The 56962-nt window shown below is 54.3% G+C and carries 55 protein-coding genes, 5 tRNA genes and 4 pseudogenes (1 of these 64 cut by a window edge); 35 read left to right on the top strand and 29 right to left on the bottom strand.

Annotated features, from left to right (window positions below; genetic code table 11):
• The 4 genes and pseudogenes from K5R89_RS19575 to K5R89_RS19590 form a co-directional block, all read right to left on the bottom strand.
• Positions 1-494: pseudogene (locus K5R89_RS19575) on the bottom strand (transcriptional regulator); the annotation flags it as partial.
• On the bottom strand, positions 451-663 hold the full coding sequence (locus K5R89_RS19580; RefSeq protein WP_072042575.1) for a DUF4222 domain-containing protein: 213 nt from the start codon (positions 661-663) through the stop codon (positions 451-453). The pseudogene K5R89_RS19575 and the gene K5R89_RS19580, both read right to left, overlap by 44 nt.
• A gap of 237 nt (positions 664-900) precedes the next feature.
• The gene (locus K5R89_RS19585) at positions 901-1353 is read right to left on the bottom strand and encodes a YmfL family putative regulatory protein (RefSeq protein WP_004184739.1); all 453 of its coding nucleotides are present in this window, start codon (positions 1351-1353) and stop codon (positions 901-903) included.
• A 28-nt stretch (positions 1354-1381) separates the two neighbouring features.
• Positions 1382-1645 (bottom strand): helix-turn-helix domain-containing protein, encoded by a 264-nt coding sequence (locus K5R89_RS19590; protein ID WP_004197463.1) that lies wholly within the window; start codon positions 1643-1645, stop codon positions 1382-1384.
• A gap of 101 nt (positions 1646-1746) precedes the next feature.
• On the opposite strand from K5R89_RS19590, the gene K5R89_RS19595 reads away from it, so the two are divergent.
• The 13 genes from K5R89_RS19595 (at position 1747) to K5R89_RS19650 (ending at position 10613) form a co-directional block, all read left to right on the top strand.
• Positions 1747-2223: a hypothetical protein gene (locus tag K5R89_RS19595; RefSeq protein ID WP_004184740.1), complete on the top strand. Its 477-nt coding sequence runs from the start codon at positions 1747-1749 to the stop codon at positions 2221-2223.
• 172 nt (positions 2224-2395) lie between these two features.
• The gene (locus tag K5R89_RS19600; RefSeq protein ID WP_004184742.1) at positions 2396-3550 is read left to right on the top strand and encodes a type I restriction endonuclease; all 1155 of its coding nucleotides are present in this window, start codon (positions 2396-2398) and stop codon (positions 3548-3550) included.
• An 819-nt stretch (positions 3551-4369) separates the two neighbouring features.
• The gene (rdgC, locus tag K5R89_RS19605) at positions 4370-5287 is read left to right on the top strand and encodes a recombination-associated protein RdgC (protein WP_217259282.1); all 918 of its coding nucleotides are present in this window, start codon (positions 4370-4372) and stop codon (positions 5285-5287) included.
• 87 nt (positions 5288-5374) lie between these two features.
• Positions 5375-5674, top strand: a complete 300-nt coding sequence (locus tag K5R89_RS19610; protein ID WP_040186300.1) for a hypothetical protein — start codon at positions 5375-5377, stop codon at positions 5672-5674.
• Positions 5674-6459 carry a ParB/RepB/Spo0J family partition protein gene (locus K5R89_RS19615; protein WP_104442931.1) on the top strand — a complete coding sequence of 262 codons (786 nt, stop codon included), beginning with the start codon at positions 5674-5676 and terminating at the stop codon, positions 6457-6459. The genes K5R89_RS19610 and K5R89_RS19615 overlap by 1 nt, the downstream gene beginning before the upstream one ends.
• Positions 6456-6590 (top strand): hypothetical protein, encoded by a 135-nt coding sequence (locus K5R89_RS27510; RefSeq protein WP_255944469.1) that lies wholly within the window; start codon positions 6456-6458, stop codon positions 6588-6590. The genes K5R89_RS19615 and K5R89_RS27510 overlap by 4 nt, the downstream gene beginning before the upstream one ends.
• Positions 6587-7183 carry a hypothetical protein gene (locus tag K5R89_RS27515; protein ID WP_234277009.1) on the top strand — a complete coding sequence of 199 codons (597 nt, stop codon included), beginning with the start codon at positions 6587-6589 and terminating at the stop codon, positions 7181-7183. Before K5R89_RS27510 ends, K5R89_RS27515 begins: the two co-directional genes overlap by 4 nt.
• On the top strand, positions 7180-7929 hold the full coding sequence (locus tag K5R89_RS19625) for a phosphoadenosine phosphosulfate reductase family protein (RefSeq protein WP_087834698.1): 750 nt from the start codon (positions 7180-7182) through the stop codon (positions 7927-7929). Before K5R89_RS27515 ends, K5R89_RS19625 begins: the two co-directional genes overlap by 4 nt.
• Entirely contained in the window at positions 7926-8486 is a 561-nt protein-coding gene (locus tag K5R89_RS19630) for an ead/Ea22-like family protein (protein ID WP_117036156.1), read from the top strand. The genes K5R89_RS19625 and K5R89_RS19630 overlap by 4 nt, the downstream gene beginning before the upstream one ends.
• Positions 8486-8698: a hypothetical protein gene (locus K5R89_RS19635; RefSeq protein WP_023283338.1), complete on the top strand. Its 213-nt coding sequence runs from the start codon at positions 8486-8488 to the stop codon at positions 8696-8698. The genes K5R89_RS19630 and K5R89_RS19635 overlap by 1 nt, the downstream gene beginning before the upstream one ends.
• Positions 8695-9084: a hypothetical protein gene (locus K5R89_RS27520; RefSeq protein ID WP_227834312.1), complete on the top strand. Its 390-nt coding sequence runs from the start codon at positions 8695-8697 to the stop codon at positions 9082-9084. Before K5R89_RS19635 ends, K5R89_RS27520 begins: the two co-directional genes overlap by 4 nt.
• Before the next feature lie 307 nt (positions 9085-9391).
• Positions 9392-9619, top strand: coding sequence for a DUF4224 domain-containing protein (locus tag K5R89_RS19645; protein WP_004184757.1), 228 nt, complete (start codon positions 9392-9394; stop codon positions 9617-9619).
• A 1-nt stretch (position 9620) separates the two neighbouring features.
• Positions 9621-10613 (top strand): tyrosine-type recombinase/integrase, encoded by a 993-nt coding sequence (locus K5R89_RS19650; protein WP_217259283.1) that lies wholly within the window; start codon positions 9621-9623, stop codon positions 10611-10613.
• A gap of 112 nt (positions 10614-10725) precedes the next feature.
• On the opposite strand, the gene K5R89_RS19655 is transcribed toward K5R89_RS19650, so the two are convergent.
• Positions 10726-10815, bottom strand: a tRNA-Ser gene (locus K5R89_RS19655).
• Positions 10816-10905: 90 nt separating this feature from the next.
• Here K5R89_RS19655 and mtfA point away from each other — a divergent pair.
• Entirely contained in the window at positions 10906-11706 is an 801-nt protein-coding gene (gene mtfA / locus K5R89_RS19660; protein WP_072096628.1) for a DgsA anti-repressor MtfA, read from the top strand.
• Positions 11707-11806: 100 nt separating this feature from the next.
• Positions 11807-11882 (top strand) — tRNA-Asn (locus K5R89_RS19665).
• A gap of 279 nt (positions 11883-12161) precedes the next feature.
• Here the strand turns inward: K5R89_RS19665 and K5R89_RS19670 are convergent.
• Positions 12162-12551, bottom strand: coding sequence for a RidA family protein (locus tag K5R89_RS19670; protein ID WP_049014176.1), 390 nt, complete (start codon positions 12549-12551; stop codon positions 12162-12164).
• A 140-nt stretch (positions 12552-12691) separates the two neighbouring features.
• Here K5R89_RS19670 and K5R89_RS27525 point away from each other — a divergent pair.
• A pseudogene (locus K5R89_RS27525) lies at positions 12692-13610 on the top strand (LysR substrate-binding domain-containing protein).
• Between the two features lie 382 nt (positions 13611-13992).
• Here K5R89_RS27525 and ldtA read toward each other — a convergent pair.
• The 3 genes from ldtA to nac all read right to left on the bottom strand — a co-directional run bounded on the left by ldtA (position 13993) and on the right by nac (position 16987).
• Positions 13993-14934 carry a L,D-transpeptidase gene (ldtA, locus tag K5R89_RS19685; protein ID WP_023290298.1) on the bottom strand — a complete coding sequence of 314 codons (942 nt, stop codon included), beginning with the start codon at positions 14932-14934 and terminating at the stop codon, positions 13993-13995.
• Positions 14935-15012: 78 nt separating this feature from the next.
• Positions 15013-15963, bottom strand: coding sequence for an HTH-type transcriptional regulator Cbl (gene cbl / locus K5R89_RS19690; RefSeq protein WP_004180456.1), 951 nt, complete (start codon positions 15961-15963; stop codon positions 15013-15015).
• Between the two features lie 106 nt (positions 15964-16069).
• Entirely contained in the window at positions 16070-16987 is a 918-nt protein-coding gene (nac, locus tag K5R89_RS19695) for a nitrogen assimilation transcriptional regulator NAC (protein ID WP_004203498.1), read from the bottom strand.
• Between the two features lie 330 nt (positions 16988-17317).
• Between nac and K5R89_RS19700 the strand changes: the two genes are divergently transcribed.
• Positions 17318-17393, top strand: a tRNA-Asn gene (locus K5R89_RS19700).
• A 94-nt stretch (positions 17394-17487) separates the two neighbouring features.
• Here K5R89_RS19700 and K5R89_RS19705 read toward each other — a convergent pair.
• Positions 17488-19122 carry a Na+/H+ antiporter gene (locus tag K5R89_RS19705; protein ID WP_217259286.1) on the bottom strand — a complete coding sequence of 545 codons (1635 nt, stop codon included), beginning with the start codon at positions 19120-19122 and terminating at the stop codon, positions 17488-17490.
• A gap of 139 nt (positions 19123-19261) precedes the next feature.
• Positions 19262-19543 carry a hypothetical protein gene (locus K5R89_RS19710; RefSeq protein WP_142375668.1) on the bottom strand — a complete coding sequence of 94 codons (282 nt, stop codon included), beginning with the start codon at positions 19541-19543 and terminating at the stop codon, positions 19262-19264.
• 62 nt (positions 19544-19605) lie between these two features.
• On the opposite strand from K5R89_RS19710, the pseudogene K5R89_RS19715 reads away from it, so the two are divergent.
• From K5R89_RS19715 to K5R89_RS19725, 3 genes and pseudogenes are all read left to right on the top strand, one after another.
• Positions 19606-20431 (top strand): annotated as a pseudogene (locus K5R89_RS19715) (TetR/AcrR family transcriptional regulator).
• Positions 20370-21284: an MDR family oxidoreductase gene (locus K5R89_RS19720; protein ID WP_224222706.1), complete on the top strand. Its 915-nt coding sequence runs from the start codon at positions 20370-20372 to the stop codon at positions 21282-21284. Before K5R89_RS19715 ends, K5R89_RS19720 begins: the two are co-directional and overlap by 62 nt.
• 118 nt (positions 21285-21402) lie before the next feature.
• Positions 21403-22335 carry a nucleoside recognition domain-containing protein gene (locus tag K5R89_RS19725; protein ID WP_048336040.1) on the top strand — a complete coding sequence of 311 codons (933 nt, stop codon included), beginning with the start codon at positions 21403-21405 and terminating at the stop codon, positions 22333-22335.
• Here K5R89_RS19725 and K5R89_RS19730 read toward each other — a convergent pair.
• The gene (locus K5R89_RS19730; protein WP_217259287.1) at positions 22246-23868 is read right to left on the bottom strand and encodes a carboxylesterase; all 1623 of its coding nucleotides are present in this window, start codon (positions 23866-23868) and stop codon (positions 22246-22248) included. The two genes, K5R89_RS19725 and K5R89_RS19730, sit on opposite strands and share 90 nt — an antisense overlap.
• A gap of 272 nt (positions 23869-24140) precedes the next feature.
• On the opposite strand from K5R89_RS19730, the gene pmrD reads away from it, so the two are divergent.
• Together pmrD and K5R89_RS19740 are read left to right on the top strand one after the other, a co-directional pair.
• The gene (pmrD, locus tag K5R89_RS19735; protein ID WP_023290305.1) at positions 24141-24386 is read left to right on the top strand and encodes a signal transduction protein PmrD; all 246 of its coding nucleotides are present in this window, start codon (positions 24141-24143) and stop codon (positions 24384-24386) included.
• A gap of 129 nt (positions 24387-24515) precedes the next feature.
• The gene (locus K5R89_RS19740; RefSeq protein ID WP_087824150.1) at positions 24516-25970 is read left to right on the top strand and encodes an AMP nucleosidase; all 1455 of its coding nucleotides are present in this window, start codon (positions 24516-24518) and stop codon (positions 25968-25970) included.
• 304 nt (positions 25971-26274) lie between these two features.
• Here the strand turns inward: K5R89_RS19740 and K5R89_RS19745 are convergent, their stop codons facing one another.
• On the bottom strand, positions 26275-27132 hold the full coding sequence (locus K5R89_RS19745; RefSeq protein WP_072413413.1) for a hypothetical protein: 858 nt from the start codon (positions 27130-27132) through the stop codon (positions 26275-26277).
• Positions 27133-27378: 246 nt separating this feature from the next.
• Between K5R89_RS19745 and K5R89_RS19750 the strand changes: the two genes are divergently transcribed.
• The gene (locus tag K5R89_RS19750; protein WP_139165059.1) at positions 27379-33555 is read left to right on the top strand and encodes an ATP-binding protein; all 6177 of its coding nucleotides are present in this window, start codon (positions 27379-27381) and stop codon (positions 33553-33555) included.
• Positions 33556-33651: 96 nt separating this feature from the next.
• Here K5R89_RS19750 and K5R89_RS19755 read toward each other — a convergent pair whose 3' ends face one another.
• Positions 33652-35607, bottom strand: coding sequence for a hypothetical protein (locus K5R89_RS19755; RefSeq protein ID WP_217259288.1), 1956 nt, complete (start codon positions 35605-35607; stop codon positions 33652-33654).
• Positions 35608-35975: 368 nt separating this feature from the next.
• Between K5R89_RS19755 and K5R89_RS19760 the strand changes: the two genes are divergently transcribed.
• The 4 genes from K5R89_RS19760 (at position 35976) to K5R89_RS19775 (ending at position 37813) form a co-directional block, all read left to right on the top strand.
• Positions 35976-36437: a hypothetical protein gene (locus K5R89_RS19760; protein WP_072413416.1), complete on the top strand. Its 462-nt coding sequence runs from the start codon at positions 35976-35978 to the stop codon at positions 36435-36437.
• The gene (locus K5R89_RS19765) at positions 36434-36655 is read left to right on the top strand and encodes a helix-turn-helix transcriptional regulator (protein ID WP_047738806.1); all 222 of its coding nucleotides are present in this window, start codon (positions 36434-36436) and stop codon (positions 36653-36655) included. The genes K5R89_RS19760 and K5R89_RS19765 overlap by 4 nt, the downstream gene beginning before the upstream one ends.
• A gap of 497 nt (positions 36656-37152) precedes the next feature.
• Complete coding sequence (locus tag K5R89_RS19770) at positions 37153-37506, top strand: type II toxin-antitoxin system RelE/ParE family toxin (RefSeq protein WP_072413417.1); 354 nt, start codon at positions 37153-37155, stop codon at positions 37504-37506.
• 4 nt (positions 37507-37510) lie between these two features.
• A complete protein-coding gene (locus tag K5R89_RS19775; RefSeq protein WP_072413418.1) occupies positions 37511-37813 on the top strand; it encodes a helix-turn-helix domain-containing protein in 303 nt (100 codons plus the stop codon).
• A gap of 435 nt (positions 37814-38248) precedes the next feature.
• Here the strand turns inward: K5R89_RS19775 and K5R89_RS19780 are convergent.
• From K5R89_RS19780 to K5R89_RS27870, 4 genes and pseudogenes are all read right to left on the bottom strand, one after another.
• A pseudogene (locus tag K5R89_RS19780) lies at positions 38249-39180 on the bottom strand (tyrosine-type recombinase/integrase); the annotation flags it as partial.
• Between the two features lie 161 nt (positions 39181-39341).
• A tRNA-Asn gene (locus K5R89_RS19785) sits at positions 39342-39417 on the bottom strand.
• A 126-nt stretch (positions 39418-39543) separates the two neighbouring features.
• Complete coding sequence (locus K5R89_RS19790) at positions 39544-40980, bottom strand: EmmdR/YeeO family multidrug/toxin efflux MATE transporter (protein WP_032456343.1); 1437 nt, start codon at positions 40978-40980, stop codon at positions 39544-39546.
• A gap of 8 nt (positions 40981-40988) precedes the next feature.
• Positions 40989-41168: a DUF5951 family protein gene (locus K5R89_RS27870; RefSeq protein WP_219340444.1), complete on the bottom strand. Its 180-nt coding sequence runs from the start codon at positions 41166-41168 to the stop codon at positions 40989-40991.
• 5 nt (positions 41169-41173) lie between these two features.
• Here K5R89_RS27870 and K5R89_RS19800 point away from each other — a divergent pair.
• Together K5R89_RS19800 and K5R89_RS19805 are read left to right on the top strand one after the other, a co-directional pair.
• Positions 41174-41249 (top strand) — tRNA-Asn (locus K5R89_RS19800).
• 253 nt (positions 41250-41502) lie between these two features.
• On the top strand, positions 41503-42606 hold the full coding sequence (locus K5R89_RS19805) for an AarF/UbiB family protein (RefSeq protein WP_217259289.1): 1104 nt from the start codon (positions 41503-41505) through the stop codon (positions 42604-42606).
• Here the strand turns inward: K5R89_RS19805 and K5R89_RS19810 are convergent.
• The 3 genes from K5R89_RS19810 to K5R89_RS19820 all read right to left on the bottom strand — a co-directional run bounded on the left by K5R89_RS19810 (position 42603) and on the right by K5R89_RS19820 (position 45383).
• Positions 42603-43574, bottom strand: a complete 972-nt coding sequence (locus K5R89_RS19810) for a sensor domain-containing diguanylate cyclase (RefSeq protein ID WP_023290317.1) — start codon at positions 43572-43574, stop codon at positions 42603-42605. The genes K5R89_RS19805 and K5R89_RS19810 overlap by 4 nt on opposite strands.
• A gap of 204 nt (positions 43575-43778) precedes the next feature.
• A complete protein-coding gene (locus K5R89_RS19815; RefSeq protein ID WP_044524034.1) occupies positions 43779-44615 on the bottom strand; it encodes an alpha/beta fold hydrolase in 837 nt (278 codons plus the stop codon).
• Positions 44616-44807: 192 nt separating this feature from the next.
• A complete protein-coding gene (locus tag K5R89_RS19820; protein WP_217259290.1) occupies positions 44808-45383 on the bottom strand; it encodes a hypothetical protein in 576 nt (191 codons plus the stop codon).
• 131 nt (positions 45384-45514) lie between these two features.
• On the opposite strand from K5R89_RS19820, the gene K5R89_RS19825 reads away from it, so the two are divergent.
• Positions 45515-46429, top strand: coding sequence for a LysR substrate-binding domain-containing protein (locus K5R89_RS19825; RefSeq protein WP_072422159.1), 915 nt, complete (start codon positions 45515-45517; stop codon positions 46427-46429).
• Positions 46430-46434: 5 nt separating this feature from the next.
• Here the strand turns inward: K5R89_RS19825 and K5R89_RS19830 are convergent, their stop codons facing one another.
• Entirely contained in the window at positions 46435-46770 is a 336-nt protein-coding gene (locus K5R89_RS19830) for a DUF1869 domain-containing protein (protein ID WP_072422158.1), read from the bottom strand.
• 4 nt (positions 46771-46774) lie between these two features.
• On the bottom strand, positions 46775-47107 hold the full coding sequence (locus K5R89_RS19835; protein WP_002911866.1) for a DUF1971 domain-containing protein: 333 nt from the start codon (positions 47105-47107) through the stop codon (positions 46775-46777).
• On the opposite strand from K5R89_RS19835, the gene K5R89_RS27800 reads away from it, so the two are divergent.
• A complete protein-coding gene (locus K5R89_RS27800) occupies positions 47106-47360 on the top strand; it encodes a hypothetical protein (protein WP_044524041.1) in 255 nt (84 codons plus the stop codon). The two genes, K5R89_RS19835 and K5R89_RS27800, sit on opposite strands and share 2 nt — an antisense overlap.
• Here K5R89_RS27800 and K5R89_RS19840 read toward each other — a convergent pair.
• Positions 47331-49241 carry a bifunctional diguanylate cyclase/phosphodiesterase gene (locus K5R89_RS19840; protein WP_032428929.1) on the bottom strand — a complete coding sequence of 637 codons (1911 nt, stop codon included), beginning with the start codon at positions 49239-49241 and terminating at the stop codon, positions 47331-47333. The two genes, K5R89_RS27800 and K5R89_RS19840, sit on opposite strands and share 30 nt — an antisense overlap.
• 10 nt (positions 49242-49251) lie before the next feature.
• A complete protein-coding gene (locus K5R89_RS19845) occupies positions 49252-49749 on the bottom strand; it encodes a molybdopterin-dependent oxidoreductase (protein WP_032428930.1) in 498 nt (165 codons plus the stop codon).
• Between the two features lie 305 nt (positions 49750-50054).
• Here K5R89_RS19845 and shiA point away from each other — a divergent pair, with 305 nt between their 5' ends.
• Positions 50055-51374 carry a shikimate transporter gene (gene shiA / locus K5R89_RS19850; protein WP_023290324.1) on the top strand — a complete coding sequence of 440 codons (1320 nt, stop codon included), beginning with the start codon at positions 50055-50057 and terminating at the stop codon, positions 51372-51374.
• A 46-nt stretch (positions 51375-51420) separates the two neighbouring features.
• A complete protein-coding gene (locus K5R89_RS19855; protein ID WP_087827353.1) occupies positions 51421-52161 on the top strand; it encodes a lipoate-protein ligase A in 741 nt (246 codons plus the stop codon).
• Here K5R89_RS19855 and K5R89_RS19860 read toward each other — a convergent pair.
• Positions 52121-53077, bottom strand: a complete 957-nt coding sequence (locus tag K5R89_RS19860) for a LysR family transcriptional regulator (RefSeq protein WP_087827354.1) — start codon at positions 53075-53077, stop codon at positions 52121-52123. The genes K5R89_RS19855 and K5R89_RS19860 overlap by 41 nt on opposite strands.
• A gap of 116 nt (positions 53078-53193) precedes the next feature.
• Here K5R89_RS19860 and K5R89_RS19865 point away from each other — a divergent pair, with 116 nt between their 5' ends.
• Entirely contained in the window at positions 53194-53583 is a 390-nt protein-coding gene (locus K5R89_RS19865; protein ID WP_023290327.1) for a tautomerase family protein, read from the top strand.
• A gap of 21 nt (positions 53584-53604) precedes the next feature.
• Here K5R89_RS19865 and K5R89_RS19870 read toward each other — a convergent pair whose 3' ends face one another.
• Entirely contained in the window at positions 53605-54336 is a 732-nt protein-coding gene (locus K5R89_RS19870) for an HPP family protein (RefSeq protein ID WP_087827355.1), read from the bottom strand.
• A gap of 199 nt (positions 54337-54535) precedes the next feature.
• Here K5R89_RS19870 and K5R89_RS19875 point away from each other — a divergent pair, with 199 nt between their 5' ends.
• Positions 54536-55645: an adenosylhomocysteinase gene (locus K5R89_RS19875; RefSeq protein ID WP_004203536.1), complete on the top strand. Its 1110-nt coding sequence runs from the start codon at positions 54536-54538 to the stop codon at positions 55643-55645.
• A gap of 44 nt (positions 55646-55689) precedes the next feature.
• Here K5R89_RS19875 and cobT read toward each other — a convergent pair whose 3' ends face one another.
• Positions 55690-56757, bottom strand: a complete 1068-nt coding sequence (cobT, locus tag K5R89_RS19880; protein ID WP_087827356.1) for a nicotinate-nucleotide--dimethylbenzimidazole phosphoribosyltransferase — start codon at positions 56755-56757, stop codon at positions 55690-55692.
• A gap of 27 nt (positions 56758-56784) precedes the next feature.
• Positions 56785-56962, bottom strand: partial view of an adenosylcobinamide-GDP ribazoletransferase gene (gene cobS / locus K5R89_RS19885; protein WP_050533842.1) — the final stretch only. The gene runs 563 nt beyond the window's last position; the window shows 178 of its 741 coding nt (coding positions 564-741); its start codon lies off the right edge, out of view — the gene reads right to left on this strand; the stop codon is at positions 56785-56787.

Below are 56962 nucleotides of genomic sequence, written 5' to 3' on the forward strand. Positions count from 1 at the left end.
TTTGACCCGGTGGAGCGCTTCACATTGACCTCTTCCATCGTGTCATTTTGACCTGATGGAACAGCGCATTTTGACCCGGTGGAGCGCTTCACATTGACCTCTTCCATCGTGTCATTTTGACCTGATGGAACAGCGCATTTTGACCCCTTCGATTTAGTCACTTTGACTTCATCTAAAAGCTCACTCTCATAGTTGATCGTGTAGTAGTTGGTCATGTCCCGCTGGGACTTGTTTAGTTGCTCGATTTTGAGCACGCCCAGGCTTTTCAGGCGGGTGAATGTGCGCTTCAGTGTGGACTCTGACCAGAACGGGAACTGCTCCAGCCACTGCTCTGTGGTGTTGTAGATCCAACGCACACCGTCACGCTCCAGCCCGGAGGTTGTCTCCTTCAGCCAGTAGTTCACCTGCTGTAACGCAATTGCTTCATTCAGGCCAATGCTGTACGCAAGGTCAGGATTGATGACTATCGGCCTTGATGGCATTAACAGGCTCATAAGACCCCTCTATTTCCCTGAATTTTCTTCTGAACTGCTCGATGGGGCTGAAGCACTCATGCTCGTACCTTTCGCGCAGGTATATAACGCGTTGTGTCTGGGGCTCCCAGCGAATGACCCGGACCGGGACACCGTAGTGATCTCTGAACCATCGGTTGAGTTCTCGCATACGCTCCCCGCCTGTCCGTTAAAGTCCCCTACCACCCACTGAGCAAACTGGTAGCAGACAGGCTCAAACCCGCCTGGTACTCTTACCCCATACACGAACTGCACCGGCCCTGCTCCACCAGGAACTGGCCGCGCTACAAGTTGCGACCTGCGGTATTGTGTTGATAAACTGTTCATGCGTTAGTAATCTCCACTGATAACGACACGCCACGACGCCAGGAGCTGCAACTCGCTGGCGTCACTTCTTTTTGCGTGCAAACAACGTGATAATTGCCGCGATCTCTTCTTCACGCGCAGCCAGGTGGCGGCGGTGATGCACCATGATTTCTTCAGCTTCATGTCTTTCGATTACCCCATCCTCAAGTGCCTGTTCGATAATCTGATCAACCTGTCCCCTGGCGGCAGAGGTACGCATGGCCCGGCTGAACAAGTCCACGCGATCCAGCTCTTCCAGGTGCGGAACATCCACCAACAGAGCACCACGACGGCGGGCGAAGTAGTCTGCCAGTAGTGACGTGTTGGAAATGTCTTCCATCGCTTCCAGCTCCGATACTTCAAAAAATCGACAGCCGTTTTTCTCGTAGAGGTTGTTGTTGAACTGCGTCACGGTCATTCCCAGTGCGCCAGCCATTGCTTCGCGCCCACCTGGATATGCTTTGCACATAGATTTCACGACTTCTTTGAGGTTCATACCTACTCCTTTCAAACTCGGGTGGTAGTTACAAATTTGATGCAGTGACATTAAGCTTTCGCATTGCTGTACCTCTTAAATAGGCCCAGTCAATGTCAGGACGAAGCTCTTCGCAGGTGACAGCACCACCAGTGGCTTTCTCAATCTCAGGGCATCGTTCCGCAGGTATTTGCCTAATGCCCGTTGTCCATTGATTCACTGTTGGTGATGAGATGCCTAGATTCCTTGACAAAGCGGCTTGTCCCCCAACAATGCGGCAGGCTTCACTGATTGCTTCAAGGCTACTTCTCATAAACGGATTCCTATGATTTCCACACAAGCAGATATTAGGCTAAGCCTAATAAACAATCAATAGGAATTGCCTAAGCTAAAGGTTATGAGGATTATTAGGCAATGCTTAGTGGTAAAGAATTGGGCCGAGCGATCGAGCAGGCCATAGACAAGAAGCTTTCAATAGGTTCTGCCAAGAGTAAGGCGGAAATCGCACGTCATTTCAAAATAAAACCCCCATCAATCCATGACTGGATCAATAAAGGCTCCATATCGAAAGAGAAGCTACCAGAGCTTTGGAACTACTTTTCTGATGTTGTGGGCCCCGAGCACTGGGGGCTAAAAGGATACCCGCTAACTGATACATGTGAGCCCGCAACAGATCCCATAGTTAAAAATGGTTCTATTGACGAACTCTATAATAAGGCTTCGAGAGAGAAAAAGGCTATCATTGATTTTGTCCTCTTAGAGCAAGGACAGCGTATACCTGGCTGGGTAGATAGCGACGCTAAAGCATATTTAGACTCACTAGAGATGAAGATAAGGAGATGGGCAGAGCAGGAGGAAGATGGAAAAAAACAAACGAAAGCCAGAGCTTAAGCTTATATGGTCTAACGGACAATATCTCTAAGCTCCATACATGTTAAAAGCTCTGAGATTGATTCACTTGCATAACTCAATCCCTGTGGGGGGATTGGCTTGTATGAAGCCCATCCGGGGATTGTGACTTGCTTTGATTTAACAGCAGGTTTTCACTTTGCATGGAGGATGCATGGAAAACTTCAAAGTACGTCTTAAAAATCACATTGAACATGTTAAAAATGTTAGAGAACACTGCACAACGGAAGAGACAACCAAGCAGGCTTTGATACTTCCTTTCTTGGACATCCTAGGCTTTAACGCATATGATCCGCAAAAAGTCAAAGCTGAATATGGTGCGGACTTCCCTGGTGTGAAAGTTGGTGAGCGTGTAGATTATGCTCTATTCTGCCAAGGTGTTCCCGTTATGTTTATTGAGGCCAAAGGTTGTAAAGAAAAAATGGACAACCATTGCCCTCAATTATCTAGGTATTTTAATTCTACTCCTGAGGTGACAATATCAGCAATTACTAATGGCATTGAATGGCGTTTTTTTACGGATCTCAATGAGAAAAACATAATGGATTCAACGCCATTTTTACGAATCATGATGGATGACATTAAAGATTCTGATGCTGAGCAATTATTTAGATTCCGGCATGATAAATTCAAACCAGAGGCCTTAAGAACACTTGCAGAAGAGAGTGTATATATTTCTGCATTTGTTAAAGTTGTGAGTACAAGCCTTCGGGAAGTAGATCATGAATTTGTTAGATATGTTGCAGGACGAGCAAATATTGGTCGTCAATTAAATCAAAGATTTATAGAAACAATAACTCCATTGGTGAGGCAGGCCGTAGAGAGGTCAGTAAGTGAAATGGTTGTTTCTGGTCTTTCATCAAGAACATCTATTCCTGAATTAGAATCCCCTGCTGATGTAACTGAAAATAATGTAATTGATGAGCGCGCAGATATTGTCGATGCAGAGAATCCCAACATCGTAACAACCTATAATGAAAGAATTTTATTTGAAAAAATCTGTTCTATTATAGGTCCTGCATACGAACTTCAAGCCAAAGACACAGAGTCATATTACTCTATTCTTTTCCAAGGAAAAACAAACCGCTGGCTGGTTCGCTATTATGACAAGAAGAACCGCTCAAACATACAGTTACCAATTGATATCAATGAAATAACAGGTAATGAAATTAAAAGAGCCGGACTTGAACATGATAACAATCGTATTTTCATTGAGCATCCCGAGGATGTATTAAGGATTTCAGGTTTAATCCTTGATTCTTTACAATATGTACAGAATGATGAGAATTTCAGAAAGCGTCGTCCATAATCATAAAAACACTAGCTTTATTTCACACAAATCCCGCTTATGCGGGATTTTTTTTGACTGCCGACAAACATTAGGCTAAGCCTATTGACATATCATTAGGCAAAACCTAATATCAAGTGAGTCTGATGGACTATGTCATCTTGGCGGCGCCATGTGCAAGCTAAGTGTTTCAGGCATGACGTGCGCCCCACCAGCACGGCGAAAAGGTGTGACGCCCGGGAAGAGTCCGGGACGCAACAGATGAGAGCATTGGCGGTGAACGGGCAAACACACAAGCCGTAAGCCGATCCGAACGCAATAGCTAATCGTATCAGTGCTCTCCTCGTTGTGACGTGTACAAGCGTATTGCAGCGCCGGTCGACGCAAAGACCCGGAAATCGACTGAGCAACAGCAGCTGGTTGCCAATACCAAAACAGAGCGGCGGGAAGTAAGCAGATTAGCGATCTGGTGTCACAACATTCATTCCCGATAAGTCCCCCTCTACTGAGGAGGTTTATCGGGACTGGAAGAGTTACCACTTGGAGACGGTCCTTTTAAATGTCCTGGACAGTGGCGCTTTGGTAGCGATAACAACCACTCCAGTTGATCCTGGGAGTTATCAGGTCAGTGAGCTGCCAGCACTCTCGACGGCAGTGACAGCCGGAAGTAGACGGCACAGCCCAGACGATATCTGAGTGGCTTTAAAAACAGATGGGAGCCGGTGGAAGCCCGGCACACAACAGGAAAAAGCACTGTGTTAGTCAAGTGAGTTTCCAGTGCTTCAGTGCTCTTTCCGTTGTGTGGAGATAACTAACTAATCCTTTGCAGAGGACACAGAAATGAAATTATCAAAGTTACGTAACGCCATTGTCTATCGGGCTACTTTGCCCAGTATTGAAGCGGTTGAAGAGCACCTGCAGGAATTGCCATACTCTGAACTTACAGAAACGGAGTTCGCACGGGCTTCCTTCGTCCCTAATCCGATTACCGGCGAGCTGGTTACGCCAATTACTGGCGGTTATGCAATCGTGATTCGCCGCGATGAGAAAATAATCCCCCAGCACGTCGTGATGAAAGAAGCCAATGAGCGTATCCAGCGCATTGAAAATGCATGTGGTCAGAAACTAAAGCGCGCTGACCGTAACACCATTATCCAGGATGCTAAGGTTCAGCTTTGCAAACAGGCATTCATCAAGTCGTCTCTGATCCTGGTACTGTATAACACTGAAGAAAATCTGCTGATCATTAATTCCGCCAATAAAAATATTGCCAATTTAGTCGGGGCGATGCTGGTTAAAGTGATCGGCTCAGTAAAAACAGTCACGATCAACATCAGTGATATCAAAAACGGCCTGACAACGCGCCTTAAAAACCATCTGGACGGCGAAGAATCAGCGTTTGCCGGGTTTGAGGTAGGTGATTATGTCCAGCTATCCCGCCTGGCAGAACAGAAAGAAGTTATTCGCTACTCTGCAGAGCACACTTCCGTTACCAGTGAAATTCTGGAGAGCCTGAACACAGGTTTTATCGTTGATAACATGGAATTAAGAGGCTGCGGCGTCTCTTTTCTGCTTACAGATAAATTCCATTTCCGGCGGATCGATACCAAGGATGATGATTATTCTGATGATGACGACAAAGCCTACCGCTGGCGTCACCAGGCAGGTACGGACATGTTCCAGTTCTGTAAAGTAATTAACCAGCTTTGTGATCTGCTCGCCTACAAAGAGCCCGAAGAACAAAAACCAGCAGCCTGATTAGAACAGCAGCAATTACCCCATTCTCATGGGTTGGGTTGCTGCACCCTAAAGCGCGTTGCAGCGCGTCAGTTGGAGAAATACAAAATGGGAAAAACAGTACAGCAGTTAATTAAAAATGCCTTTGAGGCAGCTAAAACAATGCCTCCTGCAAATTCAGAACTTATTAAAGAGCTGGCAACAATGCTCGATGTTTCGAATATTACCCTTCGGCAGGCATGTAAAGAACGTGACGCTATGAAGGAAGAAGTTATTTCCTGGGCGAAAGAATGCGATCGAATTGTTGAGCGTCACACAAAAACCCGCAGCAATATGCACGTCCTGGAAGCAATGCGCGATCTGAAGAGTATCTCAACGACATCCACCAGCAATGCGGAGGCTGTCTGATGGCTAAAGACTCAAAGGTTGTATACGGCGCCAGCGGCAAAACGAACGTTTTAACGTTCGAACCTGAAAGCCTGCACCTGGTTACCGACAAAACACACCCGCTTTACGATGAACGGGTCCACCTTCCTATCGACGAAGGGATGGTTCTGAACATCAAGGAGCTGGGTGTACTGGAACCTATCATCGTCTGGAAAGACCCTGAACTTGGGCTCACCTGCGTAGTTGTAGGCCGTCAGCGCGTAAAACATACCTTGGAGGCAAATAAGCTTCTTTTGAAAGAGGGCAAAGACCCACTGCTTGTTCCTGGGGTCGTTAAGCGCGGATCAGCAAATCAGATGGCTAAATACATGGTCAGCGAAAACGAAATTCGCCGACCTGATACACCGCTTGGCCGAGCTAAAAAAATGTCTGACCAGCTCGACCGCGGGCTCGATGAGGACGACATTGCAGTGTTGTTTGGCTGCAGCGTTCAGACCGTTCGTGCAACGCTCTCCCTTCTCGATGCCACCCAGGCCGTCAGGGAAGCGGTGGAGGCTGGCACAGTTACCGTTACCCAGGCGCGTCAGTTGGCATCGCTTAAACCCGAAGAGCAGCGGGAGAAGGTCTCTGAAATCGAAGCGGCAACTGCTGGCACAACCGGCCATGAAAAAGCTCGGCGTCAGCGTCAGATCCTCGGTGATGCAAAGCCGCGCCTGAAAACCCGCAAAGAAATCACAAAAGCCCTGAAATCTGCCGAGGGTGAATATGCGAACGCACTTCGTTGGGTGCTTGGGGAGGCGGTATGAATATTGATCCTGAGAATTACAGCAAATACACCCTGCGTCGGTTCGCCGCCATTTTTGATGTGATCTGCTGGGTGCTGATTGCCGTAGTAACCGTTGGTATCTGCATGTTTATTGAATGGGTGACAGCATGAACAACAACGGATTAACTCTCAACCAACTGTCAGAACGTAATGCCGCATTGGTCACTGAGGTCGAGAAATTACGTGCCGAGCGTGACCGACTGGCTGCGGAGAATACCTATCTTCTCAACGGCGCAGCCCGTGAACTTAACACTTCATGGATGTTCCACAAAACGATGCTGGGTGCTCAGGCGGCGCTGGCTTGCCTTTCGCTTGGCAGGGAGTCTGCTGCTCGCGACTGGCTGGAAGGTACTACAGACGAAGCTGGGGCCGAGATTCCCGATGATATTACCGTTGCTGGCCTGCAGGCATGGTTCGACAGCCAGATGGTCAGCAATGACGGAAAAAGCGGATTCCTGACCCGGGCAGAAGCCGAAGAGGCTATCAAGAAGGCATGTCCAGCCACCTCCGCTTATCTGGCCGGGATTAAGGCTGATGCGATTACCGCTTCTTTGGATGCCTGCTCTGACTATCTTGAAACTGACTGTGTTATGGACAGGCTTGATATCAGCTACGAAGAAGCTGAAAAACGTACGTCAGGAGCGATGGAGTTTCATGATTCGATCGTCGCTTTTGCCCAGCAGCTGCGCGAGGGGGCCAAATGATCCCCGACATTAGTTCGTTAATCACTGCTGGCGCGCTGTTTGTCTCCAACCATTCTGGCGGCAAAGACAGCCAGGCGATGCTCATCAATCTGCTTGAGGTCATCCCGCCGAAGCAGCTCGTTGTCGTGCATGCGTCCCTTGGCGCGATGGAATGGCCCGGAGCGCTGGAGCTGGCTCAGAAACAGGCAGAGGCAGCAGGCATACCGTTCATCGTCGCCCGTGCACACAAGACCCTGCTAGAGATGGTAGAGCGTCGATTCCTGAACCGCCCAGAGGTTCCGAGTTGGCCTTCTGCCAGTACCCGGCAGTGCACCAGTGACCTGAAGCGCGGACCTATCCAGCGCGAGGTTAGAGCCTATGCGAAGGCCAACGGGTTCAAGGTCATCGTTAACTGCCTGGGTCTGCGGGCTCAGGAGTCGCCAGGTCGCGCAAAGCGGCAGGCGTTCCGGAAGAACGAGACAGACTCCAATTCCGTTCTGACCTGGTACGAGTGGCTACCGGTTCACGATCTGCAGGCCGATGCGGTTTTCGCAACCATCAGCGGGGCAGGACAAGAGCCACACTACGCCTACGCACTGGGTAACGAGCGCCTGAGCTGCGTGTTCTGCATCATGGCAAGCCGCAACGATCTGAAGAACGGCGCAACGCATCACCCTGACTTGCTGGAGCAGTATGCGGCACTGGAGGCCCGTACTGGCTACACCATGCACATGAATCGGATCCCGATTAAGGAGCTTGCAGCATGACCAACATCACCGAACTGGCGCAGCGTATGAAGGCCGCTGCAGAGAAAGCGACTCCGGGCGAATGGTGGGCCGACGAAGTTAAAAACGAAGGGTGCTACGGGTCTGGCGATGACTGTGTAGAGGGATTCACCTCATACGCAATATATGGCTCTGACGGGCAAACTCTCTTTGATTCGCTCAACAGTGACGCTGCCTGCATCAGTGAGGAATACGACGGCGAGGGGCATGTGGCATGGGATGAGACGGCGCAGCGTAATGCCGAATTCATCGCCCTGGCTAACCCTGTCAACGTTCTCGCGCTGGTAGAGGCGCTGGAGAAGGCACAGGCGGAAAACACCGCTGGCGTGGCCGGGATGGCGGAGAGCTACGAAACCACTATTTCTATGTTGAGGTCGCGCATCGCCGAGCTGGAGTCCCGCGCCGTGAAGCTGCCGAAGCCTATTAGCGTTTTGCATCGCCGAGAGTTCACTGCGGCGCACTGCGCAATATACGCATACCCCGAGGCAGAAGTTAACGCGGCGTTGGATGACGCTGGCATCAAGTGGGAGGCTGAGTGATGGGAATAACTGAAGGATTTTGCGCCGATTTGTATTGCGACTGTGATGGTTGTCAGTCAGGGAAAATCTATCCGCAGGGGCAGGCTGATTTTATTGGCCGGAATATGACCGATATTTCTCAACAGGCGCGCAAAGCTGGCTGGCGTATCAGCAAAGACCGCCAGCGCTGCTATGCGCCGGGCCACAAAATTTCACGGGGAGCCAACCAATGACCAGCAAATTAACCAGAGAGCGCCTGCAGGAAATTGCTGAAGAAGGATTCCTGAAGCACGGCGAAAGCAAAGAGTTGGCCCGCATGGCGCTGGGCGCAATGGACAGCGAGCCTGTGGCGTGGACATGGCACTATCGTGAGCAATGGCATGTCACAAACGATAAATGCCGGGCAGAATTTGTCGCAAAAGATGGTGATGTGGCTGTACTGCCGCTCTATCGCCACGCGCAGCCAGCGCCGGTAGTGCCGGATGAAATGACTATCAGGGACGCCTGCAAATTTGTCCAGGATATGCGGTTGTTTGATGATGTGTCCGTGATAGTAATGCGCACCTGGAACGCCTGCCGCGCCGCCATGCTCGCAGCCGCCCCGCAGGAGGTGAAGTGAAAACGAACAAGCTGAAGCGTCGCCGCTGGCGGCGCATGCGGGATGCTTTGGCCGCATATAAGACTGAAGCAAGTGACTGGAAATCGTTGTACCTCGAACGCACTGCAGAAATCGCATCACTACGTAGTCAACGATTGTTGGTCCCTATGCCGGTAATTGTACCAGCGGAAATTTATAACCAGTTTAAAGGGGTAAGGGAGGACCACCAGCTGTGTAAAAGGTGTAATGACGGACTGCGTGGTGGCTGTTCGTCTTGTTCATATAGTGGCAGATAACCGGTTGCAGCCGGTTTAGTGGAGAACAACTCATGAGCGATCGCTTCCTGACTGATGAAGAACTGACAGAGGCCACGGGTTCGCCCCAAAAGTCACTGCAGAAAGAGGTATTAACGCAGAACGGGATCTTTTTTATTGAACGCCGGGACGGAGCAATCAAAACGACCTGGTTTCATATTAACCATCCCGTACAGCGCATACTTCCACCAGCAGGCCATATGCCTACTCCAGGCATGAACTTTGACGCTGTAGAGAGATAATATGGGCCGCAAAAGAGCGCCTGGTAATGAGTGGATGCCGAAGGGTGTGTTTTTCCGCCCTTCCGGTTACTACTGGAAGCCAGGAGGTACTACCGAGAATCTAGCCCCAGCAAACGCTTCTAAAGCGGAGGTATGGTTAGCTTACGAGAAAGTCGTTGAAGGTCGAAAAAAACTACTCACCTTTCAACAATTGTGGAAAAAATTTTTAAATAGTGCTGACTATGCAGACCTTGCCCCCAGGACACAAAAAGATTACCTGGCACATGAAAAATACTTGTTAGCGGTTTTCGGCGATGCAGAAGCAAAGGCCATTAAACCTGAACACGTCCGGCGCTACATGGACGCACGTGGTAAAAAAAGCCGTGTTCAGGCTAATCACGAGCATAGTTCAATGTCTCGTGTATACCGCTGGGGGTATCAGCGTGGTTATGTACCAGGTAATCCGTGTGTTGGTGTCGATAAGTTTCCTAAACCCCAGCGCGACCGCTATATAACTGATGAAGAGTACATAGCTATCTTCACTCATGCGACGCCTGCAGTTAAAGCCGCGATGGAAATTGCGTATCTTTGCGCTGCAAGGGTATCTGATGTTCTGAAAATGAACTGGAATCAGATTCTTGATAAAGGAATTTTCATACAGCAAGGTAAAACTGGTATTAAACAGATCAAAGCCTGGACTGAGCGTCTTAGTGCGGCTGTGGATATTTGCAGGGAATGGGGACAGGATGGCCCTGTTATCAGGACAATGTATGGTGAGCGTTATTCATACAAGGGATTTAATGAAGCATGGAGAAAAGCGAGAAACGCGGCTTCTGAAGAACTTGGTAGGCCACTTGATTGCACCTTCCATGATCTAAAGGCTAAAGGGATCTCAGACTATGAAGGTTCTGGCAGAGATAAGCAAAAATTCAGTGGTCATAAGACAGAATCACAGGTACTTGTTTACGACAGGAAAATTAAAATCAGCCCGACTTTGAACAAGAAAATGAGATGATTCTTTGGCGTCGGAGCATGCTCCGGCGCTAGAATTTTTCTCAGTGGATTTTCTCAATTTTTCTCATCGGGATGCAGGTCACTGAAAGGGAATGCTGTAAGTGTTTGAATAGTGGCGGAGAGAGGGGGATTTGAACCCCCGGTAGAGTTGCCCCTACTCCGGTTTTCGAGACCGGTCCGTTCAGCCGCTCCGGCATCTCTCCGCTGTTGTGGTTGCTATAATGCCAGGATCTTTGGCATTTTAATAGCTCCCGTTTCGGTAATCGTGTTCAAGTGACGACTTTGCGAGCAATATGATGTTTAAATGGCCCTGGAAAGCAGATGATGAGTCCGGCAACGCAGAGATGCCCTGGGAGCAAGCGCTTGCCATTCCGGTTTTAGCCCACCTTTCGCCCGCTGAACAACACAAGCTGACGCAGATGGCTGCCCGTTTCTTACAGCAAAAACGTCTGGTGGCGCTTCAGGGGCTGGAGCTGACTCCGTTGCACCAGGCGCGGATAGCTATGCTCTTTTGCCTGCCGGTACTTGAGCTGGGGATTGAGTGGCTGGACGGTTTTCATGAAGTGCTGATCTACCCTGCCCCGTTTGTCGTGGATGATGAATGGGAGGATGATATTGGTCTGGTCCACAACCAGCGGGTGGTGCAGTCGGGGCAAAGCTGGCAGCAGGGTCCTGTAGTGCTGAACTGGCTGGATATTCAGGACTCCTTTGATGCGTCAGGCTTTAACCTTGTGGTGCATGAGGTGGCGCATAAGCTTGATGCGCGGAATGGCGATCGGGCCAGCGGGGTGCCGCTGATCCCACTGCGCGAAGTCGCCGGCTGGGAGCACGATCTCCACGCGGCGATGAACAACATTCAGGATGAGATAGATCTGGTAGGGGAAAGCGCCGCCAGCATTGACGCCTATGCCGCCACCGATCCTGCGGAGTGCTTCGCCGTCCTTTCGGAATATTTTTTCAGCGCGCCTGAACTGTTCGCGCCCCGCTTCCCGGCCCTGTGGCAGCGTTTTTGCCATTTTTACCGCCAGGATCCGCTGGCGCGCAGACGTGAAAATGGCCTGCAGGACGAAGACGAGCGGCGCATTGTTCACTAAAACAACGTGTTGAGCTAAATTTAGCCATTTGAATCAGCAGGTTAATTTTAGTGTTGACACAAAAATGCCGGGCCAGTAGTATGCGCCTCGTTCACACGATTCCTCTGTAGTTCAGTCGGTAGAACGGCGGACTGTTAATCCGTATGTCACTGGTTCGAGTCCAGTCAGAGGAGCCAAATTTAAAAAGCCCGCTCAGGGAAACCTGAGCGGGCTTTTTGCTTTCCGTGAGCCCCCCGCCAGCGGGTATAAGCAGCATCGTACCGTAGGTACCGTCCAACGTTCCGTATGCGATCCCCGCAGGTGAAAAGCAGCGTCGCTGCTCCCAACCTTATGGCTACCGACTTTCGATCCGACGGTATCCACTGGGTCTGGCGCTGGGTAGCAGACGATCCCGATTCGCCAGTTACCGCTACAGACAGCGCGGGCTGCCCAACTGGCGGAAAGACCCGTAACGCTTAGGGTAGCCTGGCAATAACCTTAATCTCGAACTTAAATCCATAAAGCCACGTCACGCCGATCCCGGTCAGCGTAGGGTAAGGCGCTTCTCCCCAATATTCTGGCAGGATACTCCAGATAGCCTCGAGATTTGACTCAGGATCGACGACAAAGAGGGTAACGTCAACCACGTCCCCAAACGTGCAGCCCGCCGCTGCGAGCACAGCATTAAGATTTTTGAACGCCAGCCTGACCTGTGCTTTCAGATCGTGCTCAGGCGAACCATCCTCGTGGCTACCTACCTGCCCCGAAACAAACAAGAAACCATTGGATTTGATGGCCGGTGAATAACGATTGCGCTCATAGAGCGCCTGCCGACCGTGGGGAAAAACGGCTTCGCGTGCTGTCATGTTTGTACCTTTATACTGGGGCGAAATCAGCCCGGTGAATGTAAAGACACTGTACAACGGCCAGATCGGGCGGATAAACAAGCGACTTTGTCCCTCATTGTTTGTAATATCCAAACAATCGATGAAAGACAGGATAAGAAATGGATCGTTTCGATGCGATGCGCGCCTTTGCTCGGGTGGTGGAGGCAGGGAGCTTCACGAAGGCTGCCCAAACGCTTCATATGAGCAAAACCACGGTGACGCAACTCATTCAGCAACTGGAAGCGCGACTGCGCGTCAAATTGCTCCATCGCACCACCCGCAAGCTTGGGGTGACTCCCGATGGCGCGGTCTACTACGAGCGCGTCATCCGCCTGCTGGCGGACATGGAGGATGCTGAAAACAGCCTGTCCAGTGCGGCGATGACGCCCAGGGGAAGGCTACGGGTGGATGTGCCCAGTCCGCTAGCCCGCCTCATCCTGGTGCCGGCGCTACCGGCTTTCCACGCCCGCTACCCTGATATCCAGTTCGACATGGGCGTGAGCGACCGGAAGGTAGATCTGATCGGCGACAACGTGGATTGCGTCCTGCGCGGTGGCGAAATCACCGACCAGTCCCTAATCGCACGCCATGTCGGCGATTTGCCAATCGGCGTCTACGTCGCCCCCCGTTATGTGGAACGCCTTGGCGCTCCCGCACACCCGCGAGAGCTGCAAAACTGACCATTGCATAGTGGGATTCTTGTCCTCACGCACCAGTAAGATTGATCCTTTGGTACTGCGCAGTGAGAATGAACGTATTGAAATCACGGGCAACTACGTCCTTGCCGTGGATGATGGCAATGCTTACCTCGAAGCTGGGTTAGCTGGCTTAGGCGTGATTGCGCTGCCCAACTATATGGCGGCAGCGCATCAGGCCGTTGGCGCTTTGATTCCGTTATTTACACAATGGCGGATTAGCCCAATGCCTCTGTACCTGGCGTTTCCACCGAACCGCCATGTCAACGCCAAGCTGCGCGTTTTTATTGACTGGATCGTTGAAGTGATGCAGCAGCATGTCCCGATTGCCAACAATAAATAACGACATCCCAGCCCCCTGATTCGCTTATCAACGACGATGGGGGTCAGTAGTAGTGACTGTGGTCAGGCGTGTTTTGACAATAAGGATTCAGCAGAACTCATCCGTCTTATATTGTGGATAATGGCTATCATAACGGGGATCTTCGCTTTCATGGACAATGGCAGCCAAAAAAAAGATCCTCAGTAACAATCAAGTCCATAGACATATTTGCAGACTTTATCATCTCCTCCTGAGCCTCTCCTGGCGCCCTCATTAACACGCCATCACCGCCACTGTTGATAAGTTAAGGATCGGTTTCCCGATCCTTATCCCCAACAACGTTGAATACATCGACAGCAAAAGAGCCTTCTTTCAATAGCCGTTAATCAGACTAAACGACCCGCTACAAACTCCCCTGCGCCGCTGTGGCGCTGATATTCACCGGCATGCCGGAGCGGCGCTGCAGGGTTTGCTCGGCCTGCGAAGGACTCACTCCCGGCCCCTGAGTAAATTCGCGCAGCGCCGAGGTCATCGGCAAGGGGACTTTTCTGTCGGATTCAAATTCCGCCCGGTTGCGCGACAGCGGCTCGTGCACCTCCAGCCAGTGGCTGCCATCCGGTTCCACGGTGTACTTCACCGGCTGATCGATCAGCTGGACGCGCGTCCCCACCGGTACGTTATCAAACAGGAATTTAATGTCGTCATTGCGCAGGCGGATGCATCCCTGGCTGACGCGCAGCCCGATGCCAAAGTTGGCATTGGTGCCGTGGATGGCGTACAGCCTGCCGATATAGATCGCATACAGCCCCATCGGATTATCGGGGCCGGGCGGCACCATCGCCGGCAGGGTTTTGCCCTCTTTCGCATATTCACGGCGGGTATTGGCGGTTGGTACCCAGGTGGGCCCTTCCTGCTTGCGCTCTACCGCCGTCACCCAGTTACGCGGCGTTTCGCGTCCCGCCTGGCCAATGCCGATTGGCAGGACTTCCACGCTATTGCCCAGCGGCGGGTAATAATAGAGGCGCATCTCGGCGACGTTGATAACGATCCCCTCACGCACGGTGTCAGGCAGGATCAGCTGCTGCGGAATGGTCAGCGTCGAACCGGAGTGCGGCAAATAAACATCTACGCCGGGGTTCGCCTCCAGCATATTGCTCAACCCCTGGCCGTACTGGGCGGCAAAGCTTTCCAGTGGTTGAGTGTTGTTCTCCGGCACGGCAATGGTAAAAGCGCTGCCCACCAGACGGCTCCCCTCCGGCGGCAGCGGATAGCTGACGGCCAGCGCGCTGTGGCTGGCGAACAGCATCAGCGCCGAACAGAGTAATGTCACACGCCGCATCGTCATTTTCCCTTCCTCAGTCGCGACTCTCGTGTGTGAATTATAGCGGCATTTCCTCTCCCCGATCCGCTGGCCAGCATTTCCTTAAATCTGATAGTCGATAGCGGCCTCTTCCGGCTCCATCGCCTGGCGCTTGATCTCATCCAGCGACAGTCCGGCATTGCACAATTCGATAAAGCGCCAGACGTAATTACGCTGCAGCTGACCCCGCTTCAGTCCCAGCCATACGGTATTGGCATCAAACAGATGGCGGGTATCGAGCCGCGTAAAGGTGTCCGCTTCGCGGGCATCCCCGGACTGCTCGGCAACCAGCCCGACGCCCAGCCCCAGCTCGACGTAGGTCTTGATCACATCGGAATCCTGGGCGCTCAGCACAATATCCGGCATCAGCCCTTTGCGGTTGAAGGCCTCATCGATCCGCGAACGGCCGGTGATCCCCTGGCGATAGGTGATTAACGGCCAACGGGCAATCGCCTCCAGCGTCAAAGGAGACACCTGGGTCAGGGGATGGTCTTTGGGTACCAGCAGGCTGTGATGCCAGCGGAACCAGGGGAAAGCCGCCAGCGTCGGGTCGTTGCTCAGACGCTCGCTGGCGATGCCGATATCCGCCCCGCCGTTATGCAGCAGCGCTTCGATTTCCTGCGGGGTGCCCTGCACCAGCTCGACGCGAACGTCGGAGAACAGCTCGCGGAAAGCTTTAATCACCGGGGGCAGGCTGTAGCGCGCCTGGGTATGGGTGGTGGCGATGGTTAAGACGCCGGAGGCATCGTTAGTGAAGAGATCCGCCAGCCGCCGGACGTTGCTGGCTTCATTGAGGATCCGCTCAGCAATGGATAACAGCGCTTTACCCGGCTCGGTCATGCCTAACAGGCGTTTGCCGCGACGGATAAAGATCTCAATCCCCAGCTCCTCTTCCAGTTCCCGGATATGGCGGCTGACGCCTGACTGCGAGGTATAGAGCATATTCGCGACTTCCGTCAGGTTGTAATCCTGACGGGCCGCCTCACGGATAATTTTCAGTTGCTGGAAGTTCACCCTTTCCTCCGGGCCAATGGACTTAACGTATCTGCTATTGTTAAAGTCTGTTGTCCCGGGTAACAAATAATAAAAACCAGCAACTTATTCCTTAAGAGAATATAGCCTAACTAACCAGCTGCAGTTCGCGGTTCTCCAGCGACGGACGGCTCACCAGAGACAGCAGGATCTCCTTCACCGCCTGCGCCTGCGGCGACAAACCGCCGCGCGCCGACATGTTCAGCGACAGCGACAGGCTCATTGACGGCGTGCTAATCCGCGCCATCCAGCCGTTCGCCGCGCCGCACAGGGAGCGGGCAGCGGATTCCGGCAGGACCGTCGCCCCCATGCCGCTGGCGATAGCCGCGGTCAGGGTGGTAATGGATTCGATCTCGCCGATAATTTTCGCCGACAGACGACGCAGGGTGAACGCCTCAGTGACCCGCGCCCGTACCGCGCTGTAATCCCGCGGCAGGAACAGGTTCATCTCCGCCACCGCCGTGAGATCCACGCTCTGCCCCGGGCAGTCGCGGGTGCCGACCAGGTAGAGGTCTTCTTTCAGCAGCGGCTGGCTGACGATGCCCGCCACCGGCGAACGCTCATACAGCACCGCCATATCCAGCTGGCCCGCCAGCAGCTTGTCATTCAGCGCAGTGCCGCTGCTCTCCTGCAGATAGACCATCACCTCGGGCAGCTCATTACGCACCGTCTGCAGCAACGGCATGGTAATGGCGGAGGCCGCTGTGCCCGGCGCCAGGCCGATCGAGACCTGGCCACGCAGCGTCTGGCCGACGTTATTGACCGCCAGCTGCGCCTGCTCACACTGGCGCAGAATGGTCCGCGCATGGGTATAAAGGATTTTACCGGCTTCCGTTGGCGTGACCCCTCGCTTGGTGCGTATCAGCAGCTGCTGGTCCATTTCACCTTCCAGGGTCGCGACCTGCTGGCTGAGGGCCGGTTGGGCGATGTGCAAGACTTCAGCGGCCTGGGTCAGACTGCCGATATCGACGATTTTCACAAAATATTTCAGTCGTCTTAAGTTCATTTTGCCTCCTGTAAGGAACGCCAGCGTCAACGCTGGAAGTATGATGAAACTGGTTTTGCAATTTGCTTGCCAGCTTTTCATTTCCGCTGCCGTTGCCCGCCACAGGCGGTGTTATAAGGGATAGTGATAGCAATCCGGTTTTTATTTGCCCGGTAAGCAGATTGTGGTATGCCCCATTAGGGGTACATTCGCACTACAACGGTGCAATCTGATGAAAAAAACAGCGCATGGGCGGGTGTTGCTGAAATTGTCAGCAGTCGAACGCAATTCTTTGAATCAGGCTTTGACAAGGCCGGGTGGCATCGTTAATATGCGCCCCGTTCACACGATTCCTCTGTAGTTCAGTCGGTAGAACGGCGGACTGTTAATCCGTATGTCACTGGTTCGAGTCCAGTCAGAGGAGCCAAATTTAAAAAGCCTGCTTTCGAGCAGGCTTTTTGCTTTTCCGCGCCAGCTGCGCTGCCGGAAGGCGAAGGATCCTCCCTCCGGCGATGGCGCCCCTAGCGCAAGCTCTCTTCCTTCAGGTCTATCTCTCGCAGCACCTCATAAAAGGTGATATCGCTAATGTTGTGGGCGCGACGCAGCCGGAACAGCTCCTGACGCTGGGCGATAATGACCTCTCTTTGCATATATTTCTCCAGCCTGGCGCGCTTAGCCAGCTCCAGCCCGACGTCCTGCCCTTCGTCATTGTCGTTATAGTGCAGCCGCCGCTGGTAGGTTTCCAGCAGCATATTGCCGGCATCAGCCCGCAGGGCCTGCTCAGTCGGATCCTCCACCGGCTCGTCGAGTAGCGCATTCAGCCGGTTGATAGCCACTTCGGTCATGACGGCGCCAATATCGTCTTTGCCGGTGTCATGGGGTAAATCATCGGCAAGATAGCGGGTCATGAACGGCAGGCCGATAGCCGCCACCAACAGCGACATCAGGATCACCGCCATTGAGAGAAAGATCAGCAGTTCGCGGCCCGGGAATGGTGAACCATCCGCCAGCACCGCCGGCAGCGTCAGAATACCGGCGAGCGTCACGGAGCCTTTGACCCCCGCCAGCGCCATGACGGCGAGGATGCTGAATCGCGGACGGACGGTGATGGCTTTGCCCCGGCGTTTGCGGCGAAAAATGGTCAGCGTCATCGACAGCCATACCCAGGCGAAACGCATCAGACCGAGCGCGAGGGTGATGGCCACGGCGTACAGCAGCAGATACCAGGGCGAAGGGACGCCGGCCTGGCTGGCTACCGCCGGCAACGTCCTGAGCATGCGGGGCAACTGCTCGCCCAGCATCAGGAAGATCATCCCGTTGAGGGTAGTCTGCAGCATGGACCACACCGCGCTGCTTTTCATGCGCGTCGCGGGTAGCCGGGGCCCCGACAGCTGTTCATAGTGCATCGCAATGCCGGCGGCGACGGCAGCAAGAATGCCGGAGACATGGAACGCCTCGGCCAGCAGGTAGGCGGCGAAGGGGATAAGCAGGCTGATCAGGATCTGGATGGCCGGCTCCTCGCGGGTGCGCCGCACCAGAAAGTTATTACATTTGCCGGTGACCCACACCACCACGAGCCCACTGAGGATGCCCCCGAACGCCATCAGGAAAAACTTCATCACCGCCTCTCCCGGGGAGAAGCTGCCGGTCAGCACCGCGGCGATGGCGAAATTAAAAGCGACGAGGCCCGAAGCATCGTTTAACAGCGATTCCCCTTCGAGGATATGCGCCATCCGGGAAGGCAGCGGCGAGCTGGCGGTCATTGCCGATACCGCCACCGGATCGGTGGGTGACAGAATCGCCGCCAGGGCAAACCCCGCCGCCACGGTGATCGCCGGAATAAGCCAGTGAATAAACAGGCCAATGCCGAGGATAGTGACCATCACCAGGCCTATCGCCAGCGACAGAATCGGCTTCATATCGCGGAAAAACGCGTCTTTCGGGATCCGCCAGCCATCAAGGAAAAGCAGCGGCGGGATAAACAACAGCAAAAAGATGTGCGGATCGAAATCGACCTGAAAACCACCGGCGGCCAGCGCGGCGCCCGCGGCGATCTGGATCAGCGGCAGCGGCACTTTAACGGGCAGAAGATGGGAAATGAACACCGTCACCACGATGGCCATCATAAAGACCAGCACAATAGCGATTAGCGACATTCATCCCCTCCTTTGACGGCAATATTCATTCTGTACATCAGGCTGTTATTCCTTTTTCGCAGGTGTGGTTTCGGCGGCGGGTTATTTATCCAGACGCCGATAATAAAGGACAGGCTTTCCTGCCTTGCGGCGTTTTTATTTAAACTGAGGTGGCAACCGGCGCCCCTTCAGGGGGGACAATGTGTTTTATCATGCCGGAGTTGTCAATCCGCCAGGGTCTGCAAATCATCGCCAGCCCGGCAATATAATCGCTACCATTCATCCTTATCATTCCGTGGCGGCCAGAGAGATATATGGTCAGCGGAATAGTCTCAGCGGATTGATATTCTCTGCAGCAGCCGCGCGGAGAACCACGCATTAATAATTGATGATAATCCGCGTCGCCTTCTGCCTCGAATTCCCGCCCTTCTCTGCCATACATGGCTTGCCCCCCACCGGGATTGGGGGTACCCTGACAAACAATTAAACCATACGGTCTAAATGATGAATCCCGCTACCTCCGCCAACCAGAAGCCCCGCCGCGGCCGACCGCCAAAGGCCGATCGCCAGTTTGTCGACACGCGACAGGCATTGATTCGCTCGGGCCTGGAGGTGCTGACCGAAACGGGCTATCTCGCAGCGGGTATTGATGCGGTGATCAAGAACATCGCCGTGCCGAAGGGGTCGTTTTACCACTGTTTCAAAAGCAAGGAGGCCTTTGGCCTCGCCGTGCTTGCCGCCTATGGCGACTACTTTGCGCATAAATTAGATAGATTCCTGCTGGACGACGCCGTGCCGGCGCTGGAACGGATGGCGGCCTTCGTGCGTGATGCCGGTCAGGGAATGGAGAAATACCAGTTTCGTCGCGGCTGCCTGGTAGGCAACCTGCTGCAGGAAGCTCCGCTGTTGCCCGAGGCATTTCCCCAGCGGTTGCAGACCATCCTGGCGGCATGGGAGGCGCGCGTGGCCCGCTGCCTGCACGAGGCGCGGGCTGCCGGGACGATCGCCAGCGACACCTCACCGGAGACGCTGGCCCAGGTGTTCTGGATCGGCTGGGAAGGCGCGGTGATGCGCGCCAGGCTGGTCCAGTCCGCCGCTCCCCTTAACCAGTACTGGGATTTCTTTGCGCACACTATGATGACAATAACACCTGCACAGGACGGCGATAGCGCCGATAACTCCCTTCAGACGAGGAATACTCAGTCATGAAAGCATTAGTTCTGGACCAGATTGACAACCGCACCGTGGCCACCGTCAAAGCGATTGACCTGCCCGCCCTTACCGAAGGCGACGTGCGGGTCGCCATCGACTGGTCGAGTCTCAACTATAAAGATGCCCTGGCGATCACCGGCAAAGGCAAAATCATCCGCCAGTTCCCGATGGTGCCGGGGATTGATTTTGCCGGCCGGGTAAGTGAAAGCCGCGATCCGCGCTTTGTTCCCGGCCAGGCCGTGATCCTCACCGGCTGGGGCGTGGGCGAAAACCACTGGGGCGGTCTGGCCACCGAGGCCTGTGTCAAAGGCGACTGGCTGGTTGCCCTGCCGGAGGCGCTCAGCGCGCGCCAGGCGATGATCATCGGCACCGCCGGCTTCACCGCGATGCTGTGCGTCGATGCCCTCGTCAGCGCGGGCATCACCCCGGAAAGCGGTGATATCCTGGTCACCGGCGCCAGCGGCGGGGTCGGCAGCACCGCCGTGGTACTGCTGAAAGCGCTCGGCTACCGGGTGACGGCCGTATCGGGCCGCGAGTCGACGCACGACTACCTTCGCCAGCTCGGGGCCGACGCCATCCTGCCGCGCAGCGACTTTGCAGAGACCCGCCCGCTGGAGAAACAGCTGTGGGCGGGCGCGGTGGATACCGTTGGCGGCACGATGCTGGCCAAAGTGCTGGCGCAAACGCACTATCGCGGCTGCGTCGCCGCCTGCGGTCTGGCCGGGGGCTTCGATCTGCCAACCACCGTGATGCCGTTTATTCTGCGCAATGTGCGTCTGCAGGGGGTGGATTCGGTGATGGTGCCCACCGCAGAACGCGACGCGGTGTGGCAGCGTCTGGCCCAGCTGCTGCCGGAAAGCTACTACCAACAGGCAGCCACGGAAATCACGCTGGAGCAGGCGCCAGCGTATGCCGCAGATTTCCTCAGCAACAATATTCATGGCCGCACGCTGGTCAACATCGGCCAGTAATCCTCTCCTCCCGGCGCCCCACGGCGCCGGTCCCCGGGGCGATCCTGACATATCATTTCCTTCCCCACGGGATTATGATGACGCGAACGAATGGCTTTGCGAGTGGTAAAGAACGTAAATGGATGTCATAAGCATCATTATGGCGGCGGGCAAATCGTCCGTTGACGTCGCGCTGTATACGCTGTTGCCGATCATGGTGATCATGCTGATTATCATGAAATATCTGGAGGTCCGCGGCATCCTCGATGTGATTGTGCGCTGGGTTGCGCCATTGCTGAAGCCCTTCGGCTTAACCGGGATGAGCGCCTTCGCCCTGATCCAGATTAACTTTGTCAGCTTCGCCGCCCCGCTGGCCACGCTGTCGATTATGGACAAACGCGGCGTTTCTGACCGGCAAATGGCCGCCACCCTTGCCATGGTCTTCGCCATGGGGCAAGGCAACGTCTTTTATCCCCTCACCCCTTTCGGCCTGCACTGGCTGGCCTCGATCGTTATCTCAGTGGTCGGCGGCCTGTGCGCGGCGGCGGTCGCCTGGCACGTCACCGGACGGCGCCTATCGGTCGCCGAGAACCCTCGCGCGGAAGCGCTGCCCAACGCCGAGCAGAACAGTCAGGGCATTCTGGCGGTGATCAACAGCGCCGGCTCCGACGCCATCCGCCTGGCGCTCGGCGCGGTGCCGATGCTGATCCTGTCGTTAACCATCGTCGGACTGCTGCAGGGCGCTGGCGTCATCGACCTGCTGCAGCAGCTACTGAAACCGGTGCTCGGCTGGCTGCATATTCCGCAGAACTTTGTGCTACCGGCGCTGGTGAAGTGCGTCGCCGGGGGCACCGCTTATTTTGGCGTCATTTCCGAGCTGATCCAGCAGGGCAAAGTCACCGTCAGCCAGGTCAACGCCTCGGCAGGCCTGCTGATCCAGACCTTCGATCTGCCCGGGATCGGTATTTTCCTCGGCATCAGCTCACGGTTTGTCCGCCTGTTTCGCTTCGTGGCTCCCGCGGCGATCGTCGGCATTCTGCTGCGCACCGTCCTGCACCTGATCCTCTTTTAACGCCTCCGCGCTGGCCTGCGCCTTCAGGCAGGCCACTACCGCCGCCTGCTCGCCGCAGGCGATATGCTCATCGACGCGGGCCAGCATCCACGGAAAGAAAGGATTGGAGGTGACGCGCATTAACGTCTCCAGCCCCACGCTCAGCGTCCCGGTCTCTCCGCGCAGTGAAATGGTGCCCAGACTAATGCCGTAGCGGTTCTTCTCGTCCGGCTCACGACCATACAGCGAGTCGCTCAGGGGAAACGGCACTGCCACATGCGACAGGGAGTACATATCCGCCGGCCAGGCAAGGTGTAAGGGATAACGATGCTCTTCCCGTTCCTGCGCCAGCGTGGTACGGGCGATGGTCTGCAGGGTGTGCGCCGTCGCGTTGGTCACCACCGTCGTGGTATAGGCCCGCGGCGCCGGCGGCAACAGCGTATTCACCGCCGCATAAAGCGCGGGACGGAACAGGACCCGGAGATCCGCCGCCTGGTTTATGTCGAACACCACCAGCTCGCTGCCGTTGTCCGGCAGGTAGCGATACAGGGACTCCACCACCGCCCGGGTGCTGACGGTGGAATCCATTACCGACTGAAAGGTGAGGACCGGCGGCAGCGCTTTCAGCGCCCCCTGACGGGACGCGCGAATAATCTGCTGCTGCAGCGCCTGGCTCAACAGCCAGGACTGTCTCGCCGCTTTTACCGGAAACGAGTTGTACTTGAACGGATTAAACTCAGGCGCCACGTTCAGCCAGGCCGCGCGGGCAAACGCCGGGAAGATGGACGGCAGCCCGGCGAGACCGGCAAAACGGGCAAACGCCGTCACGCCGATCATCGGCGACAGCAGGATAATCTGCTGCGGCTGGCGCAAGTGGCTGTCCTCCAGGCTATCGAGGGCATACTTGAGCGCCAGCGCGCCGCCGTTTGAGTAGCCGACCAGATGCAGCGGCACGTCCGCCCCGGCCAGGCGCGTCGCTTCCCGCACCGCCAGACGCGTTGCCGCCAGCCAGGTCTCCCAGTCAACGGCGGTTAACGCTCCCGCCGCGGTGCCGTGGCCCGGCAAACGCGGCGCCACCGCCACATAGCCCCGCTGCCGCCAGAGCTGCGCCAGATAGCGCACGCTGTAGGGCGAATCGGTCAGGCCATGGAGCAGCACCACGCTGCCGCGCGGCTTGCCCTGCGGCAACAGTATAAAAGAACGGTTCCAGTCCTGCGTAAACTGTCCCGGCCAGACGCGGCTGTGGCGATAAAAGCGGTTGACGGGGGTTTTATCTTCCTCCGGTAAAGCATCCGTCACCTCGCGCTGGAGATCGGCGAAAATGGTCTTCTCCCGCGCCAGATATTGGGCAAAGGTCGCCTGGTCGATCTCTTTGGCCGCCATCTCATTGCCGCGCCAGGTATGCCAGCGATGCAGCGCCGGGCCGCGCTGCGACTCATAGATCCGTCCGGCGAGAAACACCACCAGCAGCGCCAGCACCGCAATGCTCCCTTTTTTCAGCAGTGAGCCGATAACGGCGCCCGACGTTCGCCAGTGTCGTAATAGATGCTTCATAACGCTCTCTCTGATATTTATCGCGTAGCCGAACGCGTTCTGCCCTTTTCCTGACAGGCGCTTCTCACGGTCTGCTTTTCAGCATAGTCATCGCTTCCGGCAAATTAAACCCGGCAGATCATTCCCTGCCGGCGAAAAAAAACCTACCGCTGAGATCAACGTTTGGTCGCCTGTTTTTAAACACTGCATAAACCAGCGGGATAATCTTATTGTCAGATTTTTAAGAAACATGAATTATCGGCGGATGTGTCACCAGGAGAGGAAAAAAACAGATGGAGTGGTGGGTAAAAAAAGTCCAGGATAATTCTCCGTCCAGCCCCTGCCGCGTCGTGCTCCAGAGCGGCGCACTGGAGATGATCGCTGAGATTGAAGCCTGTCGCCTCCGCCTGCGGGAAGGGGATAAACTCACACCGCTGGCCGATGCGCGCTATTGTCTGAATAATAATCCGGCGCAGACATTGAAGATCCGCAACGCCAGCCATTATAGCAGCGCGCGCTGGGCAAACGCCGGTAAATAAATCGAGTCCGGCCCCTGTGCCGGTATTGATCTGAGTATCTTCGCAACTGACAGATAAATTCCCCTTCGCCCTTTTCCCGCTGTGACATACTATCGGGAATGTCAGCAGACCTGAAACAAGGAGCGAATCATGAATAACAAGGCCGCCAGTCTGACCCCGGAACAAGCGCTTGCCGAGCTGGAATCGCGTTATGAAGCCTCGGTCACGGCGTTGCGCAAAGCCATCGGCGACTATATTGACCATCATACGCTCCCTGATACCGAAGCCCGCGCGGAAGGCCTTTTTGTCTATCCGCAGCTGTCGGTCTCCTGGGACGGCGCCGATCATAAAGCCCTTAAAACGCGCGCCTGGGGACGTTTCACCCATGCCGGGTGCTATACCACTACCATCACCAACCCGAAACTGTTCCGCCACTATTTACTCGAACAGCTGACCCTGCTGTATCAGGACTATGGCGCCCATATTAGCGTCGAGCTGTCGCAGCATGAAATCCCCTACCCTTACGTGATAGACGGTTCCACCCTGACCCTTGACCGTTCGATGAGCGCCGGTCTGACGCGCTATTTCCCCACCACCGAGCTGTCGCAGATTGGCGATGAGACCGCGGACGGCCTGTTCCATCCTACCGAGTTCTATCCGCTGTCGCACTTTGACGCCCGGCGCGTCGATTTTTCGCTGGCACGTCTGCGGCACTATACCGGCACCCCGGCGGAACACTTCCAGCCCTACGTGCTGTTCACCAACTATACCCGCTACGTGGATGAGTTTGTCAGCTGGGGCTGCAGCCAGATCCTCGATCCTGACAGCCCCTATATCGCCCTCTCCTGCGCCGGCGGGATCTGGATCACCGCCGAAACCGAAGCGCCGGAGCAGGCCATTTCCGATCTGGCGTGGAAGAAGCACCAGATGCCGGCCTGGCATCTGATCACCCACGATGGCAAAGGGATCACCCTGATTAACATTGGCGTCGGCCCGGCCAACGCCAAAACCATCTGCGACCACCTGGCGGTGCTGCGCCCGGATGTCTGGCTGATGATCGGCCACTGCGGCGGCCTGCGTGAAAGCCAGGCAATCGGCGACTATGTGCTGGCCCACGCCTATCTGCGCGACGACCATGTACTGGATGCGGTGCTACCGCCGGATATTCCCATCCCCAGCATTGCCGAAGTGCAGCGCGCCCTGTACGACGCCACCAAGCAGGTGAGCGGGATGCCGGGCGAGGAAGTGAAGCAGCGGCTGCGTACCGGGACGGTGGTCACCACCGACGACCGTAACTGGGAGCTGCGCTATTCCGCTTCCGCGCTGCGCTTTAATCTCAGCCGCGCGGTGGCTATCGATATGGAGAGCGCGACCATCGCCGCCCAGGGCTATCGCTTCCGCGTCCCCTACGGCACGCTGCTCTGCGTCTCGGACAAGCCGCTGCACGGTGAGATCAAGCTCCCCGGTCAGGCCAACCGCTTCTATGAGGGGGCCATCTCTGAGCATCTGCAGATCGGCATTCGGGCCATCGACCTGCTGCGCGCCGAGGGGGATCACATGCACTCGCGTAAGCTACGCACCTTCAACGAACCGCCGTTCCGCTAACCGGCGACGGGGGAAGAGAGAGGAAAACGCTGGCGTTCCCCGCAGGGGAGCGTCAGTGCCCGGGTGAGCGAAACAAACGTCCCGGCGGTGGCTGCGGATTATGAGTCCGCAAGGAAACGGACAGACAGAAAAGCAAAAAGCCTGCTCGAAAGCAGGCTTTTTAAATTTGGCTCCTCTGATTGGGATCGCCTTTGCCATTAACTGGCTGATTGGTAAGCTAAAGTAAAATTTCTTGGTTGTCAAGACCACCAGAATGACCACCATTTAGATTATATATCTAGAATGGTGCTAATCAGCGCGCCTATTAAAGAGGATGTGAAATCTTGAGCTCATTTGATCTACTGGCACTAATTTGACGCTCCATCAATTGTGCTTCATGTAAAGCTGCATCACTGAAACTTTTACCAGTTAGAAGAGTATCAATTGCTTTAAATAATGACGAATCAAACTGGTTATGAAGCCATTGATATCTCCCCCAACGGAGTTTTTTAAACTCAGAAGAACACTCTTCACCAAATGCAACTAAAATTAAGTTTACAATATTATCATCGCAATGCCATGCCACTTTGGATGGCTCATTCTTTCCTGCCTTCAATAAATAAATGGAGCGCATCAAAATAGTGCAATAAGTAGAATAAAGTGCCCACACAAATTCACCAATATGTGGCCTTACCAACTTAACTTCTTCAGAGCTGGCATTGATTAAATATGTCATATCAAATTGTTCCAATTCATGTGAGTATTTATGTAATCGTGTATCAGTATAAAAATTTTTCATTTCTTCATCAGTAAGAACGTCCGTAAAAGAGGCTGCACCCGGGAAGTTTTTGCGAAAGTCGATTATCCCCTTCCAAAGAATATCGACTGCATCAATTTTTCTTGAAATTGTTGCTTTTTGTACCTCAGAGAAAGACGCAGCAGCAATTTTTAATATGTTTGATTGTCGATCGAATTCTGCCTTCATATCTGTTAGATGAGCATCGCCTTCGTTTTTAAGTTCAGCCTTAAGCCTCTCTAATTTATTATCATATTCATTTTTAATACTTAAATGAATTCGGTTTCCAATCCAGGTTCTAAAAAGCCATCCAACACCAGTCAGAAATATCAGACTGAAAGCGGTGGATGTGATCGTTTGTAAAAGGAAACTTCCTAATATCTCCATTTTTAATCCCAGTTATTGTTTATCGCTGTGAGAAAGCATCCTAATTCGATGCGGCCAATCCTACCATTTTATACTGAAATTTACTGTAACTTAATGAATTTATTGGTTTAATTAATTTTATGAGGTATCTGTTTGATTCTCTTGCTTTTGTCTTGCAAGTATCCGAGTAATGTATTTGAATATTAAGAATATAAAAGTTCAATGACTTGGTGTATGTAATCATTTTGTTGGGAGGTTGTTGGTATTATGAGTGACCGAAGACCAGAAAAGCGATTTAGTAACAGCCCCCTAAGTGCCGCCCACAGGGGTTACGTCTACCAAGATTTGGTCACGGCGTATCTATTCATCTGTTGCCTTGTTCGCCGAGACGAGAAGATAACAGTTGATCGCAAAACCGTTGAAGACGATCGTTTTGATGATATCGAGGTCATTGCGAATGGGTGTAAATTACGTAGACAACTTAAATCAAGTGAAAATATAACTAGGCCATTAACTTTCGATGATTTTGATAAAAAGAATTCATCTTTACGGTTTGATCGATTGGTCAACACGTTTCTCTCCTCAGAAGATAATACTGCTACAGAAGAATATCGCCTCTGTGCAACATGGCAGTATCCTGATTCTGACGACCCTGTTGTTGAATTACTTATACCAGCTGATAGTGCTGGTACTTTCGATGGATACTCCACGGAGCTATATTATTTAGACCCTGATAAGGTCTGGCCGAAAAGTTCTTCCCCAGTATTTAAACCATTGGTGAGTATTCCTGAAGGGGAAGCTGTACCTAGTCGCAATGATGTAATTGCTTTTTGCGAGCGGTTTATTATTGAAATTGCATTTCCTGCTGCTTCCCTTGATCTTGAACATCCCGGTCCTCTCGAAAATTTACTATTAAAAATGCTTGTGGAGCATGTTGGTATAGGTCGCTATCCAAATGATGAACGCCGCGTGGAAGATGTGGCGGCACTGGCAGTTCATATTGCAAATGTTGCAAGGACAAGAGGAGAATCATTATCGCCATCCCTTATAGCGCAACGTTTATCACTCCGTACCGACTTTGGTCGTATTGCTCAAGCATTCCCTTTAGACAGAGCTGTTTTATTCGAGCGAAAGTCATTACAGAAACAACTCTTTGAGGCAGCACAACAACAAGGGGTTCATCTTGTTCTTGCTGGTCCAGGGGCTGGTAAATCATGGTCTTTGACGCAGTTGTCAGAAGAACTGGTACAACAGGATTTTATTGTTGCTCGCCACTATTGTTTTTTGGAACCAGGGGATGAACTGGTTGAACGAAGAATTACAACAAACGTTTTCTTCGCTAATTTGCTGGCTGAATTGCATGAATCCTGTCAAAAAAATGCAATCCCTATACAACAGGTTTTTTCTTCAGGTATTCATGAGCTCGAACAGACCTTAGGTGAAATCTCTGCCTCTGAAAGACATACTGTGATCATTGTTGATGGGTTGGATCATATTGCACGTGTTCGTGATTCATCATTAGACCTCAGTGATAATGAAACAGATATTGTTGAACAATTGGCAACGCTTGAACTACCAGAACGAGTAACACTAATTATCGGCTCGCAACCAGGAAAACATCTTGAGCCATTACGGGAAGTATACAACTCTAATTTAAACGAATACGTTGTTGAATCTTGGTCATTGGAAGAGGTCAGGGAGCTAGCGATAAAACTTGGGTTAGGTACTGCACTAGCAGAGATTAATCTACAAGAAAAAGAAAATAACGTAATACAAATACTGTTCCAGCGCTCGGAAGGTAATCCTCTATATACTCGCTACCTTTGTTTTGGTCTGATGGATGGTCTTTTATCTGGTGCAATTACTGAACCGTTTGAATGGCTCATAGGGGTGCCCGACCTAAATGGCGATATTAAACATTACTACGGGCACCTGTATTCGTCGGCAGGTAAACAAGCCCAGGCTATTGCTGATCTTATGGGGGTGATGGATTTCTCAGTAACTGAAAGGGAATTATGTGAAATTGTCGGTCCATTACTTAGAGGATATGTTTCCGCAGCACTACAGATCCTACGTCCTGTCCTAACCCAGGCAACTACTCAGGGCGGCATGAGGATATTTCATGAAAGCTTTCGACGTTTCATGATTGATGAGCTGGTTCGTCAGGGAAGACAAGTTGCTGATATTTTATATCCCGTTGCAGTATGGTTGGAAACACGAGGTTTTTTTGTTGATGCTAAAAGTTATCGCTTTTTGCTACCAATTATGAGGAGAGCTGGAAGAGATAACGAAATTCTGACATACGTTTCAGCATCATTTGTACGTGACAGTGTCGCTCATGGCTATCCTTCTGAGGCTATTCGAAAAAATATTATGCTTGCGACGGATGTCGCTGCTCGTACTCTTAACTGGCCTGCATTGGTCCGCTATGCTGAATTATCCAGAGCACTTAATTCTTGCTTTGAGGAAGGGAATAATGATTGGCAAGAGTATTGGCGGACTTACTACTCTATTTATGGTGCTGATGCATTAGCCGAGAGGTTGTTGTTCGATGGTCGTCCAACACTAACTCAAAAAGAAGGTTTACTGGCCTGTCAGTTAGTTGATTCCAAGGGGGTTGCCGCGCCTTGGCAAGAATACTTATCTATTACAACAGAAATAGAAGATAGACTCGATTATTCGGATACTGAGTCTCATGATGACGTTCGTTGTAATAATGAAGAGGAAGCCCTCGCAACTATTTACGGTGCGTTACGGTTAGGGCGGTATAGACAAGTTATCCGACATATTTATTGGAATCTATGTCGTTCAGGGTTGCTTTTTTCGCCTTGGTTCTTGCGTAATTTAGCTCAACAACTTGCTCAGTTTACGTCCCCAGCCTTAGTCGAAAGAATTTGCCATAGAGGGGATCCTATTTATACCGGACGCTACAGATTACCAGACAGATCTGTCTGCCTCTTATTTCTTGGTCTTACTGATTTCTACCGGAATATAAAAGCAGTAGATGACAGTCGGCATTATGCCGAAATGGCCTTATGCCAGGCTGTTACGCCAATAGAAGCTATGTGGTGTGTTGATGCTGGAGCTTCAGGTCAACGTGCACTTGATATAGTACGTAATGAGCTGAAAGTTGAAACAACTCCAGCAAATGAGCGTTATTCACCTGAAGCCAAGTTTGTACATCAATGGGTGGCATCAGTACGTCTGAAAGCTCGCGATGTGGATTGTGAGAGGTTTTTCCAGCTTCAACGACTTAGTCTGGAGGGAGACGGCTGGTATCGCTGTTGGTTGAGGTTTGTTCTTGCTGTTGCATTGGCTGAAGCGGCTGCGGTGAACAATGAATCATACGATATTCTAGCCGCTTTTGAAGAATTAACTAAGGACACAAGACCATTCGTTGGTAGCCCCAGAGCCTGCGATCTCTATTCGATACATCCCATTATCAAAGCGAGTCTCGTTCGTGCACTTAAACTCCTCAAAACTCGTGAGGAGTGGGAAAAAGCTCTAAGTATTATTTCCATGGTTCGTAATGATACGACAACATATCTGGATCGAGATGAAAATAGTCCGCTTTCAGGAGATGTATTGTATTCATTTTTTCTTGCACACACTGTAAAGCCCGAGATTGCAGATTTAATCATTAAAAAGCTAGAAGATGAGCTTGAATCTATGGAAGCAAATGGCACTTATTACAGTGTACATGCACTAGAACGAATGAAGTTGGCTCAACTTTATGCGAAAACGTCCCCCTTGGAGGCAATCAAGCACTGGCAACAGGCCATTGTGTTTTTATTAGGCTATGGTTTTCGAAAAGATATTACATTGTTTGATATCATCGAATGCGTTCCTGCATTAAGACTTCATTCAAGAGAATCAGCGATACGTGCACTGATTAGTCTCCGCCCACTACTAAGTGCAGTACTTTGTCATACCGATCATAGAACGACAAAACATGCCCCCAATGCATGGTTTAGTTCACTGTTGCAAGTTGACGAAGTTCAGGCAATCGAATTACTTAATCGTACTCTAATGTATGAACGAGGTGTTTTTTCTTGGACAAGTATAGAGGCGCAGAAGGAGACATTACGTCAACTGGCTGACCGGGGGGATTCAATTTTATTGAATGCACTATGGTCAACATTATTGGTTGATATTGACTATGAGAATGCCGGAGAAGCAGTAGTAAAAGAGAGGCTGTCCTCTGTCCAACGCTTACTTACACAATATCCGGCTTATGTTCAGGAACGATTCACAGTACTTTGTGCAGAAGTATTTAATGATTCTTCTAACTACCAATTAAGCGCGGTTGGGCCTTTGCGGCAATTTGCCGAAGAACATAGTCTGCATATGCCTGCTTACAAACTACATGAAACGAATAAAAATAGAGAAACTCGTCGAAGAGAATATATCGGAGATACATCTCCGATCACCTCTATAGCTTTACGCATTCCAGTATTTCCGCCAGCACCAAAATTTGTCGAACTGCTAACGATATTGCGAAAGCTTTCAAAATCAACTCTTTCTCGTGTTGAATATCAAGAGTCTGTTTCACTACCATTAAGCTATATAATGACGGAAATGGTACAAAGAGGAGAAGAAGATCAGGCTCTGCGTCTACTCTATTTTTTTGTTCACGAACGTTCTTATTGGTCGCTGGAAAGTATTACGCCGGTATTGTGTCTGGCAGAGTGTCTGGATAATTCTGGACATGAAAAATTGGCTGTTGTTGCCTATACGCTTGCTTTCACTTCGGCAAGAGGAGGACGGGGATGGCTCAATTTTGGTGATGACACACAATCTGCACCTCTCCGTCGGGCTCTGGAGATGGATAAAAAGTTGGCACTGCAAACGCTGGCACAGGAGACGCTCCGACGGCTAAATATGGACGGCTATTATGGGTTATCCCGTCACCTGATTGAAAGGATAGCTGACTGGGGCGATCATGAACTGGCAGTGAATGCCTGGGAAGAGGCCTTCACCATTATTGAAAGCCGATTACCGCTCCCCGGTCAAATTCATGTGTTTGAAAAACTTGAACTTCATGCTACCCCTGAATGGTCTTTGGATGAATCACTTTGTGTGCTTTTACTCACGAATACAGGTAATGCGGTCATCTCCAGACGGATAGCAGCCCTGTCAGGTGTTGCTCGACTGGTAAAAGAGAGAACAGAACTCTTTTATAACCCTCTAAAATACTATCTGATGCATACCAGTAGTGTTTCCTCACTACAATCCATACTACAGATTCTTAACGAAACGCTGGCAGATGTAACTGCTTTGGTTCAAAGGCTCAAAGAGCCATTAAGGGATTATACTCAAAGTCCTTCATTAAGTTTGTCACTGTTGGCCAAGCTTCTTTTAACGCGTATCAAAGAAACATCATTTAACGCGAAAACAACTATGTTATTGGCAACTGGCACACCTTCAAATAAAGCTATGGAATTAGTTTCCTTTGCTGATGAAAGCTGTTTATTGAATATTTTTCAAGAAGTATGGCCTGAGTTACCTACCCTTATGGCTACCAGAATGGAATCATATATTACTGATGATGCTTTAAATGTTTTCCAGCATTTTATGAAGAAACGATACGAACTCAAGTATGACCGAGGAAATTACGTAAAACCTTCAGCTCGAACTTTGCTATGGCATACTGAATTATTTCTTGCCATTTTTGATGACGTTTTGACCGAATTTCCGGCACAACTCTGGCGTAAGGGATTATGGGAAGCAGATATAGAACGTCGCATCCTGGGACAAATTCTGCCTTTTATGCCTCTTCATCTGGCTCTGGATGCCAGTCGGATCCCCAGACCAAATTGGCCGTTATATGAAAGTAAACAATATAAACTGGCAGAATTTACACGGGTCTCTAACGAAGACCCAACATGGGGGGGATGGATAAGATTAGGACTGTTTGAACAATATTATTTCCGGGCAGATGGTAAAGATTATGGCCCCATGGACAGGAGAACGGTGCAGTGCGCTGCGATTGTCAGGACAAATCCTGATGGGATGGTTCCTCCGCAAGTATCGCCTTTGGGCAGTGATGATGCCTTAGTTTGGTGGGAAGATATTGATTGGATGGAGGCCATGCAGGCTCGAGCAAAGCCACAATTAGTTAAGCTGGATAAAGTCAAAGACTGGTTGGATGATGTCTTTGTCCTGCTTCCTCCTGCGGCTCTGAAATATGATGCACAATTGAAATCATCTCATTACGCGGGGCCGCTATGCTGGTACGATGAGAATGACCAACCGGCCGTTGTATTACGAACATGGCGGGTTAAGGGAAAAGGTACTGGTGACATAGATGCCCACGTAATTATCGGCGCTGATTTAATTATGCATCCCAAACTGGAAAAGGTATTGCATACGGCATACAGCGGACCTCTTAAAGAGCTTAATTCTGTTCACTGCGAAACCATTTCGTCGAAGTGCGGAGAATAAAACAATTAGGAAGTTAATGGGCAGAGGAAGACATATGTTTCAGCTGCCCAATAGCATTTTTTAATATAATTAAACGTACTATTTGTTAGAGGGCATTCATAATCTCTTCTGACAGCGCCGCAAAAAACGCCCCTCCGACATCTTATCCACAAAGGGGCGCAACAGCGTCGCAGCCTTTATCGCTTCAACTTCGTTAATATGGCAGTCGCCGTCACCAAATAGCGCCATCATGCCGCGAAACAGATAGTCATACAGTGACGAATTCTTTTCATAAACCGAACTTTCCCTCCGATACCTTTGCAATGCCGTTACCACAGACTCTCGCTCCTCCTGCGAAGCACCGACGCTACTGCGGATATAGCCCCAGTAATTGACGGTTGTTTTGTTTAACAAAAAGAGAAAGGCATCGCAAAGTTGCTCAAACTCACTTGCCTTAAAGTACACCCGACGAGTGTAGAGATGATAAAAATCCTGGAGTTCGGTCAGCAACGCCAGCAGACTCTGCTTGCTGTCTACCTGTTCAACAGAGATATTAATTTCGGGCTGGTAGTGCGAATAAATATCATCGGATGTATAGGGAATATGGCGTGGTGCGCGAAATGGCAGTCGTTGCCAACCCCTGCGTTCTGGAAAGTAATTAGCACAGTACCAGCTATCTGCCGCAGGGATTAATTTCTCCATCAGCCAGCGATATGTTGTCAGTGCATCCCAGTAATTACGAGGCCCGATGGTGTCCTCTTCCATACTATCAATATCGTAGCGACTGGGAGGTTGCCAGATTAGTGCCACGCGATGATTATTGAGGCGATTAAAATGAGGATCGCGGCTGGCTAATAGCGTGACGTGATGCCCTTCGTTCATTACTTCATCTTTATGACGGGTAAAGACCATAATGCGCTCACGTACAGGATTAAATATCGACCACTCGCCTTTGGTATCCAGATAGTCATGATGTTGACAAAAGGTGCTGATGCGACCCCATAGCCAGTAAGGAATGGTAATGAGATGAATATTATCACCGAGTGGTGTACTGTTCGAGAAATCAACGGTGCGACAAATCCGGTCAATTTCTTCCATGCGCTGTTTATAGCACCTCCAGAATTTATCAAAAGCATCACAGAGGGAGCGTGTTTCATTTAGGGTTAGTTCAAGGCGGCAGTTACCGATATCGCAATAATAATTTTCGCCATGAGGTTCTTTTAAAACCCACGGTCTGACTCCCGCCTCCGGTGGACTACCGACCCCTTCGAAGGCCGAATTTAGCAGGTCATTCTGACTCATCGTCAGCAAAACATGGCTATAGCGGCCATTACGAAAATCAATAAAACAGGATAGTTGATTTCCTTTCAGATGAGGTAAAAACGCCTGAATAAACACATGATCGTTCTGAAGTGTATAGGTATCACCAGTAATGTGTTCATATGGATGTGTGTAATTTCGCCAGGCAGAAGATTCGTTATAGTCCCACACGCCATAGTTTTTGATATTTAACAGTGCTCGCTCGCCATAAAAAAGAGATACCCAGCTCTCGTGACAAAATCGATACAACAGATCTGGACAATACAGATTTTTCAGCCAGTCGTGGATCAATTCCGTATCAAGCAGACGATGTACTATATTCAGTTCCTTAAAGATAGCTTCTTGTTTTTTGTATTCCGCTATTAATTTTGCTGACGCTTTCTCACTGAGGAAAATGTAAAACTCATTGATATTCACCTGCCATTTTTCCCGATGTTCATTAAAACGCTTGACAGTGGGAATATAATGACTTTTTGTAAATTTTTTACACCGTTTTACTTCGTATAACGAATAAACGTCCTGATTGCCGTGCTGGCGATGCGTAAAAATATCTGCCCCAAACTGTGATTGGCCGGAAATACCAATCGTCATGGCATCAACTATCTCGCCGTTTTCGATTTTCAGCCGTTTTTTGATGAGCTCACAACAAAATAGCTCAAACGTTTTCTGTTCCATAATCTCCAGTGGTAAATAAGCATCTGCTTTCCCTACTGGTGGCCCCAGTTTTACAATCTGCTTTTCTGTGGTATCCAACGGGTTCCCTCCGCAAAATTGATAAAGATAAAATTTTAGCGACTAATTCTTATATTTATAACAATTTTCGATCTGTATTCCACTCCTTCTTCTCGCCGTTTTTGATCGAAAGCGGTATCGTCTACCCGCACCTGCAAATTCAGGTGCCGGGATTGGAACCCTGAGGAATGTTACAGGCGACATACGACGCGCCCCGCGTCTTTTTTTATGTCGTGCGCTCGGCTATACCTCAATGGTGGGCTGGGCGGGGGCACCGTAAGGTGCGCCGGTTGCCTGTAACGCCGGTAGTTCCAACCCCGTTCAGTCCACCACCATGAGATTGGAACCTCTGGTGGTGGGTTTTAAACCCGTTACAGGAGGCTGCAGCTATGGCTGCTCCCCCAATCCAAACACATCCATTACTTGCTGTTCCCTTTAATGCCGCCACGGATTTCACTGTACTGGCCGATCACTGCGAAAACTTCGCCGAAACTCTGATTGAAAGCAACGATCCCACACTGAAAATGGCGCTCTGCGGCAGACTCAACGCCTGTCTGACGCTGTTGCAGCCCACGCTGTTAGAACCCGTTCCTCCCCATCTTATTGAAAGCCTGACCGTTGACACCCTCCCTGCAAATTCCCCCCGTTTCGAGCCTGAATGCACAGAGCTTTGTCGCTACTGTCTCTCCCTGACGCAGATGCTGGCAGGGCAAGGCTTTTACTCTGAAATGGAGAAACACCTTAGCTGCCTGCTGTATGAACTGATCAACTATTTCGCTGCGGAAATGAAAGCCCCGCGCTGGCTGCGCACCGCCGAAGGCGTGACCTTTATCGACGAGGTGGCCGCATGATGCGACAGGACTGGCATTCTGCCGACATTATCGCGGCGCTGAAAAAGCGGGGAATGTCGCTGGCGGCGGTTTCCCGTAATGCCGGGCTGGCGTCCTCCACGCTGGCTAATGCGCTTACCCGCCACTGGCCCAAAGGCGAAAGATTGATTGCTGAAGCGTTAGATGTTGCGCCTGAGGACATCTGGCCATCGCGCTACCGTAAATCAGAATATCGATAAGGTAAACAGATCCTCCCGATCTTCTGCCTGCCCTTGCGGGTGGGAGTTCGAGAGAACGCCAGTGACGCGCGGCAACTCAGCATCTAATCAAATCAACGGGAAATGTTTTTCAGGCAAAAACAGTTTCCTCTTTCTGCGCCAGTTACATTCGTATAATTTCCCCCATGCAACGAATGGCCCTCCGGGCTGCCCTTACGCTTCCATGACCTGCAAGAAGCGGCCTGATTTCAGGCTGGTCGTCCCGTTACCGACAATACCTTTGTAAATGTCGGACTGCGTTGCAGTTAAGGTCACTCTTCACACTGCGTTAATACCTGAACTGGTTTTTCAGTACAGGTCGTAAAACGGTGAATGTCTTGCATGTTATTCACTGAAATACCCGAATGCGTCTTCATCTTTGAAGTAATGACGCATGAATCCCTCATCCCATCACTTCATAATCCGCTTTATAGCTTTACATCTATATAGTATTTAACCTATATTTATTAGGGGGTCCCATGTGGACAATTAAAACAACGGATACGTTTGATCGCTGGTTTGCCTCGCTCAGCGATACCGACAGGGTCAGCATGCTTGCAGCACTGCTGGTCCTGCGGGAAAAGGGACCAGGTTTGTCCAGACCTTATGCCGATACGGTCAGAGGTTCCCGCTACAGCAACATGAAAGAGCTACGTATTCAGAGTCGGGGCGATCCGATACGGGCGTTTTTCGCTTTTGACCCGACCCGTACCGGCATTGTGCTTTGTGCCGGAAATAAGGTCGGCAATGAAAAACGTTTTTACGATGAGATGCTCCCTGTTGCTGACAGGGAATTCACGAACTGGCTGAACACATTAAAAGAGAAGGAGTAACGCGGTGGGCAGAACGCTGGAACAGCTTATTGCGGATGAAAAATCTGAAGTCGTGGCCGAAGCTCAGGCGATGGCAACGGACATACTGCTCAACATTCACCTTGCCGAACTGCGTGAGAAAGTACAGAAAACGCAGGTGGAGATGGCACAGGCGCTGGGCATCAGGCAACCTACCGTTGCAGGAATGGAAAAACCAGGGCGCGATCTGAAGCTTTCCACTCTCAAACGCTACGTTGAAGCGACTGGCGGCAAGCTACGTCTTGATGTTGAACTGCCGGATGGTTCTCACTACGGATTTGTACTGTAAACACTGACGCACCCTGAACCGGAGCGTCAATTCCTTTATGACGGGCAGTGGTCTGCATTGCCGAAGGCTTTGCTGCCGCGTGACCGTAAAACTGCACCAGACGAAAAATTTTCAGATGCTGCACCAGTACCAGTGCGTCACTTTAACCGCAAAGTCGCGAGAAAGTGACGCACGCAGTCCTTTCGACTTGCACCAGATAACTCAACTGCGCCAGCTCATGGCTGGATTCTGACACTGCCTTTTCAGGCCATTTAACCCATAAGGAGAACATGAACCGATACCGAGGAGGATCTGGACGATCCGGGGGATAACCCGCGCAAGCGGGCGGTTGCTCAGAGAGCACAACCGAAGCCCCACCACACCTCAACGGCTGCCGCCCCAGCGCTCGGGTATCGTTCGCAGCCCCAACAAAAAACAAGGGCTATTGGCCTGTGCGCCGGGGAACACCAGTTCCAGATGGCCGGAAATCTCTTGTATCTGCTTCAGAATAGCAATTGCCTGTCGGGAAAGCGGCACAATGTGCGGAGTACGCATTTTTGCGCCACGGCCAGAGAAACGAACTTTCTCAATCGTTTCCCGTGTGGCGGGAATGGTCCAAATTTTGTGTCTGAAATCAATCTCGCTCCAGCGGGCGAAGCGCAGCTCACAGGAGCGAATAAACAGATGGAGTGTCAGCACCACCGCCAGCCTTGTAAGCTGCCGTCCCTGCTGATAATCACCAATGCGCTCAAACAATTCGGGTAACCGCTCCAGCGGCAGGGCGGGATAGTGATTTTAAACCGGCGGCGCGGTGACGCCTTCCAGATGCAGCGCCGGATTGTTTTCAGTCAGCCCCTGCTGAACGGCGTAACGCATGATGTTGCAGAGTTGCTGCCGGGTTCGGGACGCGACTTCAAGAAAGCCTTTGTCCTCGATAACTTTCAGCAACGCCGTGAAATGCTGTGTTTTTAACAACGTGACGGGCAGATGACCAATCGCCGGAAAGATATGATTTTCATGCTGGCAAGGATGCGCTCTGCATAGTCAGCCGACCACTTTTTGTTGGTTTTGTGCCATGCCACCGCAACGGCCTCAAAGCATTTTTCCGGTGAAGCGGCGGCTTTTTCGGCAACACGTTGTTGCGCTGGGTTAATATTCTGCGCCAGTAGTTTACGGATACCGTCGCGCTGTTGACGGGGGTCAGAAAGCGAGACCTGCGGATAGGCACCTAATGCTATACGGGATTCTTTTCGGTTGAAGCGATATTTGAGATACCAGAGGCGTGAACCGCCCGGATTGACAAGCAGATACAGACCTTGAGAGTCGGTCAGTTTAAAGGGTTTATCAGAAGGCTTGATAGTGCGGATTTTCGCGTCGGAAAGGGACATATGGTGGTCATTCCATTATCGAACTGAAATGACCCCAAATCAGACCACCAATTTCGCCGGATGCGGAGGGAAAATCAGATATGCATCGGGAAAGATTTTCACGCTAACTCATTGAAACCTAATTGAATAGGAATTTATAAGCACGCCTGAAAACAGGAATTTGGCTCCTCTGACTGGACTCGAACCAGTGACATACGGATTAACAGTCCGCCGTTCTACCGACTGAACTACAGAGGAATCGTGTGAACGGGGCGCATATTAACGATGACGCCGGACGCTGTAAAGCCTGTTTTTAATAAAATGAATCGTTTGCCGAATTATTCCTCACTTTGCGCAAAAAATGGCGTTTATCCGGCAAACGGATCAGGTTTCCGGCGTTGAGGCCTTCACCCGCGGGTACTTCCACAGCCAGCGGCCGCTCACCATGCGGAAGTAAAACAGCGCGCCGCGCACTGCCCAGTCGAGCACCATCCCTAACCAAACGCCGATCACGCCCATCCCCAGCACGATACCCAGCGTATAGCCCGCCACCACCCGGCAGCCCCACATGCCGAGCATCGACACCCACATGGTATAACGTACGTCACGGGCGCCTTTGAAGGCGCAGGGTAAAGTCCACGACAGCGACCAGATCGGCATAAACAGGGCGTTGAGCCACAGCAGCTGCTTCACCACCTCTTTTACGTCTTCTTCATGGGTATAGAACGAGGCGATAAAGCCCGCGAACGGGGCGCTGCCCCAGGCAATCAGCGTCAGAATAATGGTCGACAGCCAGAACACATGCCAGGCCTGGAATTCCGCCTGGCCAATCTGCCCTTTCCCCAGCCGCTTGCCGGTAATGATCGTCGAGGCGGAGCCGAGGGCGTTGCCCGGCAGGTTAATCAGCGAGGCCACCGAAAAAGCAATGAAATTGCCGGCGATAACGTTGGTGCCCATCCCGGCGACAAACATCTGGGTCAGCAGCTTACCGCCATTGAACAGAACCGATTCGATACTGGCCGGGATGCCGATCCCCATCACCTCCCAGATAATGGCGAAGTTAAAGGGTTTGAAGTAGCCCTTCAGCGACAGCCGCAGCGCGGGATTGAGGCCCACCATCAGCACCCAGATAGTGGCGATGGCGCCAATATAGCGGGCAATGGTCAGCCCGAGACCGGCGCCGACAAAGCCCAGCCCCGGCCAGGAGAAGAGGCCATAGATGAGCACGCTGCTGATTAGGATATTGAGGATGTTCATCCCGCCGTTGATCAACAGCGGGATTTTGGTGGTCCCGGCGCCGCGCAGCGCCCCGCTGCCGATCAGCGCAATCGCCGCCGCCGGATAGCTCAGCACCGTCAGCTCGAGATAGGTCAGCGCCAGGTCCTTCACCTGCGGGGTGGCATCGCCGGCGACAAAATTAATAATCTCCTGACCAAAAGCGTGGATCACTCCCGCCAGCACAATAGAAAACAGGGTCATAATGGCCAGCGACTGGCGCGCGGCCGCTCTCGCCCGCCGCCGATCTCGCTTGCCGAGGCTAAAAGCCACCACCACCGTGGTACCCAGATCGATAGCGGCAAAAAACGACATGATCACCATGTTAAAGCTATCGGCCAGGCCCACCCCGGCCATGGCCTCTTTGCCCAGCCAGCTGACAAGGAAGGTGCTCAACACCCCCATCAACAGCACACAGGCATTTTCCAGCAGAATGGGCACAGCGAGAGGGCTGATTTCGCGCCAGTACAGCACACGATAACGCTGACGTTTTTTAAACCAGGATGTCCGTTCGACGGCCTGGCGTACGGCGGAGGTGACGTTCAAGAGAGACCTTAGTGAGAGATGTTGAAACAACATTTCAAATGATGATCGAGAAATGGATATCCTGCAAAGTATTTTTCCGTAATCATTGTCGGAAATGACAACAAATTGTTGATGGAAGCGGCAGTTGCACCTGAACGGGCGAATTGATGTTTGACAAAAGATTTTTCGCCGCTAAGATACGACTCCACACGATTCCTCTGTAGTTCAGTCGGTAGAACGGCGGACTGTTAATCCGTATGTCACTGGTTCGAGTCCAGTCAGAGGAGCCAAATTTAAAAAGCCTGCTTTCGAGCAGGCTTTTTGCTTTCTTGCGTCTCTGGCGTTAACTCTGAATCGCACCCAGCCTGGCAAACACCTCATTGACAACGACGTCAGGGCCGCCGCCCTACGCCCCAGGTATCCTCCATGAACGCGCCACCGCTCAGCCTGAAAAAGCGCCCGGCGGTAGGATGATTTTGCTGACGCTTGCGGGTGAGATAGCGTGGATAAATCACTCTGTCCCATTTCTGATAAGGAGGCGCCATGAACCTCAGACAACAGCAGCAGCAGGCGTTCGATCGCAGCGGAGAACCTCTTATCGTCGGCGACGTCAATCACTGTCCACTGCCGCCGGAGACCCTCGCCGCGCTGGCTGCGGATTCACCCTATGTGGTGCAGGTATACGGTTCGGGGCTGACCGGCGAGGTTTACCGGCTGCGCATCGCCGGCAAGGAGTACAATTTAAAGAAACGACGCGCCGTCGCCGGCGTTGCCAACCTTAACGGCCAGCTGTCGTTTTTAAACGAGGTACAGCGCCGGCAGGCGTTGCAACGGCTGAAGGATGACCCAAATACCGCGCCGCGCTTCACCCACATCGTCCCGACGCTGTATGCCGATTATCGCCTCGGCATCCTCCTCTCCCCCTGGATCGATGGCGAGCCGATTCACCAGCTGACCCCGCCGCTGATCGCTCAGCTGTTCACCACGCTGGAAGCCTGTGAGGAGCAGGGGCTGATGGAGTGGGATCTCTGTAGCGGGAACCTGCTGGTGGACCGGGAGGAGCAGCTGTGGCTGTTCGATTTTGGCTATATGTATCCCTTCGACCCGCTGAGAGAATTCAACAGCAACGGTCTGGCCGATCCCCTGTTTCACTTTGTCGAGCGCTTTGAGACCCGCTTCTTTTTTAGCTGGCTGATGACCCGGGTGCCCGATGCCGAACAGCAGCTGGCGCAATATCGCGAGATGAAGCGGCTGGCGGTCGAAAGCTACCGGCGCAAGCTGGTCTGGCTTCGCGCCAGGCGGGCATCTCCGCAGGTGCAGGCTCATTTTCAGCAGATAACGGCGCGCTGGGAAACGGCGCTGGCGGACCCTGCCGCGCTGAGCCGGTTATTTGCCCTGGAGGCCTTCCGCTCACACGTGCTGGATATTGAAGACGACCTGCATGGCCAGTCCTGCACCTTGCTCACCCTGCAACGTATCGACTGGGTGATAGGCCAGCTGGAACAGCATTATGACTTTATCGCCGATCAGGGCGGCCTGTTTTATGACAACGCCGGGAAATCGCAGCAGGCGCTGCTCGGTGACTATTCGCAGAAGCGGCAGCAGGCGCAGGAGTACCTGCTGAATGCCGCCGCCGCAAAGGATTAACGGCGCTCGCGCCCCTGTTTCTGCTTCGCCTGATACATCAGGCGGTCGGCAGTGGCCACCAGCGCGTTGAGACTGGGGTGGCTGGCGGGATCGTACTCCACGCAGCCCCAGGAGAACGCCAGCTGCCAGGGGTGAGCCGCCTGCTGGTTGAAACGCGCCACGTTGTGGCTGAGCGTCTCCATCGCCGCCGCGGCATCGTGGCGGCTGGTATTGGCGAACAGAATAATAAACTCATCGCCCCCCTGCCTGGCGAGGATATCGGATTCACGGAAGGCGGCTTTCATCAAATCGGCGATGGCGATCAGCGCGCGATCGCCCTCTTCATGCCCCCAGGTATCGTTGATGTGCTTAAAGCGATCGAGGTCGACAAACGCCAGGCTGACCGGCTCATGACGGCGCTGGGCCGTCAGCAGGGCATACTCGGCCAGGGTGAGGAATCCCCGGCGGTTAAACAGTCCCGTCAGCTCATCAGAGGTTGCCGCATCCAGCACCTTGAACTCATCCTCCACGATCGCCGCCAGATCGCTTAAGATCTGCATTTCATGCGCGGAAAACGAACGCGGCTGATGGTCCATCAGGCAAAAAGACCCCACCGTCGCGCCATCCGGCAGCTGCACCGGGTACCCGGCGTAAAAGCGGATAAACGGCGCCTGGATCACCAGCGGGTTGTCATGAAAACGCTCGTCCTGCTGCATGTCGTTAACGATAAGGGGGTCAGTTTGCAAAATGGTATGGGCGCAAAATGAAATGTCTCTCGGCACCGTGTCCACATCCAGACCGGCACAGGATTTGATATGCAGCAGATCTTCCCCTACCAGGCTGATGGACGCCACCGGCAGGTTATACAGCGAACGGGCAAGCCTGGTCAGGCGATCAAAGCGTTCTTCTTTTCCGCTATTCAACAGCCCGGAAGAGCGAAGCGATTGCAGGCGACGCTGCTCGTCGGGATGAAGTCCGGCTAATTTCATTGTCTCTCTCTTGTCTCTTGCGCAGAATTCCACCGGGTTTCCCGCGGGAAACCCGGCGTTTTATCCTGCCAGGGGGAAAATAGTCGTCAGGTATCCCATTAGTTAAGCAGATTTCCCCTGCTCGTCAACCGGCGCGCCCCGGCGACGGGCGACCGGGGCGCTGGCGGAAGGCCATTGCGGCATTCCGCCCGGCGAAAGGGAAGATCAGGCGCGGATAAACGCCAGCAGATCGGCGTTGATGGTATCGGCGTGGGAAGTGTGCATCCCGTGCGGGAAGCCAGGGTAAACGATCAGCTGGCTGTTGGGCAGCAGCTGGTCCTGCAGGATAGCGGCATTTTTATAGGGAACCACCTGATCGTCATCGCCCTGCATGACCAGCACCGGCAGCGTAATCGACTTAAGATCTTCGGTCTGGTCCGTTTCTGAAAACGCCTTAATACCTTCATAATGGGCTTTGGCGCTGCCGATCATCCCCTGTCGCCACCAGTTCTGGATCGTCCCCTGCGACACCTCCGCTCCTTCACGATTAAAGCCATAGAACGGGCCAGAGGCGACGTCGAGATAGAACTGGGCGCGGTTAGCCGCCAGCGCTTTGCGGAAACCGTCAAACACCTCGATCGGCGTGCCGCCAGGATTCTGTTCGGTTTTGACCATCAGCGGCGGAACGGCGCTGATGAGCACCGCCTTCGCCACCCGCCCCTGCGGCTGGCCGTAGCGGGCCACGTAGCGGGCGACCTGGCCGCCGCCGGTGGAGTGCCCGACGTGGACCGCATTGTGCAGATCCAGATGCTCCACTACCGCCGAGACGTCTGCCGCATAATGGTCCATATCATGCCCCTCGCTGACCTGATCGGAGCGGCCATGGCCCCGGCGGTCGATGGCGATGACCCGAAAGCCTTCGGCAAGGAAAAACAACATCTGGTTATCCCAGTCGTCGGCGCTTAACGGCCAGCCGTGATGAAAAACAATCGGCTGAGCTTCCTTCGGACCCCAGTCTTTGAAGTAAATATTGACGCCGTCTTGGGTGGTGACAAATGCCATGTTACAGACTCCTCTTTCAGGATAACCAGCCTGCAGGCCCGTGCCTGGACTGAATGCCGACGGCGGCCGGCGGAGATGCCAGCCGCGCAGGAATGTGATGCCAGTAACAGTGTAGAAGAAATTTATCACCCCGCCGGACGACTTATCCCGTTTCGCTTGATCGGCTCGCCTGAACCCGGCAAGCGGCAGCTACTACGCCGCACTCTCCTGCTGGCGTATGCGCACAATCAGCGCGCCGAGCAGCGCCCAGTCCAGCAGCACGGCGAAGGCAAAGTTCACGCCGCCGCGTCCTGCCCCGGCGGTGTGCCAGGTCAGCAGCGTCGCCGCGATAGCGACAGCCACGCTCAGCGCCGTGGCGCCGCTGACGCGGCGACCCGACAGTGCCGCCCGTCCCGCGGCAACGCGCCAGGCGACAGCCGCCCCCGCGCTGCCGAACATCACGCCGGGGAGCAGCGACGGCCAGGCCTGGCCGCCATACCAGGCCACCAGCGCCAGCAGCCAGCCGGCCGCCGACACCAGGAAGGCCCAGCGCGTCGCCGTCAGGGGCGCCCGATAGAGCCAGGGCTGCGCGCGCGCGAATCCCCATCCAGCGCCGAAGGCCGCGATCAGGAGCGCCAGCAGACCCAGCGTGCCGCTCCCCCCGATAATGGGGGCCATGATGAACAGCAAGGCCCCGGCGGCGAAGACTACGCTGAGGGCGATGGCGCGACCGCGCGGGTCGATGGTTCCCGCCGCGTCCGCGGCGGCATGGTGGTGTAAAACGTGCATATTCAGCTCCTGACACATTAAACGGCATGAAAAAAACTCATGTCATCGTCTTTACATGCCCGTAGCCTATCGCCACTATACAGGGACACACAAACGCATAGTTTTCAGCCATAGATGAGAAAAACTCAGCCATGAGACCCCCCCGCCTGCCACCGCTGGGCGCCCTGCGCGCCTTTCACGCCGTCGCCCGCCAGCGTAGTTTTAAACTGGCCGCCGGGGCGCTCGGCGTCAGCGCGACGGCGGTCAGCCATCAGATCAAACTGCTGGAATCGGTCCTGGAGTGCCGGGTCTGTGAACGCAGCGCGCAGGGCGTCAGCCTGACCGCCGATGGCGAGATCCTCTACGCCGCCACCCAGCGCGCCTTCAGCGCCCTGGAGCAGGCTGTCGTCCAGATAGCCCAGGCCCGCCAGCCGCCATCCTTAACCGTCACCACCACCTCCAATTTTCTCACCCACTGGCTGGTGCCACGGCTGGCGGACTTCACCGCCCGCTTTCCGGCTATCGACCTGCGTCTGCACACCAGCGTCGAAAGGGTGGATCTGCATCTGGGCACGGTGGACGCCGCGATTCGCTATCGCGAAACGCCCGAGCCGGATCTGTGCTGTACCCTGCTGCATAAGGATCGCTTTATCGTGGTCGCCAGCCCGACGCTGGCCCTCAGCCGGCCTGACGATCTGGCGCAGGTGACGCTGTTTCACGTCGCCAACCGGCACGTACCGGCCGATTCGCCGAGCTGGGAGAACTGGCGTCGCCGCTATGGACCGCCGACGCTGAATATTGACGCGGGGTTAACCTTTAGCGATGAAACCCATGCCCTGCAGGCGGCGGTGGCCGGCCAGGGGGCGGTGATCGCCAGCGAACTGCTGGCGCGGGATCTGCTGCAGCGCGGAGTATTATCCGCGCCATTCAGCGGCGCATTGCCGGGCGCCAGCTACTATCTGGTCACCACCGAAGCGGCAGCGCAGCGGGCGGATATTATCGCGATGCGGGAGTGGCTGGTGGGTCAGATGGCCCTGGTCGACAGCGGCCAGCCGGCAGCGGGATAGCGGCCTTACCAGCCGCAAACGTTGGTCTCTTCGTCGGACTCATAGCCGCGGACGATATTGATCAGCTCCTTCACCGCATCGGCCGCGGTAAGCGGGTCGCGCAGCGCCGCCAGCGAGGAAAAGCTTTTATCGACCGAGACGCCGTTATTGTTATTGGTGACCGTCAGCACAAACTCCCCCTCTAAATTGTCGTCCGGCAGATCGCTCATTAGCCCATTAACGGCCTCTACCGCCTGCTGCGGAATATACAAGACCATCGGTTTGAGGAATATTTTTTCTTGTTTCCGCTGAAGCCGGCCATTCTCTACCGCTAAGGTATAACCTTTATTTTCACTGTTCATAATTTTATCCCTCGATGAGAATTTTCGGATCAACATAGAAGTCGACATTAAATACCGTGTCCTCTGAGAGGGCCTCAATGCAGTGCCATTTTTCCGGCGGAAAAACGCCAAACTGGCCGGCTTCAATGGTCAGCGTTTCAACCGGTTCGGGGCTGGTTTCATCGGCATAGCCGAGATAGCGGATCGCCCCCTGCATCACCGACAGCCGGGGATAGACCCCCTGGCGGGTGCCAGCGTCCAGATGGCGGCGCCAGATAGAGGCCGGAGCGGTCTCCTTAGTCCACAGCGGCGTGCTGCGGGTATGAACGTAATGGGTGGGAATAATAATTCGCTGCATGATTGCGCCTCACTTTACCGTCGCAAAGGATACGGTCAGAAATAGCCTATATGATGCATATCATATACCTCTTTCAAAGGTGAAGGATATTATTTTCCTGGCGAATTTTATCTCTACTCCTTTTTATACCCCTCTGGGATTAGCGCTAAGAGAAAATAAAAAAGGCGTTTCCAGCTTGCTGAAATCGCCCGGAATAATATCTTTAAGGGCCTTCATATTTCATTTAGCGCAGCGGACTCGGTTTGCCGATTAAATAGCCCTGCACCAGGTCGCAGCCCAGCGCCTGCAGCGAGGCCAACTGCTCTTCGGTCTCCACGCCTTCAGCCACAATGCGCATATGCAGGCTCTTTCCCATGCTGATAATCAGGCGCACGATATCCAGATCGTCTTTTTGCTCCGGAATATTGATAACAAACGAGCGGTCGATTTTGATTTTATCGAACGGGAAGTAGCTTAAACGCGACAACGAAGAATAGCCGGTTCCAAAGTCATCGATGGAGATTTGAATGCCCTGCTCGCGCAGCTGGCTGAGAATTTCCAGCGAACGGGTGTTCTCATTGAACACATCCGACTCGGTGATCTCCAGATCCAGCCGTCGTGGATCGAGTCCAGTCTGCTGCAATACGCTGATAATGGTGTCGGTCAGCGAGGTGTTCATCAGCTGAATCGGTGAAACGTTGACCGAGACCTTGAGCGGCGTCGCCCAGCTGGCCGCTTCGGCACAGGCGGTTTTCAGCACCCACTCGCCGAGGGCATTGATAAGGCCGATTTTCTCTGCCACCGGGATAAACACCGTCGGCGGCACGGCGCCGCGCACCGGATGGAACCAGCGAACCAGCGCTTCATAACCGTAGATTTCGCGCGTAACGGTATCGGCGATCGGCTGGTAGTAGACTTTGAATTCGTCATGGGCCAGGGCCTGCAGCAGATCGTCTTCAAACGATTTATTCTCCTGCAGACGCTGCAGCATTCCGGGCCGGAAGATTTGCACATGGCCGCTGCCCTCTTTTTTCGCCTCATACAGGGCGAGGTCGGCGCACTTGTACAGATAATCGGTCCGGCTTTCGCCATCAGAGATCACGATCCCGATGCAGGCGTCGATATTAATCTGCGCATCGTAGATCTGATAGGGCTGGCTGATCTTCTCCCGGATAACATTGGCCCGCTCGAGCGCCATCTCTTCGGTCAGATCGTAAGAGAGCATCGCGAACTCATCGCCGCCGAGACGATACAGCGTCTCAGAGGTTTTACGGAAAAAAGAGAGGCGGCTGGCCAGATCCTGCAGCAGCTTATCGCCAGCGTCATGCCCGAGGGTATCGTTTACATCCTTAAAGCTGTCGAGGTCGAAAAGCATCACCACGGCGCAGCCATTATAGGGGCGCACCTGATTGACGATCTCCTGCAGACGCTGCCAGAAAGAGAGACGGTTTGGCATACCGGTCAGCGAATCATGGTAGGCATCGTACTGCAGTCGACGGTTCTGCACCTGTAGCTTCTCTTTCGAGGCCTGCAGATCGTTGGCCAGGGTTTTCATACGAACGTGGGCGCGCCGCAGGTTATTATTCTGCCGCAGCATCAGCAGGCCGAGGGAAATACACATGGCGATCAGCAGAATGGAGATCACCGAGTAGATATAATAGAGATGCTGAATTTTATCATGGGTGATATTAACGATATTAATATCTTGCGTCAGCGTGGCGGCCGCCATTGAGGTCAGGGGACCATCCAGTTCGCTTAACACCGGCAGGATCGCTTTAACCTGCGCCGGTGTCATGGTATCAACTTGTTTATCAAGCAAATGGAGATTGCGGATCAGCGTGGCGACCACCGCCTTCCGCTGTTCGCTTTTATTAATAAAGCGACCCAGATCGCCCTCCTGCAGGAGTTCGATCTGGCTCATCATGATCTCGAGGCGCAGGCGCACCTCATCGTGGTCCGCCCCTTCGGCCCCAATCGCCATTCCCGCCAGACGAGACTCCAGTCGCATATATTCCGATACCATCTGCGACATTGACCACGAGTCCGTATAGCGGGTAAATTTTTGCAACTCACTTTGTCGCTCATGCACCAGATAAGTAATATATCCAGTCACAATAAACAACGACAAAATAATAGCCGTGAGTATTCGATTCAAGATCCGACCCTTACTCTATTATAATCTTAGAAACTTGCCAGGCCGATCGGGAATAATAGATCTGGTTCTGTAATTCAGCGCTGCTGTCGTAAGGGTAGACGATAAATAACGGGCCTTTATCCCGAACGCGCATATATTGGCCGTTCATTTTTAACGCCATAATGACCGGGAATTTATAAAAATCGTCCATCGGGATAATGGTGGTGTAGTCGTTGAGCGCCAGCACGCGGACGGATTGACCTTTAGCGCCGACTAAATCCATGAGTTTATTAAGGGGAATGCCGTCAAAACGGACCTTGCCGGTGTACCAGGGGGTGGTGGTTTCCACCGTCTTCATGCCCAGCTTTTCCAGCATCGCGAGATCAAAAACCGCCTTGTCACCGACGTTCGTATTTCCGATTTTGCCGGAAATGGTCAGTACAGGTTTTCCTGTCGGCGCAGGCAGTTTTTCAGCATAAGCAGAAGGCAACATGACAGAACAAAATAAAACTGCAAGAAGTAGACGCATTTAACTCACCATTCCAGAGAAGGAGACATGTTAAGTGTAAACCATTTACGTCAATTCTTAAAAGGTGCTCCTCTTTGTTATCCGTTGATTTAATTAAAAGTATAAGCTTGCTGGCAAATTGCCAGAATGTTGAGTAAAGGGTGTGATTTCGCCCGCCTTTCCGGTCGCTTATTTTTGCACCAGCTCGCCGCTTAGCAGGCAAACTACTTTCCTCCACGGCCGCTGCGCGGTAGTCTCAGTGCAGACGCTACGCGAAAAGCGTCTCATTCCAATAACAACGAATTACGTGACTGACAGGACAGGGTATGGATTCAACAATAAGCGTGCAGCCCGGCGAGGCGCCGGATTCGCTGCATCGGGCCCGGCGGGCGGCATGGGGCAGCTTTGCCGGCGCCGTGGTCGACTGGTACGATTTTCTTCTCTATGGCATTACCGCCGCGCTGGTGTTCAACCGCGAATTTTTCCCGCAAATCAGCCCGGCGATGGGCACCCTTGCCGCGTTTGCCACCTTCGGCGTCGGGTTTCTTTTTCGCCCGCTGGGCGGGATTATCTTTGGCCACTTCGGCGACCGTCTCGGGCGCAAGCGGATGCTGATGATGACCGTCTGGATGATGGGTATCGCCACCGCCTGCATCGGCCTGCTCCCCTCATTCAGCCAGATCGGCTGGTGGGCGCCGGTGCTGCTGGTGTTCCTGCGGGCGGTTCAGGGCTTTGCCGTCGGCGGCGAATGGGGCGGCGCGGCGCTGCTCTCGGTGGAGAACGCGCCGAAGGGAAAAAAAGCCTTTTACAGCAGCGGGGTGCAGGTAGGCTACGGCGTCGGCCTGCTGCTCTCCACCGGGCTGGTATCGCTGATCAGCAGCCTGACCACCGATGAGCAGTTCCTCAGCTGGGGCTGGCGCTTACCCTTCCTGTTCAGCGTGGCGCTGGTTCTGATTGCGCTGTGGATCCGTAACGGTATGGCCGAATCGCAGGAGTTTGAAGCCCAGCAGAGCCAGGCCAACGCGCCGCAGGTGAAAAAGCGGCTGCCGGTGGTGGAAGCCCTGCTTCGCCATCCCGGGGCGTTTTTACTGATTATTGCCCTGCGGTTGTGCGAACTGCTGACCATGTACATCGTCACCGCCTTCGCCCTCAACTACTCGACGCAAAACCTCGGCCTGCCGCGCGAGCTGTTCCTCAACATCGGCCTGCTGGTGGGCGGCCTCAGCTGTCTGACTATCCCCTGCTTCGCCTGGCTGGCAGACCGCTTTGGCCGCCGGCGGATCTATATTACCGGGGCGCTGATCGGCACGCTGAGCGGTTTTCCGTTCTTTATGGCGCTGGAGAGTCAGTCCGTTTTCTGGATCCTGTTCTTCGCCCTGATGCTGGCCAATATCGCCCATGATATGGTGGTCTGCGTCCAGCAGCCGATGTTTACCGAGCTGTTCGGCGCCAGCTATCGCTATAGCGGCGCCGGCGTCGGCTACCAGGTGGCGAGCGTGGTCGGCGGCGGCTTTACGCCCTTTATCGCCGCGGCGCTGGTCACCTTCTCCGGGGGCTCCTGGCACAGCGTGGCCCTCTATCTGACCGCGGGATGCCTGCTGTCAGCGCTCACCGCGCTGCTGATGAAAAAGCATACCGTCGACTGACCAGCCTTCGGAGGGCGCGACCCGCGCCCTCCGGTAAGGAGAACGCATGTCTCTGTTGCCCCTGGCCGACTGCTGGCCAAGCCGCTTTACCCCCGCCTCGCTGGCGCTGCAGTTTTGCGAGGACCCCACCCAGGCGGAACAACCGCTGTTTGCCAAAGCCGGCGCCGGCGAGGCCGTCGCCCAGCTCTGGCAGGCGCCGCAGGGATTCGTGGTGCCGGGGAGCTATCGTCAGTTTGCGGACCTGCCGGCGGTCAGCGCGCGTTTTGCCGCGCGGGGCTGGCCGGTATGGCTCCGCCGCTCCGGGGGCGGTCTGGTGCCCCAGGGGCCGGGGATTATCAACCTCAGCCTCGCCTGGCCGGTGCAGCAGCCGCTCGGCGAGGCCGCCGAACCCATCTATCACTCCCTGTGCGCTGTGCTGCAGCGCACCCTCGCGCGCTTCGGCGTTGCCAGCCACGCCCGGGCGGTGAGCGGTTCCTTTTGCGATGGCCGGTATAACCTCGCCTGCGGAGAGGGAGAGGAGGCGCGCAAGATTGTCGGTACCGCCCAGTACTGGCGGCCGCAGACGGCGAGCGGCGGCCATGTGGTGCTGGCCCATGCGGTGATCCTTATTGACGCCGACCTTAGCGCGGCGCATCAGGCGGCGAACGCCTTCGAAGCGCAGCTCGGCAGCGGGCGGGTCTACCGCGCCGACAAAACCGTCACCCTGGCGCAGTTGCTTCCCGGCGAGCGCCATCTGCTCCCCCGCTTCAGCGAGGCGCTGGCCCGGGAGCTGGACGCGGCTCGCTGAAGGTCGCTTTCAGGTAGCGGCTAAAGGTCTCCATCGCGCGCGACACCCGCGGAGTATAGGGCCGGATGACGTACAGCCGATCGGCGAACACCTCCACCGGCTGCCACGCCGGCAGCAGCTCCTGCACCAGCCCGCGGCCGATAGCCTCCCGGGCGCTAAAATCCGGCAGCAGCGCCACCCCCAACCCCGCCAGCACCGCATCGCGCAGCGACTCGCTGTTGTTGGTGGCGAACGGCCCCTGCACGTTGATGGTCACCCGCTCATCGGGCGTCTGGCGGGAGGCGAACGTCCAGTGCGGGCGCTGGGGCCCACGGGGATAGGTCAGGCACTGGTGTTGACGCAGATCGTCGGGCGTCTCCGGGCGGCCATGGCGGCGAATATAGTCGGCGGATGCGACGATCAGCGTGGCCGTGTGGCACAGCGGCCAGGCGACGTGGGTGTCCGGGAGCGCCTCGCGCCGACAGTGGCGGATGGCGAGGTCGAACCCTTCGCTGCCGAGAGAGACCAGCCGGTCGGTCACCTCCAGCTGCAGATGCAGCTGGGGATGCTGATGCAAAAAGGGCGCGATCGCCGGCACCAGCTGCTGACGGGAAAAGGCCACCGGCGCGGTCAGGCGCAACGTCCCCCGCAGCGGTCCGCCCTCATCGCAGGCGCCGGTGAAAATATCCCGCAGCTGGCCAAACGGCTCACTGAGCTCCGCCACCAGCCGTAGCCCGTCGTCGCTGAGGCTGACGCTGCGGGTGGTGCGATGGACCAGCGTTTTACCGGTCACCCGCTCCAGCTCGCTGATTTTCTGGCTGATGGCCGACTTGCTGATCCCCAGCTTTTCCGCGGCCCGGGTATAGCTTTTCTGCTCTTCCAGCACCGTCAGCCAGTAAAGATGGGCCCAGTAACTCTCCGGACGACTCTCGCTCATATTGATTGTTCACCAGTAAAAACAATGTATTCAACTATAGCGGTTTTTGCCCGCGACGGCATCGGCTAGCATCCATATCAGACAGCGATTATTCCCTAACGATAAGGACCACCTGCATGCCATTACTGACATTTGACCTGATTGAAGGCCGTACGGAACAGGAGATCAGAACCCTGCTGGATGCCGCTCATCGCGCCGTGCTGCGCGCCTTCGAGGTACCGGAACGCGACCGCTACCAGATTGTTCACGAAAACAAAGCCCATCATATGGTGATTGAAGATACCGGCCTCGGACTGACCCGCACGCGGGATCAGGTGGTGGTGCGGGTCTATACCAGCCCACGCAGCGACGCGCAGAAACAGCGTTTCTTCGCCATTCTGCAGGAGGAGCTGGCGGAGCACTGCGGCCTGAGCGGCGATGATGTGATGGTGTCGATTATCAGCAACCAGAAAGGCGACTGGAGTTTTGGCCGCGGGGTCGCGCAGTATCTTACCGGCGATCTCTAACCCGCGGCCGGGAGGGCGCTGTCAGCGGCGTCCAGCCGCCGCGATGCGCTGGCGCGCCTGCTGTTCGATATTTTCCAGCAGTTCCTGGACATCGTCTTCGTCAATGTCGAGGAACTGGCCTTCCAGCAGGGCGGCGTGAATATCTTCCCGGGTAACCGAAATGCCCAGCGGCAGCGCACGGGATTTGACCTCCTCCGCCGCCAGCGGATGGGGGTAGCGGCGGCCAACCAGATTGTTAAACACGATGGCCAGCAGCGCCAGCATCAGCGAGTTGAGCAGCACCGGCGTCAGCACAAAGTGATAGCCTTCGCTGTGCACCCCGGTGCCGCCGAGGATCGCCGTCAGGGCCACCGCGCCGCCGGGAGGATGCAGGCAGCGCAGAAAATACATCCCGGCGATGGCCAGCGCCGCCGCCAGCCCGCAGGCCAGCGCCGGGTCGGGCACCAGCATACCCACCGTGACGCCGATCAGCGCCGACAGCACATTGCCGCCGACAATCGACCACGGCTGCGCCAGCGGACTGCTCGGCACGCCAAACAGGAGTACCGCCGATGCGCCCATGGGGGCAATAAACCACAGGTTGACTTCGCCGAGCAGCCAGTGGCTGAACATGCTGGTCACCGCCAGCCCGGTGCCGGCGCCGATGGAGCCCAGCACAATATGCCGACGAGCCACCGGCAGCGCGTGCGGCTTCAGCCGCCCAAGGAAAATCCGCAGCCGTGAAAACAGGCCTGCGGGAATAACACTCAACATCGCTTTATCGCTCAGATCATAGGAGTTACTTATATTTTATTTTCTTTTTTTAACCTTACATTAACAACCCTGTATTTAGCAGGGGATCGCGCGGGCGGCGATTTCCGGGCGGCGCAGGGCTGTGAATTCTCGCCCGGGCTGATAGAATCCCTTTTCTGTCAGGGGGATACCCCTTTTGCGAACTGAAGGTCATAACCCAGTGAATAATAAAATCTCTTTAGCGAAAGAAGTGGCATGGGCCAGCCAGAATATGCCGCGTACCCTGCGTCAGGTCGCCGCCCTGCCCGACCTCAGCGGCGTCCGCCTTGCCTGCTGTATGCACCTCGACATGAAAATGATCCCGCTGGTGCAGGGGATCCTCGACAAGGGCGCTCAGGTCTTTTTAACCACCTGTAACCCCACCACCGTGCAGGACGACGTGGTGGCCTGGCTGGTGGAGCGCGGCGCCGAGGCCTGCGCCTGGCGCAATATGAGCGATGCCGACTGGCAACAGTCATGGGAAAAAGCGATCGCCTGGCAGCCCACTCACCTGTGCGAAATGGGGGCCGATATCACCACCCTCCTCCATCAGCGCGGCGAGTTCGGCAACATCGTGGCGGGTCTGGAAGCCACGGGCTCCGGCGTCAATCGACTGGGGGATATTCAGCCCGGCTATCCGATCTTTAACTGGGACGATCTGCCGGTCAAAGAGGGGCTGCATAACCGCCATATGGTCGGACTCACCGCCTGGCACACCTTCTTCCAGACCACTCATCTCACCCTGCATGAGAAAAAAGTGCTGGTGATCGGCTACGGCCTGGTTGGCCAGGGCGTCGCGGCGGCGGCAAAAGCCTTTGGCGGCCAGGTGATGGTGGCGGAGATCGATCCTGCCCGTCGGCTGCAGGCGGCCTATGACGGCTGGCACGTGGTCGATCTCCAGGAGGCTATCGCCTCGGCGGACGTGGTAGCCACCGCGACAGGCGGTAAAAACGTGGTTAATCGCCAGGCGCTGGACCGGGCGAAAGCGGGCGTGTTTATCCTTAACGTCGGCCACGTGGCGGAAGAGATCGACGGCGAGTACCTGCGCCAGTACCCTCAGGAAGAGGTGATGCCGTATATCAACGCCTACCGCATGGCTGACAAAACCGTCTACCTGATGGCCAATGGCTCGATGCTCAACCTGACCGCCGGCTTCGGCGACAGCCTTAACGCCTTTGACGTCACCCTGGCGGTGATGGCCAGCGGTATCGGCCATATTGTCAGCGACGGTATGCGCGCCCCGGCGCAGGTTTACCTGCTGCCGCAGGCGGTCTGGCAGCAGGCACTGTAAACCCGGCGCACCGTCCCCCATCCTCGAGACGATGCGCTTTATCATCAGGACGCTGGCGCGCTATCGGGCAGCACAATGTTGCTCTGCGCCAGGGTCCCCATCTGGTGGTACATCGCGCTGGCGGCATCCAGCAGGTGCATGGCCAGCGCGGCGCCGCTGCCCTCCCCCAGGCGCATGTCCATATCGAGATACGGGCGCAGACCCAGCGCGTCGAGGGCGATCCGCGCCCCTTTCTCCGCCGACAGGTGCGAAGGGATAAGATACGGATGCGCCGCCGGGGCTATGCGGCAGGCCGCCAGAGCCGAAGCGTAGGAGAGGAAGCCATCCAGCACCACCGGCAGGCCGCAGGAGGCCGCCCCGAGGATCACCCCGGTCATACCCACCAGATCAAAACCGCCCACCTTCGCCAGCACGTCCAGCCCGTCCGCCGGGTTCGGCTGGTTATGAGCGATCGCCTGGCGCACCACCGCCACCTTATGGCCCCGCTGCGCCAGCGGCAGATTGGCCCCGCAGCCCACCACCGCGTCGGGGTCGTTGCCGGTCAGGACGCTGATCGTCGCAGCGGCCGGGGTGGTATTGGCCATCCCCAGCTCCCCCATGCCAAAGACGTTCACCCCGTCGGCGGCGAGCTGGCGGGTGAAACGCATGCTGGCCAGCAGCACCGTCTCCGCCTGCTGACGGCTCATCGCCGCCGTCCGGGCGATATTTCCGCTACCGCGGGCCACCTTGAGGTTGATCAGGCCCGGCAGCGGCTCGGCGTCGATGCCGACATCCACCACCTCCACTCTCACGCCAGCCTGCGCCGCCAGCACGCAGACGCCGGTATTGCCCCGCACCATATTGCCGGCATGAATGGCCGTCACCGCCTGCGGGGAAGGGGTCACGCCTTCATGCCAGACGCCGTGGTCGGCGCACATGACAACGATGGCTTTTTCAGTCAGCGCCAGCTGCCCCTGCAGCCCCGGCAGACCGGCCAGCTGTACCGCCAGGCTCTCCAGACGGCCAAGGCTGCCGGGCGGCTTTAACAGGCCATCAATATGCTGCTGCGCGCGCGCCATGCCCGTCACATCGGGCTGCGGAATGGCAGCCAGTAACGCCGAAAGTGTTTCCATTCTGTTCCTCACCGTTGATGCCAGGCCTTACAGTAGCGCCAGTAAAAAGAGTAATTCACCCAGCTCGATCGCCGCTCCGAGGGTATCCCCGGTCTGCCCGCCGAGGGTTCGCTTCAGCGCCCACCCCAGACCCCAGATCAGCACCAGGGCGATCAGCGCGGCGCGCAGCCCATGCAGCCCCAGCAGGGCGGTGGCCAGCGCGATC

This window comes from Klebsiella sp. TF21-TM (genome assembly GCF_019753495.1).
Classification (GTDB): domain Bacteria; phylum Pseudomonadota; class Gammaproteobacteria; order Enterobacterales; family Enterobacteriaceae; genus Klebsiella; species Klebsiella quasipneumoniae.

Bases quoted from the DNA above. Each gene is read 5' to 3' on its own strand.
- K5R89_RS19830 (WP_072422158.1), bottom strand. From the start codon at position 46,770: ATGAACAGTGAAAATAAAGGTTATACCTTAGCGGTAGAGAATGGCCGG.
- K5R89_RS19595 (WP_004184740.1), top strand. From the start codon at position 1,747: ATGCTTAGTGGTAAAGAATTGGGCCGAGCGATCGAGCAGGCCATAGAC.
- mtfA (WP_072096628.1), top strand. From the start codon at position 10,906: ATGATGTTTAAATGGCCCTGGAAAGCAGATGATGAGTCCGGCAACGCA.
- K5R89_RS19705 (WP_217259286.1), bottom strand. From the start codon at position 19,122: ATGTCGCTAATCGCTATTGTGCTGGTCTTTATGATGGCCATCGTGGTG.
- K5R89_RS19770 (WP_072413417.1), top strand. From the start codon at position 37,153: ATGTGGACAATTAAAACAACGGATACGTTTGATCGCTGGTTTGCCTCG.
- K5R89_RS19710 (WP_142375668.1), bottom strand. From the start codon at position 19,543: ATGTATGGCAGAGAAGGGCGGGAATTCGAGGCAGAAGGCGACGCGGAT.
- K5R89_RS19740 (WP_087824150.1), top strand. From the start codon at position 24,516: ATGAATAACAAGGCCGCCAGTCTGACCCCGGAACAAGCGCTTGCCGAG.
- K5R89_RS19610 (WP_040186300.1), top strand. From the start codon at position 5,375: ATGGGAAAAACAGTACAGCAGTTAATTAAAAATGCCTTTGAGGCAGCT.
- nac (WP_004203498.1), bottom strand. From the start codon at position 16,987: ATGAACTTAAGACGACTGAAATATTTTGTGAAAATCGTCGATATCGGC.
- K5R89_RS19630 (WP_117036156.1), top strand. From the start codon at position 7,926: ATGACCAACATCACCGAACTGGCGCAGCGTATGAAGGCCGCTGCAGAG.
- K5R89_RS19815 (WP_044524034.1), bottom strand. From the start codon at position 44,615: ATGGCATTTGTCACCACCCAAGACGGCGTCAATATTTACTTCAAAGAC.
- K5R89_RS19600 (WP_004184742.1), top strand. From the start codon at position 2,396: ATGGAAAACTTCAAAGTACGTCTTAAAAATCACATTGAACATGTTAAA.
- K5R89_RS19580 (WP_072042575.1), bottom strand. From the start codon at position 663: ATGCGAGAACTCAACCGATGGTTCAGAGATCACTACGGTGTCCCGGTC.
- K5R89_RS19615 (WP_104442931.1), top strand. From the start codon at position 5,674: ATGGCTAAAGACTCAAAGGTTGTATACGGCGCCAGCGGCAAAACGAAC.
- K5R89_RS27510 (WP_255944469.1), top strand. From the start codon at position 6,456: ATGAATATTGATCCTGAGAATTACAGCAAATACACCCTGCGTCGGTTC.
- K5R89_RS19745 (WP_072413413.1), bottom strand. From the start codon at position 27,132: ATGGAGATATTAGGAAGTTTCCTTTTACAAACGATCACATCCACCGCT.
- K5R89_RS27515 (WP_234277009.1), top strand. From the start codon at position 6,587: ATGAACAACAACGGATTAACTCTCAACCAACTGTCAGAACGTAATGCC.
- K5R89_RS27800 (WP_044524041.1), top strand. From the start codon at position 47,106: ATGATTGCGCCTCACTTTACCGTCGCAAAGGATACGGTCAGAAATAGC.
- K5R89_RS19635 (WP_023283338.1), top strand. From the start codon at position 8,486: ATGGGAATAACTGAAGGATTTTGCGCCGATTTGTATTGCGACTGTGAT.
- rdgC (WP_217259282.1), top strand. From the start codon at position 4,370: ATGAAATTATCAAAGTTACGTAACGCCATTGTCTATCGGGCTACTTTG.
- shiA (WP_023290324.1), top strand. From the start codon at position 50,055: ATGGATTCAACAATAAGCGTGCAGCCCGGCGAGGCGCCGGATTCGCTG.
- K5R89_RS19855 (WP_087827353.1), top strand. From the start codon at position 51,421: ATGTCTCTGTTGCCCCTGGCCGACTGCTGGCCAAGCCGCTTTACCCCC.
- K5R89_RS19810 (WP_023290317.1), bottom strand. From the start codon at position 43,574: ATGAAATTAGCCGGACTTCATCCCGACGAGCAGCGTCGCCTGCAATCG.
- K5R89_RS19625 (WP_087834698.1), top strand. From the start codon at position 7,180: ATGATCCCCGACATTAGTTCGTTAATCACTGCTGGCGCGCTGTTTGTC.
- K5R89_RS19730 (WP_217259287.1), bottom strand. From the start codon at position 23,868: ATGAAGCATCTATTACGACACTGGCGAACGTCGGGCGCCGTTATCGGC.
- K5R89_RS19590 (WP_004197463.1), bottom strand. From the start codon at position 1,645: ATGAGAAGTAGCCTTGAAGCAATCAGTGAAGCCTGCCGCATTGTTGGG.
- K5R89_RS19825 (WP_072422159.1), top strand. From the start codon at position 45,515: ATGAGACCCCCCCGCCTGCCACCGCTGGGCGCCCTGCGCGCCTTTCAC.
- K5R89_RS19670 (WP_049014176.1), bottom strand. From the start codon at position 12,551: ATGACAGCACGCGAAGCCGTTTTTCCCCACGGTCGGCAGGCGCTCTAT.
- K5R89_RS19870 (WP_087827355.1), bottom strand. From the start codon at position 54,336: ATGTTGAGTGTTATTCCCGCAGGCCTGTTTTCACGGCTGCGGATTTTC.
- ldtA (WP_023290298.1), bottom strand. From the start codon at position 14,934: ATGACGATGCGGCGTGTGACATTACTCTGTTCGGCGCTGATGCTGTTC.
- K5R89_RS19865 (WP_023290327.1), top strand. From the start codon at position 53,194: ATGCCATTACTGACATTTGACCTGATTGAAGGCCGTACGGAACAGGAG.
- K5R89_RS19845 (WP_032428930.1), bottom strand. From the start codon at position 49,749: ATGCGTCTACTTCTTGCAGTTTTATTTTGTTCTGTCATGTTGCCTTCT.
- K5R89_RS27520 (WP_227834312.1), top strand. From the start codon at position 8,695: ATGACCAGCAAATTAACCAGAGAGCGCCTGCAGGAAATTGCTGAAGAA.
- K5R89_RS19725 (WP_048336040.1), top strand. From the start codon at position 21,403: ATGGATGTCATAAGCATCATTATGGCGGCGGGCAAATCGTCCGTTGAC.
- K5R89_RS19765 (WP_047738806.1), top strand. From the start codon at position 36,434: ATGATGCGACAGGACTGGCATTCTGCCGACATTATCGCGGCGCTGAAA.
- K5R89_RS19805 (WP_217259289.1), top strand. From the start codon at position 41,503: ATGAACCTCAGACAACAGCAGCAGCAGGCGTTCGATCGCAGCGGAGAA.
- K5R89_RS19820 (WP_217259290.1), bottom strand. From the start codon at position 45,383: ATGCACGTTTTACACCACCATGCCGCCGCGGACGCGGCGGGAACCATC.
- K5R89_RS19585 (WP_004184739.1), bottom strand. From the start codon at position 1,353: ATGAACCTCAAAGAAGTCGTGAAATCTATGTGCAAAGCATATCCAGGT.
- K5R89_RS19760 (WP_072413416.1), top strand. From the start codon at position 35,976: ATGGCTGCTCCCCCAATCCAAACACATCCATTACTTGCTGTTCCCTTT.
- K5R89_RS19860 (WP_087827354.1), bottom strand. From the start codon at position 53,077: ATGAGCGAGAGTCGTCCGGAGAGTTACTGGGCCCATCTTTACTGGCTG.
- K5R89_RS19650 (WP_217259283.1), top strand. From the start codon at position 9,621: ATGGGCCGCAAAAGAGCGCCTGGTAATGAGTGGATGCCGAAGGGTGTG.
- K5R89_RS19750 (WP_139165059.1), top strand. From the start codon at position 27,379: ATGAGTGACCGAAGACCAGAAAAGCGATTTAGTAACAGCCCCCTAAGT.
- cobT (WP_087827356.1), bottom strand. From the start codon at position 56,757: ATGGAAACACTTTCGGCGTTACTGGCTGCCATTCCGCAGCCCGATGTG.
- K5R89_RS19835 (WP_002911866.1), bottom strand. From the start codon at position 47,107: ATGCAGCGAATTATTATTCCCACCCATTACGTTCATACCCGCAGCACG.
- pmrD (WP_023290305.1), top strand. From the start codon at position 24,141: ATGGAGTGGTGGGTAAAAAAAGTCCAGGATAATTCTCCGTCCAGCCCC.
- K5R89_RS19645 (WP_004184757.1), top strand. From the start codon at position 9,392: ATGAGCGATCGCTTCCTGACTGATGAAGAACTGACAGAGGCCACGGGT.